Below are 57,671 nucleotides of genomic sequence, written 5' to 3'. Positions count from 1 at the left end.
ACCTTCATGATTTTCTTACATTTATCCATGGCGCCGTCGGCAAACTTCTCGCGACGGTCAACGGCAAACGTTGAGATAATCGGGGTATGGCTGAAAGCAAACACCATCACCGGAATCGAAATCCATACCTGATGCAGCGTATGGCGATCGACGGCCATCTGGCTGGTCAACAGCGAGGGTTGCCAGCTTCCGGTCAGATAGAGCGAGACAAACAGGAAATAGGCAATCAGCGGAAACACCAGGAAGCCCATCACTTTTATCGTGATATGGCGCCCCATCAGGAAGATCAGATTCAGAACCAGCACCACCCCCAGGCTGACCAGCACGCGAACGGCGGTATCCACCGTCAGGTGTTTCGCCAGCTGCTCCGTGAGCGAGTTGGTGATGGCCACCGCATAAATCTGTACCACCACAAAGAAGGCGATGAAATAGAGCGTGGTGATCAGGTTGCCTATCTTCCTGCCGTAATAGTGCGAGACGGCGCCGGTGATCCCTTCGTTGCCTTTTGTTTTCGACGACAGGATAAATTGCGCCAGCGCCCGGTGCGGCCAGTAGGTTAAGGGGTAGGCCACGAGGGCGGTAATAAACAGGACGATAGCGCCTGCGGAGCCCAGCTGAATGGGCAAGAACAGCGTTCCTGCGCCCACGGCCGTGCCATAGAGAGCGAAACTCCAGAGAGTCTCATCTTTTGACCAAATTTTCGACATTAGAGCAACGTATCAACTATCAAACCATCGGAATGGCGTGCAATTTACCATAGTTATGCCTGAAGAGCGCAGTTGCTTCGACGGAGTTTGGCCGGAACGGGCGTCCGGCCAAAGGCGGTTTAGCCTGCCAGGGCGCGCCGTTGCTGGCGACGCTTAAGAAATTTCTCGCGCAGGCAATCGTATGCCCAGTTATAGAACATGGTGTACGGCAGGAAGAACAGGAAGAAACCTATTTCAAGCGTGAATGCCTGAAGCAGCGTAACGCCCAGCACGGCGGCGACAATCGACACGCCAATCACGATAAACCCGCATTCGAACCCCAGCGCATGCAGCGCACGCACTTTTGCGGTACGTTTGACGCGCTGAACGGGCCAGAAACGGTCGAAGCCGAAGTTATAGATAATGTTCCACAGCATGGCAGTGGTGGCCAGAATAATGGTCAACCCACCCATCTCCACCACGGAACGCTGCATCAGCCACGCCGCCGTAGGGGCGAGGATCGCCGTAGCAATCCCTTCGAAACAGACAGCATGAAAGATCCGCTCCGGCAGTTTACGTTGGAGTGCATCCTGATGTTGCATAGTCATAGACCTCATTAATTCGCCGGTATGGGCGTTGATGCAGCCTATTTTCATCGCTAAAGCTGATATATTAAAGATAGTATCCATCGCTAAAGTAGATAGGTTATGCGCTATTCACCCGAAGCCCTTAAGGCGTTTGTCGAGACCGTTGCGGCGGGCTCTTTTTCCGCTGCCGCACGCCGGCTGCGTAAAAGCCAGTCGACGATCAGCACGTCGATTGCCAATCTTGAAGCCGATCTCGGTTTCGAGCTGTTTGACCGCTCGGCGCGCCAGCCGGTGTTAACGGTCCAGGGAGAACAGGTGCTGGGCTACGTGCAGGCGATCCTGGCCGCCAGCACGCGGCTGGATGAGCTGGCGGTATCGCTAACGGCGCAAACGGAGGCGCGTCTGACGTTTGTCCTTTCCGATACCCTCAACCCGGACGTGCTGGAAGAGATGATGAAGCAGTTTGACGCGCGTTTTCCCCATACGGAATTCGAATGTCTGATTGGCGAGGAAGAGGACGTGATCGATCTGCTGCAAAAGGAGCGAGCGCAGATTGGCCTGACGGAAGCGCGCGACAGTTACCCTACGGATATTGGCGTCACTCGCCTGCCGATGCAGACCCGCATGGCGATCTACGTCGCGATCGCGCATCCGCTGGCTAGACAACATGACGTTCAGCATGACGAGCTGCACGGCTGGCGAGAGCTGCGGCTCAGCACCTATCTTGAGCGCGAGGCTGAGATCGCGCGCGGGCCCGTCTGGTCAGCACCGAATTACCTGTTACTCTTGAGTATGGCGGTACAGGGATTTGGCTGGTGCGTGCTGCCGTGCGCGCTGGTGGATGAATTTGCCGCCGCGAAATCCCTGGTACAGCTCAATGTTCCCGGCTGGCCGCGGGCGATCGGCATCGATCTGCTGTGGAATAAACGATCCCCTCCCGGCGTTGCCGGCAGCTGGCTGCGGCAGTATCTGCAGGATGCGCGCTGATCCTTGTGATTAAACTCACTATTTTTAAACAATTAAGATAATTGCCAGTAACAATCCTCTACTATCGTCATGTCATTTAACACAGAGGTCGTGATGAAAGATGTCGTAATAGTGGGTGCGTTGCGTACAGCTATCGGCTGTTTTCAGGGAGCGCTCGCGCGTCACTCGGCGGTTGACCTGGGCAGCGTGGTGGTAAAAGCGCTGGTGGAACGCAGCGGGATCGCAGCACATGAAGTTGATGAGGTGATCCTGGGACAGGTCCTCACGGCCGGTGCCGGGCAAAACCCTGCGCGTCAGGCGGCGCTGAAGGGCGGGCTGCCCAATACCGTTTCGGCCATCACCATCAACGACGTCTGTGGTTCAGGATTAAAAGCGCTGCATCTCGCGACGCAAGCCATTCAGTGTGGTGAAGCGGACGTGATCATCGCGGGCGGGCAGGAGAATATGAGCCGCGCGCCGCACGTGTTGACCGACAGCCGGACCGGCGCACAGCTTGGCAACAGTCAGCTGCTCGACAGCCTGGTGCATGACGGGCTTTGGGATGCGTTCAATGACTATCATATGGGCGTGACGGCGGAAAACCTGGCGCGCGAGTACGGCATCAGCCGTGAGGTGCAGGATGCCTATGCGCTAAGCTCGCAGCAAAAAGCGCGTGCGGCAATTGATTCCGGTCGCTTTCGCGACGAGATTGTTCCGGTCAGCACGCAGCGTCAGAGCGGCGAGCGTATCCTCGTGGATACCGATGAACAGCCGCGCACCGACGCCAGCGCAGAAGGCCTGGCGAGGCTGAACCCCGCGTTTGAAATGCAGGGCTCGGTGACGGCGGGAAATGCTTCTTCCATTAACGACGGCGCTGCCGCCGTTATGATGATGAGCGAAAGCAAAGCCCTTGAACTCGATCTTCCGGTCCTGGCCCGCATTAAGGCGTTCGCCAGCGTAGGGGTTGATCCTGCGTTAATGGGGATCGCACCGGTCTACGCGACCCGCCGCTGCCTGGAGCGCGCGGGGTGGCAGCTTTCGGATGTGGATCTGATCGAAGTGAACGAAGCCTATGCCGCGCAGGCGATCTCCGTCGGGAAAATGCTGGAGTGGGATCCCCTGCGGGTCAACGTTAACGGTGGCGCGATCGCGCTGGGCCATCCTATCGGTGCGTCCGGCTGCCGAATCCTGGTTTCGCTGGTCCACGAAATGAAAAAGCGCAATGCCCGCAAAGGGATTGCCACACTCTGTATAGGCGGCGGGCAAGGGGTGGCGCTGGCCATCGAACGCTAACCTCTTCTCATTAAAAATGACCTCCTCCGGGAGGTTTTTTTTCGCGTTTTTTTTCTCCCGGCGGCTTAATTGTGATCCGAACATCATTTTCGCTATAAACAAAAATAAAAATGAAACGTTGTTTTAAATGTAATTGAAAAGCCCACTTTATGCCGATAGTATGTGCTCATTATGAAAAACGGAACGCTGTTTCGTTTATTTCCGCCTTCGGGCATGACCACATCTGGAGGTTACCGTGGACGTCAGAGAAAGCATCCATAGTGCGCACGCCAAAACGCTGGATACGCAGGGGCTGCGCAATGCATTTTTAGTCGAGCAGGTATTCGAGGCCGACAGGTACACCATGGTTTACAGCCATATCGACCGCATCATTGTGGGCGGGATTCTGCCGGTCACAAAAAGCGTCTCCGTGGGCGGTGAGGTCGGTAAACAGCTGGGCGTGAGCTACTTCCTCGAGCGTCGCGAGCTGGGGGTGATTAACATCGGCGGGCCGGGCACCATCACCGTAGACGGAAAATGCTATGAGATTGGCCATCGCGAGGCTCTGTACGTGGGTAAAGGGGCGAAAGACGTGGTCTTTGCCAGCATCGACGGCAGCAGGCCCGCGAAGTTTTACTACAACTGCGCGCCGGCTCACTCCACCTACCCAACCAAAAAAGTGACCACCGCAGACGTCGCACCCGTGACGCTGGGCGACAACCTCACCAGCAACCGCCGCACCATCAATAAATACTTCGTGCCGGACGTGCTGGAGACCTGTCAGCTCAGCATGGGATTGACCGAGCTCTCGCCGGGCAACCTGTGGAACACCATGCCGTGCCATACCCACGAGCGCCGCATGGAAGTCTACTTCTACTTCAATATGGATGAGGACGCCTGCGTGTTCCACATGATGGGACAGCCGCAGGAAACGCGCCATATCGTGATGCACAACGAGCAGGCGGTGATTTCACCGAGCTGGTCCATTCACTCCGGCGTAGGGACGAAAGCCTACACCTTTATCTGGGGAATGGTGGGGGAAAACCAGGTCTTTGATGATATGGACCACGTTGCGGTCAGCGATCTGCGCTAGTCGCGGGCGGTGAAGCATAAACCTGCCTGTGAGTGACAGGCTCTGAAAGAGTAAGGAATAAACATGATTCTGGATGCATTCTCTCTGCAGGGGAAAGTGGCTGTGGTTTCCGGGTGTGACACCGGGCTGGGTCAGGGAATGGCGTTAGGCCTGGCGGAAGCGGGCTGCGATATCGTCGGAATTAATATCGTTGAACCGACTGAAACCATCGAACGCGTGACGGCCCTGGGCCGCCGTTTCCTGAGTCTGACCGCTGACCTGCGTAAAATCGATGCCATTCCTGAACTGCTGGACCGCGCGGTGGCTGAATTCGGTCATATCGACATTCTGGTGAACAACGCCGGGCTGATCCGCCGCGAAGACGCGATCGGCTTCAGCGAGCGCGACTGGGATGACGTGATGGATTTGAACATCAAGAGCGTATTTTTCATGTCCCAGGCGGCGGCGAAGCATTTTATTGCCCAGGGGAAAGGCGGCAAGATCATTAACATTGCCTCTATGCTCTCGTTCCAGGGCGGCATCCGCGTGCCGTCTTACACCGCGTCCAAAAGCGCCGTAATGGGCGTGACCCGCCTGCTGGCAAACGAATGGGCGAAACATAACATCAACGTGAATGCGATTGCGCCGGGCTACATGGCGACCAACAACACGCAGCAGCTGCGTGCTGACGAAGAGCGCAGCGCGGCGATCCTGGAGCGTATCCCTGCGGGACGCTGGGGTCTGCCGAGCGATCTGATGGGGCCGATTGTCTTCCTGGCCTCCTCTGCATCGGATTACATCAACGGTTACACCGTGGCTGTAGACGGCGGCTGGCTGGCGCGTTAATTCCACCTGTATTAAGAACCTCTGCCTGTGGGCGGAGGTTTTTTTTGCGCAATAATTGGCTTAGTCCATATCGATAAAGATGAAAAATCCATACTAAAAAATCGCAAATGACGGCAATCACACTTTTATTGCTTAAATATTAACTGATTAGTAAAAATACGTGATTATTCGCCACGAGTTGAAATTGTAATGTCCATCACAGAACCGTATGCCGTAGCGGAATAATCCATAACTTCGCGATTTCCTGCCTGACACTTTTCCTCGCTTTCTCGTAATTTCAGTTAACGAATTTTGCTGTTGAGGCAGGAAAAATATGACATCGATAAATGACTCTACCCTAATGCCCGCTGCGCTGCGTGATACTCGCCGCATGAACCAGTTTGTCTCCATTGCCGCCGCCGTGGCGGGCCTGTTATTTGGACTGGATATCGGCGTCATTGCCGGCGCACTACCGTTTATTACCGATCACTTTACCCTCAGCAGTCGTCTGCAGGAGTGGGTGGTGAGCAGCATGATGCTCGGCGCGGCCATCGGCGCGCTGTTCAACGGCTGGCTGTCGTTCCGCCTGGGGCGCAAATACAGCCTGATGGTCGGGGCGATTCTGTTCGTTGCCGGCTCCATTGGCTCGGCGTTTGCCGCTAACGTTGAAATCCTCCTGCTCTCCCGCGTGCTGCTGGGCGTGGCGGTGGGGATTGCCTCCTACACCGCGCCGCTTTATCTCTCCGAAATGGCGAGCGAAAACGTGCGCGGCAAGATGATCAGCATGTATCAGCTGATGGTCACGCTGGGTATTGTGCTGGCGTTCCTGTCTGACACCTACTTCAGCTACAGCGGGAACTGGCGCGCGATGCTGGGCGTGCTGGCCTTACCGGCGCTGGTGCTGATCGTCCTGGTGATTTTCCTGCCAAACAGCCCGCGCTGGCTGGCGCAAAAAGGGCGTCACGTGGAGGCGGAAGAGGTTCTGCGCATGCTGCGCGATACCTCGGAAAAAGCGCGCGAAGAGCTGAACGAAATCCGCGAAAGCCTGAAGCTAAAGCAGGGCGGCTGGGCGCTGTTTAAGATCAACCGCAACGTGCGCCGCGCGGTCTTCCTCGGCATGTTGCTGCAGGCAATGCAGCAGTTCACCGGCATGAACATCATCATGTATTACGCGCCGCGCATTTTCAAAATGGCCGGGTTCACCACCACGGAACAGCAGATGATTGCGACTCTGGTGGTCGGGCTGACCTTCATGTTCGCCACCTTTATTGCGGTATTCACCGTGGACAAAGCCGGGCGTAAACCGGCGCTGAAAATTGGCTTCAGCGTGATGGCGCTCGGCACGCTGATCCTGGGCTACTGCCTGATGCAGTTTGATAACGGCACGGCCTCAAGCGGGCTTTCCTGGCTTTCTGTCGGTATGACCATGATGTGTATCGCAGGTTACGCGATGAGCGCCGCGCCGGTGGTGTGGATCCTGTGCTCCGAAATTCAGCCGCTCAAATGCCGTGACTTTGGCATCACCTGTTCCACGACCACCAACTGGGTGTCGAACATGATCATCGGCGCGACGTTCCTGACGCTGCTGGACGCGATTGGCGCAGCGGGAACGTTCTGGCTCTATACGGTGCTGAACGTGGCGTTTATTGGCGTTACGTTCTGGCTGATCCCGGAAACCAAAGGCGTGACGCTGGAACATATCGAGCGCAAGCTGATGGCAGGAGAGAAACTGCGAAACATCGGCGTGTGATTGTTTTGCCTGTTCGAAGGCTTCACTCTATGCCGTAACTGGAAAAGAAAAAGGTGGCTTAGCCACAATAATAATGTGACTAAGATCACTACTAACTCTGGTAGGGAGTAGACACAGAGAGGGAACTGGCATTAGGATTTTTCTTAGATTGTTGAATTGTCGGGCCACCGCTATCAATTGAGCAAAGACGCGTTGCATCCGGAAAAAGAAGAATCACTATGTCAGAAATGGATTTAAGAAAAAGCACGGACCTCGACTTTCACCGTTTTGCCGCCCCGGCTGTAAGCGCAAAAGAGATAGATCTTCTGGGATTGTTTGAGGTCCTTCTGGCGGCGAAAAAACGTATCGCCGCCATTATCTTTACTTTCGCGCTGGTGGGGCTGGCCGTTTCATTTTTACTGCCGCAGAAATGGACCAGTAAAGCGGTGATCACCCCGGCAGAACAGCTGCAGTGGAACCCACTGCGCCAGATGATGGTGGCGTTACAGGTGCTTGATGTGGACGTGAAGATCACCCGTCCGCAAATTTTTGACCTGTTTATTAAAAAGTTCCAGTCTCAGTCATTGCTCGAAGAGTATATGACAACCTCTCCTTACGTAACATCGAAGCTGCAAGGCACCACGGTGGATCCGCTTGAGCTGCATCGCGCGATAGCCAACATTTCAGATCGAATGAAAGCGGTGAATAACGCTCAGGGAAAAGAGGCGGATAAAACGCCTTATGTTTCCTGGACATTGAGCTTCACTGCACCGACAGCTGACGATGCGCAAGCCGTCCTGGCGGGGGACATTGATTATATCGCGGCTATTGTAGAAAAAGAGACGGTGCAGAATATCCGCAACCTGATCGCCCTAAAAACGAACGTCGTTGAGCAGCAGCTGGAACTGGATCGAGTTCGTCTGACCAATATTCACAATACCAACCTGCAGCGACTGAATTATTCGCTGGAAGTGGCAAATGCCGCAGGCATCAAGAGGCCGGTTTACAGCAACGGGCAGGCCGTAAAAGATGACCCGGATTACTCCGTTGCGCTCGGCGCTGACGGTATCGCGCAAAAGCTGCAGATCGAAAAAAATCTGAAGGACGTGACCGAGCTGAATGCGGATTTCCAGAACAGGGAATACTACCTCGCACAGCTGAAAAAGCTCTCCTTCGCCGATGTTAAACTTGAGCCATTCAGGTACCAGCTTTCTCCCTCCATGCCGGTGAAAAAGGATGGCCCGGGCAAGGTTCTGATTGTCGTTCTGGCGGCGCTTCTGGGGGGGATGTTTGCCTGCGGTAGCGTTTTACTGCGCGAGGCGATGCACACCCGTACTTCGCCGCCAGAGCCGGTGGCGAAATAAGCTCTGCAGTTTAAAAAGGCGCTGAATACAGCGCCTTTTTTTATGTACTTCGGTTGTGTTAAAAAGAAACAAAGAAAAGGAGGGATGATGAAAACGATCGGCCTGTTAGGTGGAATGAGCTGGGAATCGACAATCCCTTATTACCGCCTGATTAATGAAGGGGTAAAGCAGCGTCTGGGGGGGCTGCACTCCGCAAGCCTGCTGCTGCACAGCGTTGATTTCCATGAAATCGAAGCCTGCCAGTCGAGCGGGGAGTGGGATAAAGCCGGAGAGATCCTGGCCCAGGCGGCGCTGGGACTGGAGCGTGCCGGCGCCGAGGGTATCGTGCTTTGTACCAATACCATGCACAAAGTGGCGTCGCATATTGAGGACCGCTGCTCGCTGCCGTTTCTGCATATCGCGGACGCGACCGGTCGTGCGATTGCCGCATCCGGTATGCGCCGCGTAGCGCTTTTGGGCACACGCTACACCATGGAACAGGATTTTTATCGCGGGCGTTTGCACAGTGAATTTGGGATCGAGAGCCTTATCCCGGATGAAGACGATCGGGCGCGCATCAATCAGATTATCTTTGACGAGCTCTGCCTTGGCACCTTCAGCGAATCTTCCCGGGCGTATTACGTCAGCGTGATTGAAAAGCTGGCGCAGCAGGGGGCAGAAGGGGTGATCTTCGGGTGCACCGAGATTAGTCTGCTGGTGCCGGCCGAGCGAAGCCCCATCCCGGTATTTGATACCACCGCCATTCACGCGGCAGATGCCGTGGCGTTTATGCTGTCATAACGGGTTTTGCAGGTCAGGTAAGCGAAGCGCCACCTGACGCGCGTGCTCCATTAAGTGTTCGGTGAAAGCGTCCACCAGCGCGGAAGCCGGACGGTGCAGCGGGCGGATCAGGCTCACGGTGAACGGGACGGACACGCTAAAGCGGCGAATGACGATCCCGCTTCCGGCATAGTCCAGCGCCGTGAGCGGATTCACCACCGCGACGCCGACGCCTGCACGCACCATCGCGCAAATCGAAGCCGCGCTGTGCGTTTCCACCACCATTCGCCGTTTGACCTGATGCTCGGCAAACAGCGTATCCAGCAGCTGTCTGTAACTGTCTGTCTGCGAAAGGCTAATGTAGTTTTCCCCGTGGAAATCCTCCGGCGTGAGCACTGCCTTACCGGCAAGCCGATGTCCGGCGGGCAGAACGCACACTTCATCTAACGAGATCAGCTCCGTGCGTGCCGTTCCCGCTGGCGTGGAGAGGGTTTCGGTTAGCCCTAAATCATGGCGCTGGGCCGAAAGCCACTCTTCAAGCAGGGGGGATTCCTGAGGCACGATGGTGAGGCTGACCTCCGGGTATCGGGCCAGAAAGGGCTGCAGCAGCATCGGCAAAAAGGATTGCGAAAAGACGGGCAGACAGACGATCGACAGCTCGCCCTGGCGAAACTCGCGCAGGCTTTCCGCAGCACTCACTATTCTGTCCAGTCCGTACCAGGAGCGCTGAACTTCCTCGAACAGGCGCAACCCCTGCACCGTCGGGTGAAGCCTGCCCCGGGTGCGTTCGAACAGCTTCAGCCCCAGCACTTTCTCGAATCGCGCCAGCTCGCGGCTCACCGTCGGCTGTGAGGTATGCAGCATCTGTGCGGCTTCGGTGAGATTGCCGGTGGTCATCACGGCGTGAAAAATCTCGATGTGGCGTAAATTGACGGCGGGCATAGGGCACCTGAAAGCAGATAACTGTCCATATCATTTTTGCATAGACTCGCGATAAAACGATATTTTTTATTCTCTTTGCGCTGTGGCGTAATCATCAAAACGCATTTACCCGGAGAAGACCATGCCACGCCCGCTGAACCAGACTGATACCGATTTGAACGCCAACAACCTGCTGCGCCTGCCTGCCGAGTTTGGCTGCCCGGTGTGGGTCTACGACGCGCAGATCGTTCGCGAGAAGATCGCCGCCCTGCATCAGTTTGACGTGGTGCGTTTTGCCCAGAAGGCATGCTCCAATATTCATATTCTGCGCCTGATGCGTGAGCAGGGCGTGAAGGTCGACTCCGTTTCGCTTGGCGAAATCGAGCGCGCGCTGGCGGCCGGATTCGATCCGAAAGCCGACGGCGACGCGATCGTCTTCACTGCAGACGTGATCGACGATGCGACGCTTGCGCGCGTCCACGAACTGCAGATCCCGGTTAATGCCGGTTCTGTAGATATGCTGGAGCAGCTGGGTCAGGTTTCTCCCGGCCATCGCGTCTGGCTGCGCGTGAATCCGGGCTTTGGTCATGGGCATAGTCAAAAAACCAATACCGGCGGCGAAAACAGCAAGCACGGGATCTGGTATGCCGATATGCCTGCCGCGCTGGAGGTATTACAGCGCTACGGCCTGAAGCTGGTGGGTATTCATATGCACATTGGCTCTGGCGTCGATTACGGCCACCTGGAGCAGGTGTGCGGTGCGATGGTGCGCCAGGTTGTCGACTTCGGTCAGGATCTGGAGGCGATCTCTGCCGGTGGCGGCCTCTCTATTCCATATCGCGAAGGCGAAGAGGCGATCGATACCGATCACTATTACGGTCTGTGGAGCGCCGCGCGTGACCAAATTGCCGCGCATCTTGGTCACGCGGTGAAGCTGGAAATTGAGCCGGGTCGTTTCCTGGTGGCGGAGGCCGGCGTGCTGGTTTCGCAGGTGCGCAGCGTAAAAGAGATGGGGTCTCGCCACTTCGTCTTGATTGATGCAGGCTTTAACGATCTGATGCGTCCGTCCATGTACGGCAGCTATCACCACATTACCGCCCTGGCCGCCGACGGCCGTGATTTAACGCAGGCGCCGCGCGTTGAGACGGTCGTTGCGGGACCGCTGTGCGAATCGGGTGACGTGTTCACTCAGCAGGAAGGCGGCAAAGTGGAGACCCGCGCGCTGCCAGAGGTCAAACCGGGTGATTATCTTGTGCTGCATGATACCGGTGCCTACGGGGCGTCGATGTCATCTAACTACAACAGCCGCCCGCTGCTGCCGGAAGTGCTGTTTGATAACGGCAAGGCACGGCTGATCCGTCGTCGCCAGACCATTCAGGAACTGCTGGCTTTAGAACTCATCTGATGAAAGTACGGCCCCGTTGTGACCGAATCGCGTAACACCAGCGTGCCGGTAAACGGCGGGATAGCATCGACCGGCTGGTTTTTTGCCAGCCGGATCGCCTGATCGATGGCCGTGACAATCATATTGTCGATGGGCAGATAAACCGATGAGAGCGCAGGCTCCAGCCATTTCGCGCTTGGGGCATCGTCAAAGCCGAACAGTGAAATATCATGCGGAATTTTAAGCCCCGCCTGGTGTAACGCTTTGGATGCCCCAAGGGCCATATCGTCGTTACAGGCAAACAGTGCGCTAAACGGCACTCCGTCGGCAATCAACTCCTTGCACAGCTCGTATCCCCGCGTCATTCCCGCATCGCCGTACTTTACCCGACGCTCGTCCAGACGAATGCCGTGCTTTTCCAGCGCCTTACGGTAGCCCATCAGCCGCGCTTTACCCGTGGGGGTGTGGATCGGAACGGTGATACAGGCGATCTCCCGATGGCCCTGGGCGATCAGGTAATCCACGGCCTTAAATGCGGCATCCTGCTGTTCGAAAAACACGCAGCGATCCGGCGCCTGGCTCACTTCACGGTTAATGACCACCAGCGGCGTTTTCACGGTATTCATCAGTTTGACGATCGCTTTTTCGCTCATGTAGCGCGTGTAAAGCACGATGGCATCGCACTGGCGATCGGCCAGCATCTGCACCGCCTGTTCTTCCTGTTCCGGCGCATCGTGACCGTCGGTAACGATCAGCTGTTTCCCGTGAGTTTCCGTCTGCCGCGACGCCTGCTGGAGAAGACGACCAAAGTAAAAGCCGTCGAAGGTCGAGACGACCAGACCAATGCTGTTGCTGGTCTGGTTAGCCAGTGAACGCGCGAGAAAGTTCGGGCGATAGCCCAGCTCTTCCATCGCAGCAAAGACCTGCTGACGCGTACTCTCTTTAACCTGACCTGTGCCGTTCAGCACGCGCGAGACGGTAGCCTTCGACACGCCCGCACGCAGTGAGACATCCAGCATTGTTGCCATTCTACATTCCTGCTTCCACGTAATGATTTGCAGTTTAACACAGACCTCACGGCGTATAAGCGATGCGGGAAGCGCAAAACTTCTGCCACGATCACGCTTTTTGGTCACGATTCGTCTGGCCTGCGTGAAGTAAAACTAAATAGTCTGACTCTGGTAAAATAATCGCCGAACCGAGCTGGGGCGACAGGCCAGCAAGTACATGAGAAAACGCAGGTGAAACGTGAAAAACATAGCCATCCTCCCGCTTTACCAGGCACCGCACTATGCGGAGCAGGTCACCGACTGGATCTGGCAGGCCTTTGGCGAAGGGCTTTCTCGGGAATTTTTCCACAGCATTATTGAGCACAGCCAGACGCCGGGAGCATTACCGCTGACCTTTATCGCCGTAGAAGACGAACAGCTTGTTGGTACGGTAGGGCTCTGGCGCTGCGATTTGATCACCCGTCAGGATCTCTTTCCGTGGCTGGCGGCGCTCTACGTTGACGACGCGGCGCGAGGCAAGGGGCTGGCAGGAAAGCTACAGCAGCACGTTATTACCTGGGCCGCGCAGGCGGGATATGAAGAACTGCACCTCTGGTCTGCCTGCCGCGATTTCTACGAACGTTACGGCTGGCAGTATATCGGTGATGGGCTGGAATACCCCAACACGCGGGTTCACCTCTATCGCTATTCGCTCTGCGCTTCCGCAGGTGACGCAACGGAGTGACGGCGAACCAGCGTCGGGCTAAACAGATGCGTAATATCCGGCGGCTGGCGCTGTTCAGCCAGCGCTAGCGCCAGCTCGGCGGCCTGCGTTGCCATGGTGATTATCGGGTAGCGTACGGTGGTCAGACGCGGGCGCACGTAGCGAGAGACCAGCACGTCATCGAAGCCAATCAGCGAAATTTCTGCCGGTACCTCAATCCCGTTGTCATTCAGCACCCCCATTGCCCCTGCGGCCATCGAGTCGTTATAGCTGGCAACCGCCGTGAAATTTCGTCCGCGACCCAGCAGCTCGGTCATGGCCTGTTCACCGCCGCTCTCATCCGGTTCACCGTAGGCCACCAGACGGTCATTACACGGCAGGCCGTTTTCGCGCAGGGCGTCGTAGTAGCCCTGCAGGCGGTCTTCCGCATCAGAAATCGGGTGATTGGAACAGAGATAGCCAATTCGGGTATGGCCCTGTTGAATCAGATGACGGGTCGCAAGCCAGGCACCGTAGCGGTCGTCGAGGGCCACACAGCGTTTTTCAAACCCGGGAATAATGCGGTTGATGATCACCATTCCGGGCATCTGCTTCATCAGGTGAATCAGTTCGGCATCCGGGATCATTTTGGCGTGAACCACCAGCGCCGCGCAGCGGTGGCGGATCAGCTGCTCGATGGCCTGGCGTTCTTTTTGCTCATTATGATAGCCGTTGCCGATCAGCAAAAAATTGCCTGTCTGATAAGAGACCTGCTCGACCGCTTTCACCATGGCGCCGAAAAAGGGGTCGGAAACATCACCCACTACCAGCCCAATGGTTTCGGTGGACTGCTGGGCAAGCGCGCGGGCATTGGCATTGGGATGATAATTCAGGGATTCCATGGCGGTTTGTACCGCCTGGCGCGATGCGTCACTGGCTTTTGGGGAGTCGTTAATCACTCGAGAGACGGTTGCCACCGACACACCTGCCAGACGGGCCACATCCTTTATTGTCGCCATTCATTACCTTCTTATTGGGGGTAAGCGTTTACACACCAAATAGTGTTGCGGAAAAGCGCCGCGCATTCAAGGGGAGCGGATTTCCGCGCTCCACAAACGTGACGCAGGACAACCCTGATAGTGTAATCGTTACACGCGCAGTCGTGTCTGAAGAATGTCAATCTGAACCTTTGGTTACACTTTGCGTCAGGCTGTTGCGATTGGCCAATGGCGAGGTGGTCAAAGAGGTTGATACAGTCAAAGTCCCAGAGGTATTGATAGGTGGAATCAACTCCGGTTGATTAACACGCTTTACACCAACCTGCGTTTTTACGCAGGTTTTTTTTGCCTGATAGTTCAATCTGTAACAGCAACAGAGAATATTCACACCTGGTTGCACTTAGGCTCATTCCCTTGCGTTTTCCTGCTGGCGAAGCGCAGGACGAACGGCCACAATCAAGATCCCAGAGGTATTGATTGGTGAGAATTCTTAGTACGGTTTCGTACTCATCTCTTGCACCAACCTGCGCGGATGCGCAGGTTTTTTTTCGCCTCCACTTTTGCTGTCGCTCCCGTATCACTTCTCGTGTAATCTGCCACCATTTACTATCAACCCTCCACACTGGCTGGCAAAGGGAGTTGAGATGCTATTTGGGTTCTTCCGTACACTGTTCCGTATTCTTTTTCGCATCCGCGTCACTGGCGATGCCCAGGCGCTTCGCGGTGAACGCGTTCTTATCACACCAAATCATGTTTCCTTTATAGACGGCATTCTGCTGGCGCTATTTTTACCCGTGCGCCCGGTGTTTGCGGTCTATACCTCTATCAGCCAGCAGTGGTACATGCGCTGGCTCACGCCGCTGATTGATTTTGTACCGCTTGACCCGACAAAGCCGATGATGATTAAGCATCTGGTGCGTCTGGTTGAGCAGGGGCGTCCGGTGGTTATTTTCCCGGAAGGGCGTATTTCAGTGACCGGTTCGCTGATGAAAATTTACGACGGCGCGGGGTTTGTTGCGGCGAAGTCAAAAGCGACCGTGGTGCCGCTGCGCATTGAAGGCGCAGAACTGACCCATTTCAGCCGCCTGAAGGGGCTGGTGAAGCAGCGTCTGTTCCCAAAAATCACGCTGCATATTCTGCCTCCCACGTCATTACCGATGCCGGACGCGCCGCGTGCCCGCGATCGCCGTAAAATCGCCGGGGAAATGCTGCATCAGATTATGATGGAAGCGCGCATGGCCGTGCGCCCGCGCGAAACGCTGTACGAATCTCTGCTTTCCGCGCAGCACCGCTATGGCGCGAAGAAAAACTGCATCGAGGACATCAACTTTACCCCGGATACCTATCGCAAGCTGCTGACTAAGACGCTGTTTGTGGGCCGCATTCTGGAGAAGTACAGCAAAAAGGGCGAAAAGATTGGCCTGATGCTGCCTAACGCGGGCATCAGCGCGGCGGTGATTTTTGGTGCGGTTTCCCGGGGGCGCATCCCGGCAATGATGAACTACACGGCGGGCGTGAAAGGGCTGACCAGCGCCATCACCGCTGCCCAGATTAATACCGTCTTTACTTCCCGTCAGTTCCTGGACAAAGGCAAGCTCTGGCATCTTCCCGAGCAGCTCACTCAGGTGCGCTGGGTCTTCCTGGAGGATCTGAAAGCGGACGTAACCACCGGCGACAAGCTGTGGATTTTTGCTCACCTGCTGATGCCGCGTCTGGCGCAGGTCAAACAGCAGCCGGAGGATGACGCGATTATCCTCTTCACGTCGGGTTCGGAGGGCAACCCGAAAGGCGTCGTCCACAGCCACAAGAGCATTCTGGCGAACGTTGAGCAGATCAAAAGCATTGCCGACTTTACCGCGGATGACCGTTTTATGTCGGCGCTGCCGCTGTTCCACTCCTTTGGCCTGACGGTGGGGCTGTTTACGCCGCTGCTGACCGGCGCAGAAGTGTTCCTCTACCCAAGCCCGCTGCATTATCGCATTGTGCCGGAGCTGGTGTATGACCGTAACTGCACCGTCCTGTTCGGCACTTCAACGTTCCTCGGCAACTACGCGCGTTTTGCTAATCCGTACGATTTTTATCGCGTGCGGTATGTGGTGGCCGGTGCGGAAAAACTGCAGGAGAGCACGCGTCAGATCTGGCAGGACAAGTTTGGCCTGCGCATTCTCGAAGGCTATGGCGTTACCGAGTGTGCTCCCGTGGTCTCGATTAACGTACCGATGGCGGCGAAACCGGGTACGGTGGGCCGAATACTGCCGGGGATGGACGCGCGTCTGCTGGCCGTGCCGGGCATTGAAGACGGTGGCCGTCTGCAGCTGAAAGGGCCAAACGTGATGAACGGTTATCTGCGCGTGGAAAACCCAGGCGTGCTTGAGGTGCCGACGGCTGAAAACGTCAACGGCGAGGTTGAAACCGGCTGGTACGACACCGGTGATATTGTCCGTTTTGATGAACAAGGCTTTGTACAGATTCAGGGACGCGCGAAGCGCTTCGCCAAAATCGCCGGTGAAATGGTCTCACTGGAAATGGTTGAGCAACTGGCGACGGCCGTGTCCGCGGATAAGATGCATGCGACGGTGGTGAAGAGCGATGCCAGCAAAGGCGAGGCGCTGGTGCTGTTTACGACCGACGCTGAGCTTAAGCGCGACAGGTTACTGAGCTATGCGCGTGAACACGGTATTCCTGAACTGGCAGTGCCGCGCGATATTCGCTACCTGAAGCAGCTCCCGGTGCTGGGTAGCGGGAAGCCCGATTTCGTGACCCTGAAAGGCATGGTTGAAGAGGCGGAACAGCAAAATGCGTGAGTCAGTACACACTAACACATCACTCAGGTCGAAAGGCATGATGGCCGTCATCGCCGCGCAGTTTCTCTCTGCGTTCGGTGATAACGCGCTGCTGTTTGCCACGCTGGCGCTGCTGAAGGCCGAGTTTTACCCCGACTGGAGCCAGCCGATCCTGCAGATGGTGTTTGTGGGCGCTTACATTATCTTTGCTCCGTTCGTCGGGCAGGTGGCGGACAGTTTCCCGAAAGGCCGGGTGATGATGTTTGCCAACGGCCTCAAGCTGCTGGGTGCCGCCAGCATTTGCTTTGGCTTCAACCCGTTTATTGGCTACACGCTGGTGGGCATCGGCGCTGCCGCCTACTCTCCGGCGAAGTATGGCATTCTCGGAGAGCTGACCACGGGCGATAAGCTGGTGAAAGCCAACGGCCTGATGGAGTCGTCAACCATTGCCGCAATCCTGCTCGGATCCGTCGCGGGCGGCGTACTGGCCGACTGGCATGTCCTGGCGGCACTGGGCATCTGCGCGGTGGTGTATGGCGGGGCGGTTGTGGCGAACCTGTTTATTCCCAAACTGCCGGTGGCTCGCCCGGGGCAATCCTGGCGCTTTAAACCAATGACCGGCAGTTTCTTTACCGCCTGTCGCGTGCTGTGGCGTAACGGTGAAACGCGTTTCTCACTGATGGGGACCAGCATGTTCTGGGGCGCGGGCGTCACGCTGCGCTTCCTGCTGGTGCTGTGGGTGCCGGTGGCGCTGGGGATTACCGACAACGCGACGCCGACCTATCTGAATGCGATGGTGGCCATCGGTATTGTGGTGGGAGCCGGCGCTGCGGCGAAGCTGGTGACGCTCGAGACGGTAGCACGCTGCATGCCCGCAGGGATCCTGATTGGCGTCGTGGTGCTTATTTTCTCGCTGCAACATGCATTATTGCCTGCGTATGTCCTCCTCATCCTTATTGGTATTCTGGGCGGTTTCTTCGTGGTGCCGCTGAACGCGTTACTGCAGGAACGTGGCAAGCAGACCGTCGGGGCGGGGAACGCCATTGCGGTACAAAACCTGGGTGAAAACCTGGCGATGCTGTTAATGCTGGGGCTCTACTCGCTGGCGGTAAAAGTGGGTGTGCCGGTGGTGGGGATTGGCGTCGGGTTTGGCGGGCTGTTTGCGCTGGCGATTGCGGGTTTGTGGATCTGGCAGCGTCGGCGTTGATAAGTGCGGCCTGATGCCCTCACCCCGGCCCTCTCCCACAGGGAGAGGGAGCAAACCCTAAAAACGGCAACCTGCGTTGCCGTTTTGCTTTTATTACGGCGCAGGATACGTATAAACCTGATGCACCGCTTCAATCTCCGCTAACACCTCTTCACTCAGGTTCAGATGGAAACTCTCAATATTGGTTTTCAGCTGTTCCATCGTGGTTGCGCCCAGCAGGGTGCTGGCAACAAACGGCTGACGACGCACGAAGGCCAGCGCCATCTGTGCAGGGTCAAGACCGTGACGCTTTGCGATATCCACATAGGCTGCAACGGCTTTCTGCGTCTGCTCGCCGCTGTAGCGGGTAAAGCGGCTAAAGAGGGTATTTCTCGCCCCGGCCGGTTTCGCACCGTTCAGGTATTTCCCCGTCAGCGTACCAAAGCCGAGACAGGAATAGGCGAGCAGTTCCACTTCTTCATATTGCGTCACTTCGGCCAGACCCACCTCATAGCTACGGTTAAGCAGGCTGTACGGGTTCTGGATGGTGACGATACGCGGCAGATCGTGTTTATCCGCCAGGTGCAGATAGCGCATTACGCCAAAGGCCGTTTCGTTAGAGACGCCAATGTAGCGGATTTTTCCCGCGCGCTGGCACTCGGTCAGCGCTTCCAGCGTTTCCAGCAGCGTTACGGCGGGGGCGCTTTCATTCCAGCTGTAGCCGAGCTTACCAAAGCAGTTGGTTGGGCGCTGCGGCCAGTGCACCTGATACAGGTCGAGGTAGTCGGTTTGCAGGCGCTTCAGGCTGGCGTCCAGTGCGGCGCGAATATTCTTGCGATCGAGGATCTGATTCGGGCGGATCCCGGTATCGTTGTTGCGCGTGGGACCACTGACTTTTGAGGCAATCACCAGCTTTTCACGGTTGCCGTGTTTTGCCAGCCAGTTACCTACGTAGGTTTCGGTAAGTCCCTGCGTTTCCGGACGTGGCGGAACAGGGTACATCTCCGCGACATCAATCAGGTTAATCCCCTGGCTGACGGCGTAATCGAGTTGTGCATGGGCATCGGCTTCGCTGTTTTGTTCACCAAATGTCATCGTGCCCAACCCCAGTTGGCTTATTTCCAGAGCGCTGTGGGGGATACGGTGATAATGCATAGCCGGCTTCCTCAGTAGACTTATAGACCGCGTCAGGGCGTGCCCGACAAAGGAATATAAACATGGCAGAGGGGAAGCAAAAGGGGAAGAAAAAAATCAAAAAGGCCAGCAAGCGACTGACCTCTTTCTGTTTATCGCTCGATAATTTGCGATACTTCGTCGCGATTGATCTGCATTTTATTGCCTTCCTGGTCGCGGTAGCTGACCAGACCGGTATCATCGTCGACTTCGGGTTTGCCGTCGGTCAGGATCATTCGACCATCTTTTGTCGCCATAACGTAATCGCTGCTACAGCCCGATACGGCAAACGCTAAACCGACTGCTGAAACTAACACTGCCCATTTTTTCATCGTTATCGTCCTCATCTGGCGCGTATCAAATCATAGTTTAGTTTTAACCCGATATTGCAACAGGAGGAAGCGGTAAAATCTTAAAAAGCAGTCGATTATGTTTGAGAGCTCGCAAAATAAGTAAAAAACTATGTTTTTAACAGGAAATGACGGGCAAGGAGTGCGCCGGTGAAATTCTTTTTGAGATAAAAACCGCGCGGTAACGTCAGTATCGGCTCACCTTTCGCGCCGATTGCCTCGGTAAGCGCTTTGCTGTTGGCCGCTTTCGGGCGCAATTGTAAAACTTCTCCGTGTCGGGCGGTGATGCGCTCTACCTGGCCAAGCACAATCATGTCCATCAGCTCCTCCCAGTCCAGACGCAGCTGTTGCTCCTCATCGTCGTTCGGGCTCCAGAGCAGCGGCGCGCCAACGCGACGGTCAGCCAGGGGGATCTGACGTTCACCTTCGACCGGTACCCACAACACGCGCTTCAGCTTGTGGCGAACGTGGCTGGTTTCCCACGTTACGCCGGTGTTGCCGGTTAATGGCGCAACGCAGACGAAGGTGGTCTCAAGGGGCTTGCCCTGGCTGTCTATAGGGATGGTTTTTAACTCCACGCCAAGCGCTGCAAAATCCTGCTCGGGTTTGCTTCCTGCGCTGGCACCCAGCCACAGCTCAAGCAGCATGCCGATCCAGCCTTTATCCCGTTTCAGATCCTTCGGGATCTGAAGCCCTGCCATTGCCGCCAGCTCGCCAAGCGAAAAGCCTGCAAGACGCCGTGCCTGCTGTAGCAACTGACCTTCGCTGGATGGCGGTGAGAGCAAGGGTGTAAGCGGATGCATGAAGGTAACCTTTTGATTAAAAAATAAACTAAGAAATTGTCCCCTGTGGATAGAGTTTAACTATTTCTGTACCAATATTCCATGTGTATGATTTATAGGTTTTTTTATTGGTTTGAAATCGTTTTGCCAGACTCAGAAAACCGGTTGTTCAAATCTGGTCACTGACAATGAACAGGATCTTACACCATGTTATCCACAGAAAAATGGGATAACTGGGCATAACCCTGACTACTGTTTCAATTTACAGCCTTGACGTGCGATGAAAATCGAATTTTCAAACAAATTGTGACTAACTTATTGGCACAATCTGTGGATAAAACCGACGCTGTTCGATCTTTCATCAGCATGACGATCCCTGATGTGACGATCGTCACGATATTCTGTTTTGTGCTCATGGAAATACATTTAACTATTTGAAAATAATTGCATTATCTAATTAAGGTGAAAAAGGGGAGACTGCATCGTTTGAGGTTGTTCATCGGTAATCAGACACTTCTTCACAACTATATCCACAGAAAAGGTGAATAAAATTCCCTTCACCACCTCTCATCTGTTTATAACTCAGCACTTATTTGTGAGTTATTCAAATGTTATTAGGTTGCAGCCCTGTAAGAGAGTGGTTTACCGCCTCCCTGTAGTGTGAAACAATCATTCATATATAAGGTTTAGTTTGGGGTAGTCCGGTGATTGATGACGATGGCTACCGCCCGAACGTAGGAATAGTAATTTGTAATCGTCAGGGCCAGGTAATGTGGGCCCGGCGATATGGTCAGCACTCCTGGCAGTTCCCGCAAGGCGGGATCAATCCGGGAGAGTCCCCAGAACAAGCGATGTACCGGGAGCTTTTTGAAGAGGTCGGTTTAAGCCGAAAAGATGTTCGCATCCTGGCTTCGACCCGCAACTGGTTGCGTTACAAGTTACCGAAACGTTTGGTGCGTTGGGACACAAAGCCGGTTTGTATCGGCCAGAAACAGAAGTGGTTTCTGTTGCAGTTGGTGGGCAACGATTCAGACATCAATATGCAAACCAGCAGTACGCCGGAGTTCGATGGCTGGCGCTGGGTGAGCTATTGGTATCCTGTTCGTCAGGTCGTGTCATTTAAACGCGATGTTTACCGTAGGGTGATGAAAGAGTTTGCAAGTGTGGTAATGCAGCTTCAGGAGATCCCGCCTAAGCCGCAGAGCGCACCTGCATGGCGACGTAAAAGAGGTTAAGCTACGCAAATCATGCTCACCCGCTTGCGAGAAATAGTCGAGAAGGTGGCCAGTGCTCCACGTCTGAACGAGGCGCTGAATATTCTGGTCACTGACATCTGTCTTGCGATGGAGACCGAGGTCTGTTCGGTGTATCTGGCCGACCACGATCGGCGCTGCTATTACCTGATGGCGACCCGTGGCTTGAAAAAACCACGTGGACGCACCGTCACGCTCGCATTTGATGAAGGTATCGTGGGCCTGGTTGGGCGGCTGGCTGAACCCATCAACCTTGCTGACGCGCAAAAACACCCCAGCTTTAAATACATCCCTTCCGTAAAAGAAGAGCGCTTCCGCGCTTTTCTTGGCGTGCCGATTATCCAGCGTCGCCAGCTGCTCGGCGTGCTGGTCGTCCAGCAGCGCGAGCTACGTCAGTACGATGAAAGCGAAGAGTCTTTCCTCGTCACGCTGGCCACGCAGATGGCGGCGATCCTCTCCCAGTCCCAGCTTGCCGCGCTCTTTGGTCAGTATCGCCATACGCGCATTCGTGCCCTTCCGGCATCACCAGGCGTAGCGATTGCGGAAGGCTGGATGGACGCCACGCTGCCGCTGATGGAGCAGGTTTACGAAGCCTCAACGCTTGATGAAGCGCTTGAGCGAGAGCGTCTTACCGCCGCGCTGGAAGAGGCGGCGAATGAATTTCGTCGTTACAGCAAGCGCTTTGCCGCAGGCGCACAGAAAGAGACGGCGGCCATCTTCGACCTCTATTCGCACCTGCTCTCCGACGCGCGTCTGCGTCGTGAGCTGTTTGCGGAAGTGGATAAAGGCTCGGTCGCAGAGTGGGCGGTTAAGAAGGTCATCGAAAAATTTGCCGACCAATTTGCGGCATTGACTGACGGTTACCTGAAAGAACGGGCTGGCGATCTCCGCGCCCTGGGACAGCGTCTGCTGTTCCATCTTGATGACACCATTCAGGGGCCGAATGCCTGGCCAAAACGGTTTGTGCTGGTCGCCGATGAACTCTCGGCAACGACGCTGGCTGAACTGCCCCAGGACAGGCTGGCCGGTGTGGTGGTGCGCGATGGCGCCGCCAACTCGCATGCCGCCATTATGGTGCGCGCGCTGGGTATCCCAACCGTTATGGGAGCGGATATCCAGCCGTCGGTACTGCACCGCCGTACGCTGGTAGTGGACGGCTATCGCGGTGAGCTGCTGGTCGATCCTGAGCCGGTTCTGCTCCAGGAATACCAGCGCCTTATCAGCGAAGAGAATGAATTAAGCAAGCTGGCGGAGGATGACGTTAACCTGCCCGCACAGCTTAAGAGCGGTGAGCGGATCAAAGTCATGCTCAACGCCGGTTTAAGCCCTGAGCATGAAGAAAAGCTTGGCAGCCGCATCGACGGTATTGGCCTGTACCGTACTGAAATCCCGTTCATGCTGCAGAGCGGTTTCCCCTCCGAAGAGGAGCAGGTGGCGCAATATCAGGGGATGCTGCAGATGTTTAACGACAAACCTGTCACCCTGCGAACCCTCGATGTCGGCGCGGATAAACAGCTGCCCTATATGCCGATCAGCGAAGAAAACCCGTGCCTGGGCTGGCGTGGGATCCGCATTACGCTCGATCAGCCGGAGATCTTTCTGATCCAGGTGCGTGCAATGCTGCGCGCCAACGCGGCGACGGGCAATCTCAGCATCTTACTCCCGATGGTCACCAGCATTGATGAGATCGACGAGTCCCGGCGACTGATCGAACGTGCAGGCCGTGAAGTGGAAGAGATGATCGGCTATGCGATCCCGAAACCGCGGATCGGGGTGATGCTTGAAGTGCCGTCTATGGTCTTTATGCTGCCGCAGCTGGCAAACCGTGTTGATTTTATCTCTGTCGGCACAAACGACCTGACGCAATATATTCTGGCCGTCGACCGTAACAATACCCGCGTCGCCAGTATTTACGACAGCCTGCATCCGGCGATCATTCGCGCGTTAGCGATGATTGCCCGTGAAGCGGAACAGTACGGCATTGATTTACGCCTGTGCGGTGAAATGGCCGGGGATTCAATGTGCGTTGCGATCCTGATTGGTCTGGGATACCGCCATCTGTCGATGAACGGTCGCGCTGTCGCCCGCGTGAAGTACCTGCTGCGGCATATCGACATCAACGATGCCCGCGAGCTGGCTGAACGCAGCCTTGACGCGCAGCTGGCCGCTGAGGTTCGTCATCAGGTCGCGGCGTTTATGGAACGGCGCGGTATGGGCGGCCTGATCCGCGGCGGCCGCTAATCATCTTTCTGCCTCTCCCTCCGGGTGAGGGCTCCAGCGCGCATAAAACCCTATACACATCTTTTACATCTCTGGCGCATCCTCCGCGCCCGCCTTGTGCTATGATTCGCAACTTTGGAGCCTCTGCTTACGGCAGAATCGCATTTCTACCGCTGTCCACTTTCAGCGGAATAACAACATCTTGTGGTGACAGATGAACAGTGGTTATCTGCATTTTCCGGAATTTGATCCGGTCATTTTCTCAGTAGGACCTGTTTCGCTTCACTGGTACGGTCTGATGTACCTGGTGGGCTTCATTTTTGCCATGTGGCTCGCTGGCCGTCGCGCCAGTCGTCCGGGCAGCGGCTGGACGAAAAACGAAGTTGAAAACCTGCTCTATGCGGGCTTCCTCGGCGTGTTCCTCGGTGGCCGTATTGGGTATGTGCTGTTCTATAACTTCCCGGTATTCCTGAACGATCCGCTCTATCTGTTCCGCGTGTGGGACGGCGGCATGTCCTTCCACGGCGGCCTGATTGGGGTGATCCTGGTGATGGTGATTTTTGCCAAACGCACCAAACGCAACTTCTTCCAGGTTGCAGATTTTATCGCACCGCTGATCCCGTTTGGGCTGGGCGCTGGCCGTCTGGGTAACTTTATCAACGGTGAGCTGTGGGGCCGCGTCGACCCGAGCGTGCCGTACACGATGCTCTTCCCGGGCTCCCGCGCAGAAGATATCGCGCTGCTGCCATCACACCCGGAGTGGCAGTCCATTTTCGATACCTACGGCGTTCTGCCGCGCCATATGTCTCAGCTTTATGAGCTGGCGCTGGAAGGCGTGGTGCTGTTTATCATCCTCAACCTGTTTATCCGCAAACCGCGTCCGATGGGCGCAGTCTCCGGCCTGTTCCTGATTGGCTACGGCGCATTCCGTATTATCGTCGAGTTCTTCCGTCAGCCAGACGCACAGTTTACCGGCGAATGGGTACAGTACATCAGCATGGGGCAGATCCTCTCCATTCCGATGATTGTCGCGGGTGCCATTATGATGATTTGGGCGTATCGTCGTCGTCCACAGCAACAAATTTCCTGAGGAACCATGAAACAGTATCTTGAATTGATGAAAAAAGTGCTCGACGAGGGCACGCCGAAAAACGACCGCACCGGCACCGGTACGCTCTCCATTTTTGGCCACCAGATGCGCTTCAACCTGCAAGAAGGCTTCCCACTGGTGACGACAAAGCGCTGCCATCTGCGCTCGATCATTCATGAACTGCTCTGGTTCCTGCAAGGCGATACCAACGTTGCGTATCTGCACGAAAATAACGTCTCAATCTGGGACGAATGGGCAGATGAAAATGGCAACCTGGGCCCGGTTTACGGCAAGCAGTGGCGCGCCTGGCCAACGCCTGATGGCCGCCATATTGACCAGATCACCACCGTGATGAACCAGCTGAAAAACGATCCGGACTCGCGCCGAATCATCGTTTCCGCCTGGAACGTCGGCGAACTGGATAAAATGGCGCTGGCACCTTGCCACGCGTTCTTCCAGTTCTATGTCGCTGACGGCAAGCTCTCCTGCCAGCTCTATCAGCGCTCCTGTGACGTGTTCCTCGGCCTGCCGTTTAACATTGCCAGCTATGCGCTGTTGGTCCACATGATGGCGCAGCAGTGCGACCTGGAAGTGGGTGATTTTGTCTGGACCGGTGGGGACACCCATCTTTACAGCAACCATATGGAACAGACGCATCTCCAGCTGACCCGCGAACCGCGTGCGCTGCCGAAGCTGATTATCAAGCGCAAACCGGCATCAATCTTCGACTACCGCTTTGATGATTTCGAGATTGAGGGCTATGACCCGCATCCGGGCATCAAAGCGCCCGTCGCTATCTGATGCGATAAAGCGTGACACAACCGGTGCTGTTTAGCGCCGGTTTTTTTTCGCCTTTATCCCGTTTTCCGAAGCGCTATCCAGAAAGCGTGCAACGCGCTGCAACACTCCTGATTCTCCGGATAACGCCTCGTAAAACGAGGATCCGTCGCTCGTCATGTTCACCGCGCTTCGCCACACTCCCGATATGAAAAAAGAGAACGGTTTTACGCTTATCGAAACGCTGGTCGCGATTTCGCTTGTCGTTATCCTCAGCGCCTCAGGGCTGTACGGCTGGGACAGCTGGCAGCGGCAGCAGCGGCTGTGGCAAACCGCCAGTCAGGTGCGAGATTACCTGCTGTTTCTGCGCAATCATGCCAACCGCTACAACCGCGACCATCAAATTACCCGTCTGCGGGTGGGAGGCATGGATTGTCTGCTGAGCTCTGCCGCGCAAGGCTGTGAGAAGGGCAATCCCTTTGTGCTGATTCCGCTCTGGCCTGAGGTCGCGATCGGCGAGGTAACACCGTCGCTCGCGTTCTATGGATTAAAGGATACGGCTTGGGCTGGGCGGATACGCGTTCAAAGCCGCGCAGGAGAATGGCTGATTATTGTCTCAAATGGAGGACGCATCAGGATGTGTAAGGTCTCTGCGGGAGGTTCATGTCGATGAAGCAGCGAGGTTTCTCACTGACCGAAGTTCTGATTGCCACGGCGATTAGCAGCCTCCTGCTGATAAGCGCATCGCGTTTTTTACCCGGCTTGCAGCGGGCGGTCTTAGCGCAATCCGGCCAGAGACAACTGGAGGAAGAAGTCTGGCACCATCTGTTCGCCCTGGGCAAACAGCTCCAGCGTGCGGGATACTGCGCGGGAAACTGTCAGGGACAGGCGCTGGTGACCGCGAGGCTTGGAAGTTGCGTCATTGTGCGGTGGGATGCCAACAGTAACGGCAGCTGGGATAACAGCGCATCAGAAAATGACAGCACCGGTTTTCGTCTGGAGTCTGGCGCGCTGGAAACCCAGCGGGGGGCGACGTCGTGTGAAGGAAAAGGATGGGAAAAGCTCACGGACCCGGACAGGCTTACTATCGCGCATTTTGTGGTGAGGACAGTGGAACATGCCGGTTTTGCGCCCGAGGTGAATATCGAACTGGCGGCGATTCGTAAAGGCGAGCAGGGGGAGCCCTTGCAGGCGTTGTATACGGTCACGGGGTACAACCTGTGAATCGTCAACGCGGCATGTCTTCGCTGGCGATGGTTCTGCTTTTACTGGTGCTCGGTACCCTTATCCTCACGGGTCTCAATCAGCAGCTCACAACGTTTAGCGCGCTCGTCGGCGGTGAGAGCCGTTCGCTTCAGCATCAGGCGGCGGTGCAGTCCGCGCTTGAGTGGGGACGGGTTCAGAGCTGGTCGTCAGAGCCACAGGTTCAGTGCAAGAAGACTCCTGCGTGGCGAGCGTGTTTGCGCCCGCTGAGTGGGGCGCGTGTGCTGCTGATTGCCGGAGACAGCGACCTGCTGCTCTGGCGCTCAGGAGAGATTGTCGACGGGAACGTTCGCTTTTCGCCTCACGGCTGGAGTGATTTTTGTCCCCTTAAGGAGAGCGCGTTATGCCAGCTGCCGTGAACAGAGAAAAAGGGTTTAGCATGGTTGAGGTACTGCTGGCGATGATGCTGCTGGTGATCGTCGTGACGGCTTTGTCCGGCTATCATCGGGCGTTGGCGGCTCGGTTTACCCTGCTTAACCAGTATCGACAGCTCTGGCATCATGCCTGGAATCAGTCTCAGCTCTCAACAAATGTTCTCCCGGCTGGCTGGCAGGCCAGTCGGGGGCAGACAACGCACGCAGGATGTGTCAGCATCACGGTCACACTTATTTCTCCTCTGGGGCGGCGCGGTGAGATAACGCGCCTGCATTGCCCGGTTAGCCAGTAGTCGGGAGCGTCTATGTTAAGGGTCTACCACTCAAATCGTCTGGATGTGCTGGAAGCGCTGATGGAATTTATCGTCGAGCGCGAGCGGCTTGACGATCCTTTTGAGCCTGAAATGGTGCTGGTGCAGAGCACCGGTATGGCACAGTGGCTGCAAATGTCGCTTTCCCGTAAATTTGGTATAGCCGCAAATATTGATTTCCCGCTGCCCGCGAGCTTTATCTGGGAGATGTTTGTGCGCGTGTTGCCGGACATCCCGGAGCAGAGCGCCTTCAACAAACAAGGCATGAGCTGGAAGCTCATGGCGCTGCTGCCGGAAATGCTGCAGCACGATGAATTCGCCATGCTGCGCCACTACCTCAATGACGATACCGATAAGCGCAAGCTGTTCCAGCTGGCGTCGCGCACCGCCGATCTCTACGACCAATACCTTGTTTACCGTTCTGACTGGTTAATTCGTTGGGAAGCGGGCGAGTTGGTTGAAGGGCTACCGGAGGCGCAAATATGGCAGGCACCGCTGTGGAAAGCGCTGGTAGAGCATACGGAGAAACTTGGGCAGCCTAAGTGGCACCGTGCCAACCTGTACGATCGGTTTATCTCCATACTCGAGAATGCGTCGGAGCGCCCGGCCCGACTGCCGTCACGCGTTTTTATCTGCGGGATATCCGCATTACCGCCTGTTTATCTGAAGGCGTTGAACGCGCTGGGTAAACATATTGATATTCATATTTTGTTCACCAACCCTTGCCGACAGTATTGGGGGGATATCCTCGACGAACGTTGGCTTGCCCGGCTGGTGACTCGCCAACGAAAGCGCCTTTTTGAAGAACGTTCCGTCCCGCTGTTTAAAGACGGCTCGACTGCCGTGCAGCTTTTTGATGAAGACGGTATCCAGAACCTGCCCAATCCACTGCTTGCCTCGTGGGGGAAGCTGGGGCGAGACTACATTCACATGCTTTCAGACATCACTTCATCAGGCGAAGGTGACGTGGATGCCTTTGTCGATATTACCCCGGATAGCCTGCTGCATCATATTCAGCTGGATATCCTCGATCTGGAAAACCGTGCCGTGATGGGCGTGACGGCGAATGAATTCGAACGCAGCGACAGCAAGCGTAAACTGGATGCTGACGATCGCAGCATCACTATCCATGTTTGCCATAGCCCTCAGCGTGAGGTCGAAGTGCTTCACGACCAACTGCTGGCGATGCTGCAGGACGATCCCGAACTCACCCCGCGCGATATCGTGGTGATGGTGGCGGATATCGACAGCTACAGTCCCTTCATTCAGGCTGTCTTTGGTAGTGCGACGGGCGAGCGATATCTGCCTTACGCTATCTCTGACCGTCGTGCCCGCCAGTCGCATCCGGCCCTGCAGGCCTTTATCACTCTGCTTTCACTGCCGGATAGCCGCTTTATCTCCGAAGATGTGCTGGCGTTACTGGATGTTCCCGTGCTGGCTGCACGCTTCAACATCAATGAAGAGGGGCTGCGCTACCTTCGCCAGTGGGTGAACGAATCTGGCGTACGCTGGGGGATCGATGACGATAACGTTCAGGAGTTCGAACTTCCCCCAACCGGGCAGCACACGTGGCGTTTTGGCCTGACGCGTATGCTGCTGGGCTACGCCATGGAGAGCAGCCAGGGCGAGTGGAATGAGGTGCTGCCTTACGATGAGTCCAGCGGGTTAATTGCTGAACTGGTGGGGCATTTAGCGTCACTCCTGATGCAGCTTAACCGCTGGCGACACGAGCTGATGCAGCCGCGTCCGCTTGAGGCGTGGCTTCCGGTTTGCAGGGCATTGCTTAATGATTTCTTCCTGCCAGACAGTGACACCGAAGCGGCAATGGCACTGATTGAAACGCAGTGGCAGGCGATCATCGATGAAGGCGTGAATTCCCATTATCAGGAGGCCATCCCGCTGTCGCTGTTGAGGGATGAGCTGACGCAGCGGCTCGATCAGGAGCGAATCAGCCAGCGTTTCCTGGCAGGCCCCATCAATATCTGCACCCTGATGCCAATGCGTTCTATTCCGTTTAAAGTGGTCTGTCTGCTTGGCATGAACGACGGCGTTTATCCGCGCGCGCTGGCGCCGCTGGGGTTCGATTTGATGAGTGCAGATCCAAAGCGGGGCGACCGTAGCCGCCGCGATGATGACCGCTACCTCTTCCTTGAGGCGCTCATTTCCGCCCAGAGTAAGCTCTATATCAGCTATATCGGCCGTTCCATTCAGGACAACAGCGAGCGTTTTCCCTCCGTTCTGGTGCAGGAGCTGGTGGACTATATAGGCCAGAGTCACTATCTGCCGGGGGATGAAGAGCGCAACTGCGATGAAAGCGAGAAGAGGGTGAAATCTCATATCACCTGTTTCCACAGCCGCATGCCGTTTGACCCGGTGAACTACACGCCCAGCGAGCGCCAGAGCTATGCGCAGGAGTGGTTACCGGCAGCGAAAAAGGAGGGGAGTGCGCATACCGATTTCATACAGGAGCTTGACCCGCGCCCTGTCGACACCCTGACCTTCGAACAGCTTCAGCGGTTTTGGGCGCATCCGGTGCGCGCCTTCTTCCAGCAGCGATTGCAGGTCAACTTCCGTTCTGAAGAGAGTGAAATTCCTGATGCAGAGCCCTTTACGCTGGAAGGGCTGGAGCGCTACCAGTTAAACCTGCAGCTGTTGAATGCGCTGGTTGAAGAGGAAGATGCGGACAAACTTTACCGCCGCTACCGTGCTGCAGGACAGCTGCCCTATGGGGCGTTCGGGGAAATTGTCTGGGAGGCGCAGTGTCAGGAGATGACCGCCCTGGCAGAGCGCGTAAGAGCGTGCCGACAGCCAGGGAAAAGCATTGAAATCGATCTCAACTGCAATGGCGTACAGCTTACGGGCTGGTTAACCCAGGTTCAGCCGGACGGGCTGCTGCGCTGGCGGCCTTCTATGCTGAGCGTTTCACAGGGTTTGCAACTCTGGCTGGAACATCTTGTCTACAGTGCGGATGGTCATAAAGGTGAAAGTCGGATTTTCGTGCGCAAAGAGGGCGAATGGCGCTTCCCGCCGATGGAGTCTGAGCAGGCGTTACGGTATCTGTCTTTGTACATTGAGGGCTACCGTCAGGGAATGAACAAACCGCTCCTGGTACTGCCGGAAAGTGGCGGGGCCTGGATAAAAGCCTGTTATGACGCACAGAATGATGCGATGTTAACGGATGAGGCGCCACTGCAGAAAGCGCGCAGTAAATTTATGCAGGCCTACGAAGGTAACATGATGGTACGGGGCGAAGGTGAAGATGTCTGGTATCAGCGCTTATGGCGAACGCTTGAGCCAGAGTACTTTGAGGCCATCACGGAAGAGGCGCAGCGCTACCTGCTGCCGTTGTTTAAATTTAATCAGTCCTGAGCGCTGTATAAAAATTGCGCAGTGTGGGGTGTTCAATTATGATGCACTTCTTATCACGGACTGATGTACCCAATAAAGAGATGTTGGCGTGTCCAGCACGCAATGTATTAATGATGTAGCCGTGATAAAGAGGTAGCACCTTGTTTAAAGCGTTTGTTTTGTTTTTCGCCCTCTGGGTACCTGTCACTCAGGCAGACTCCGGTTGGCAACCCGTTCAGGAAACTATTCGTAAAAGCGAAAAAGATACCCGTCAATATCAGGCTATTCGTCTTGATAACGGCATGACCGTGCTGCTGGTTTCCGATCCGCAGGCGGTGAAGTCCCTCTCGGCATTAGTGGTGCCGGTTGGATCGCTGGAAGATCCTGACGCGCATCCTGGGCTTGCACACTATCTGGAACATATGACGCTGATGGGGTCAAAAAAATACCCGCAGCCAGATAGCCTGTCCGAATTTTTGAAAATGCATGGCGGCAGCCACAATGCCAGTACGGCACCGTACCGCACGGCCTTTTATCTTGAAGTCGAAAATGATGCGCTGGAAGGCGCGGTCGATCGCCTTGCTGATTCCATCGCCGCCCCCCTGCTGGATAAAAAATATGCCGACCGTGAACGCAATGCCGTCAATGCTGAGTTGACCCTTGCCCGCACGCGAGACGGTATGCGCATGGCCCAGGTCAGCGCCGAAACCATCAACCCTGCGCACCCGGGTTCGCGCTTCTCCGGCGGTAACCTTGAGACGTTAAGCGACAAACCGAACAGCCCGGTGCTTGATGCCCTGCACGCGTTTCGCGATAAATACTACTCCGCCAACCTGATGAAAGCGGTCATCTACAGCAATAAACCGTTGCCAGAACTGGCAGGCATGGCGGCTAAAACGTTTGGCCGGGTGCCGAATAAAAATATCGACCTGCCGCAGATAGACGTACCGGTGGTCACGGATGCGCAAAAGGGCATCGTGATCCACTACGTGCCTGCGCTGCCGCGCAAAGTGCTGCGCGTGGAATTCCGCATCGATAACAACACCGCACAGTTTCGCAGTAAAACCGATGAGCTGGTGACCTATCTGATAGGTAACCGTAGCCCGGGTACGCTTTCTGACTGGCTGCAAAAACAGGGGCTGGTGGAAGGTATTCGCGCCGACTCCGATCCGGTTGTGAACGGCAATAGCGGCGTGCTGGCGATCTCCGCCACCCTGACCGACAAGGGCCTGGCAAACCGTGACGAAGTGGTGGCGGCGATCTTCAGCTACCTCTCTTTACTGCGTGAGAAAGGCGTCGATAAGCGCTACTTTGATGAGCTCGCGCACGTGCTGGATCTCGATTTCCGTTACCCGTCCATTACCCGCGATATGGATTACGTTGAGTGGCTGGCGGATACCATGATCCGCGTGCCGGTGGAGCACACCCTCGATGCGGTCAATATTGCCGACCAGTATGATGCCGGGGCGGTAAAAGCCCGCCTGGCGATGATGACGCCGGAGAATGCCCGCATCTGGTACATCAGCCCGAATGAACCGCATAACAAGACGGCATATTTTGTCGATGCCCCTTATCAGGTAGACAAAATCAGCGCGCAGACCTTCACCGACTGGCAGAAGAAGGCCGGGGAGATTGCGTTGAAGCTGCCGGAGCTGAACCCCTATATTCCGGATAACTTCTCGCTGACCAAAACGACTCAAGATTACCCGCACCCGGCGCTCATCGTTGATGAACCGACGCTGCGCGTGGTGTACACCCCCAGTCGCTACTTCGCAAGCGAGCCAAAGGCCGATGTCAGCGTGGTGCTGCGTAACCCGAAAGCGATGAACAGCGCCAAAAATCAGGTGATGTTCGCGCTCAATGACTATCTCGCCGGGATTGCGCTCGATCAGCTCAGCAACCAGGCGGCCGTGGGCGGGATCAGCTTCTCCACCAACGCCAACAACGGTTTGATGCTCAATGCAAACGGCTATACCCAGCGTTTGCCTCAGCTGTTCCAGGCACTGCTGGAGGGCTATTTCAGCTATACGCCGACGGAAGAGCAGCTTGAACAGGCCAAATCGTGGTATGCGCAGATGATGGATTCTGCGGAGAAGGGCAAAGCTTACGATATGGCGCTTATGCCGGCGCAAATGCTGTCGCAAGTTCCTTATTTCCAGCGAGAGGACCGCCGTGCGCTGTTGCCTTCGATCACCTTAAAAGACGTGCTGGCTTACCGTGACGCGCTGAAAACCAACACGCGTCCGGAGTTCCTGATCGTCGGCAACATGAGTGAGGATCAGGCCAAAACCCTGGCAGAGAATGTACGCACTCAGCTCGGTTCGAAAGGCGACGAGTGGTGCCGCAACCAGGACGTGCTGGTTGAGAAAAAACAGAATGTGATTTTTGAAAAGGCGGGTAACAGCACGGATTCCGCGCTGGCCGCGGTATTTGTGCCAACGGGCTATGATGAATTCGCCAGCTCGGCGCAGAGTGCCGTACTGGGGCAAATTATTCAGCCGTGGTTCTATAACCAGTTACGCACTGAGGAGCAGCTTGGCTACGCGGTGTTTGCCTTCTCCATGAACGTAGGCCGACAGTGGGGGCTGGGTTTCCTGCTGCAAAGCAGCGATAAACAGCCGGCGTATCTCTGGAAGCGTTACCAGGCCTTCTTCCCGCAGGTGGAAGCGAAACTGCGCGCCATGAAGCCGGAAGAGTTTGCGCAGATCCAGCAGGCCGTCATCGCACAGGTGATGCAGCCGCCGCAGACGCTGGGTGAAGAAGCCTCGCAGCTGAGCAAAGATTTCGATCGCGGTAATCTGAAATTTGATTCGCGTGATAAAGTAGTGGCCGAGATAAAACAGCTGACGCCGCAGAAGGTTGCCGACTTCTTCCATCAGGCGGTCATTAAGCCGCAGGGGATCACCATCCTGTCTCAGGTTTCCGGTAGCCAGAACGGGAAAACGGAGTACGTGAACCCGAAAGGCTGGAAAGTCTGGAAGAGCGTCAGCGCGCTGCAGCAATCTATGCCCTGGAGTAAGAAAGAATGACCGATACCGCTGAGTCCCTTGATCCCTTACGTTTACCTCTGCAGGGTGAACGATTGATTGAAGCCTCAGCGGGAACGGGAAAAACCTTCACCATTGCCGCCCTCTATCTGCGTCTGCTGCTAGGGCTTGGCGGCAACGCCGCTTTTCCACGCCCTTTGAGCGTGGAAGAGCTGCTGGTAGTCACCTTCACCGAGGCTGCCACCGCTGAGCTGCGGGGCCGTATTCGCAGCAATATCCACGAGCTGCGCATCGCCTGTCTGCGTCAGAGCACGGATAACCCTCTCTACGCGAGCCTTCTGGAAGAGATTGCCGATAAGCAACAGGCAGCCCAGTGGCTGCTCCTCGCTGAACGGCAGATGGATGAAGCGTCCGTCTTCACCATTCACGGTTTTTGCCAGCGTATGCTGAGCCTGAATGCATTTGAATCCGGAATGCTGTTTGAACAGCAGCTCATTGAAGATGAATCCGTGCTTCGCTATCAGGCCTGCGCGGATTTCTGGCGTCGCCACTGCTACCCGTTACAGCGCGATATCGCCGAAGCGGTTCATGCGCTGTGGAAGGGTCCGGAGGCGCTGCTGCGCGCTATCGATCGTTATCTGCAGGGTGAAGCGCCGGTCATAAAATCCCCGCCGCCAGCGGATGAAACCCTGGCCTCACGGCATGAAAAAATCATCGCGAGAATTGCCGACATCAAGCAAAAATGGATTGAGTCCGTTGGCGAGATTGACGCAATCATCGAAAATTCCGGGATTGACCGACGCAAGTTTAACCGTGGCAATCAGGGGAAATGGATCGACAAGATCAGCGCCTGGGCGCAGGAGGAGACGCGGGGCTACCAGCTCCCGGATGCGCTGGAGAAATTCTCCCAACGTTTCCTGGCTGAGCGGACCAAAGCCGACGGCATTGTGCCTGAGCATCCTCTGTTTGTGGCGATTGAGACCCTGCTGGCTGAGCCCTTAACGCTCAACGATCTGATGATTACCCGCGCCATGACGGAAATTCGCGACGCCGTCGCGCGTGAGAAACGCCGCCGGGGTGAGCTGGGGTTTGACGATATGCTGAGCCGCCTCGATGCGGCGCTGTGCAGTGAAAATGGCGAAGCGCTTGCCGCCGCGATCCGCACCCGCTTCCCGGTGGCGATGATTGACGAATTTCAGGATACCGACCCTCAGCAATACCGCATTTTCCGCCGTATCTGGCGCCAGCAGCCCGGCACTGCGCTGTTGTTAATCGGCGATCCGAAACAGGCCATTTACGCCTTCCGCGGTGCGGATATTTTCACCTACATGAAAGCCCGTAGCGAAGTTGACGCGCACTACACGCTTGATACTAACTGGCGCTCCTCTCCCGGCATGGTGGAAAGCGTCAACGCGCTCTTCGGGCGCATGGATACGGCGTTTATGTTCCGGGAGATCCCGTTTCAGCCGGTAAAGTTCGCCGAGAAAAATGCCTCGTTGCGCTTTGAGTTCAACGGCGAGACGCAGCCTGCCATGAACTTCTGGCTGCTGGACGGGGAAGGCTGCGGCGTTGCCGACTATCAAAATGCCATGGCCCAGCACTGTGCCGCACAAATCCGCGACTGGCTCAGTGCGGGCGCGCACGGTAAAGCGCTGCTGTGGAAGGGGGATAAACCAACCCCGGTAAAGGCATCCGATATCACGGTGCTGGTGCGCAGCCGTCAGGAAGCCGCGCTCATCCGCGATGCCCTGACGTTACTGAATATTCCCTCCGTCTATCTCTCGAACCGCGACAGCGTCTTTGAAACGCTGGAAGCGCAGGAGATGCTATGGCTGCTGCAGGCCGTGCTGGCCCCGGAGCGGGAAAGCACGCTGCGTAGCGCATTAGCGAGCGCGATGCTCGGGCTGAACGCGCGGGATATTGATGCGCTCAACAATGACGAAGCCGCGTGGGATGCCGTAGTAGAAGAGTTTGTTCACTACCGCGAAAAATGGCAGAAGCGTGGAGTCATGGCGATGGTGCGTGAGCTCATGGCGCAGCGCCACATTGCGGAGAATATGCTGGCGACAGCAGGCGGCGAGCGCCGTTTGACCGATATTTTACATATCAGCGAACTGCTGCAGGAAGCCGGTACGCAGCTGGAGAGCGAACACGCCCTGGTACGCTGGCTGGCGCAGCAGATTGCCGATCCGAACAGTAATTCGTCCAGCCAGCAGATGCGCCTTGAGAGTGATAAACATCTGGTGCAGATCGTCACCATTCACAAGTCGAAAGGCCTGGAATATCCGCTGGTCTGGCTGCCGTTTATCGCCAATTATCGCGTGCAGGATCAGGCCTTTTACCACGATCGCGAGTCTTTTGAGGCGGTGCTCGATCTCAGCAACGCGGAGTCCAGCGTTGAGCTGGCCGAAGCCGAGCGTCTGGCGGAAGACCTGCGCCTGCTTTACGTGGCGCTGACCCGTTCGGTCTGGCACTGTAGCCTGGGCGTTGCGCCGCTGTTCCGTCGCCGTGGCGAAAAGAGCGGGGAGAGTGATTTTCATCTGAGCGCGCTGGGGCGGCTTATTCAGCACGGCGAACCCAAAGATGCGGTGGGCCTGCGCCAGTGCATCGAATCGCTTTGCACGGAGCATGTTGCCCTGCATATTCCGTCGCAGCCCGACAACAGCCGCTGGCAGATGCCGGAGCTGCGTGAGTCAGAGCTCCATGCCCGCCAGGTTGTGCGTACCATTGCCGACGACTGGCGCGTCACCAGCTACTCCGGTTTACAGCAGCACGGGCAGAGTATTGCGCAGGATCTGATGCCAAAACTGGACGTGGACGCCGCAGGAGCCGGTAGCGTACCCGCTGAGCCGGTGCTCACGCCGCACCAGTTCCCGCGCGGCGCCTCGCCGGGCACGTTTTTGCACAGCCTGTTTGAAGAGCTGGATTTTACCCAGCCGGTTTCCGAAGAGTGGGTGCTGAAAATGTTACAGAGTGGCGGCTACGACGCGCAGTGGCAGCCGGTTCTCACCGACTGGATCCGCGCGGTACTGCACGCGCCGCTCACGACGCAGGGGATCTCGCTGAACCAGTTGACTGCCAAAGATAAGCAGGTGGAGATGGAGTTTTATCTCCCCATCGCCAGCCCGCTCAGGGCCGAGGCGCTTGATGCGCTGATCCGTGAGTACGATCCGTTATCCGCCGGATGCCCGCCGCTGAACTTCCGCCAGGTGCAGGGGATGCTCAAAGGCTTTATCGACCTGGTTTTCCGCCACGAAGGGCGCTACTACCTGCTGGATTACAAATCGAACTGGCTGGGTGAAAGCAGCGAAGCCTACACCCAGGACGCGATGGCCTCGGCAATGCAAATGCATCGCTACGATCTGCAGTACCAGCTTTACACCCTTGCGCTGCACCGTTACCTGCGCCATCGCATGGCCGATTACCGCTACGAAGATCATTTTGGTGGCGTCATTTACCTGTTCCTGCGCGGAGTGGATGCTAACGACCCGCGTTCCGGCGTCTTTAGCACGCGTCCGGCTGCGAAACTGATTGAAAAAATGGATAACCTGTTTGCTGCAAGCACGGAGGAGGTGGCATGACGATGCAGGCGCTACTGCTGGACGCTGTTGAACAACGGTTACTGCGTCACCTGGATGTGCAGTTCGCCATGATGGTGGCAGGCGAGGAGCCTGCCGTCATGCTGGCCGCGGCCATTCTGAGTAAAGACGCGGGGGAAGGCCACGTATGTCTGCCGCTGTCGCGTCTGGCGGTGGATGAGAAAATGCCTCCGGCTTTACAGGCGTGTTTCGCGCTGCTGGGTGACGAAGTGGACTGGCAGGAGATATTACTCGGCTCGCCTGCCGTAAGCGGAGCCGATACCGGGACGCCGATGATCCTTGTCGGCGAGCGTTTGTATCTTAACCGGCTGTGGCGTAACGAACTGACGGTAGCGCGCTTCTTCAGCGAGACCAACGCCCCGCTTCCCTGCGATGAAGCGCAGCTCCGGCAAACGCTGGATACGCTGTTTACCTCTGACGACGCGACAGACTGGCAAAAAGTGGCGGCAGCCGTGGCCTTAACGCGACGGATCTCGGTGATTTCTGGTGGCCCGGGCACCGGGAAAACGACCACTGTGGCAAAACTGCTTGCCGCGCTGATTCAGCTATCGGGTGAGAAAAAGTGCCGTATTCGCCTGGCGGCCCCCACCGGTAAAGCGGCGGCACGTCTGACGGAGTCGTTAGGCGGCGCGCTGCAAAAACTGCCGCTAACCGGGGATCAGCTTGCGCTTTTCCCCAATGAGGCGAGCACGCTGCACCGTTTGCTTGGCGCACAGCCGGGTAGCCAGCGTCTGCGCTATCATGCCGGTAACCCACTGCACCTTGACGTGCTGGTCGTGGATGAAGCGTCGATGATTGACCTGACGATGATGTCGCGTTTGATCGATGCGCTGCCGCCGCACGCGCGCGTCATTTTCCTCGGCGATCGCGACCAGCTTGCCTCCGTAGAGGCGGGAGCCGTATTGGGGGATATCTGCACCTATGCCAGCCTGGGATATACCGCGGAACGCGCGCAGGAGTTAGCCCGTCTCACCGGATGTTCGCTCACGTCTGAAAACCATTCGCTTGCAGGGGCGCTGCGCGACAGCCTGTGTCTGCTGCAAAAAAGCTACCGTTTCGGCAGCGACTCCGGCATCGGCCAGCTTGCGGCGGCGGTGAACCGGGGCGACCGGCGCACCACCACAGCGGTATTTGACGGTACCTTTACGGATATTGAGAAAAAATCGCTGCAAAGCGGGGAAGAGTATCAGGCGATGCTGGACGACGCCCTGCAGGGGTACCAGCACTTTCTGACGGGCGTACAACAGCAAAGTACGCCGGAGCAGGTCATTGCCGCGTTTGGCGAATACCAGCTGCTCTGTGCGCTGAGGGAAGGCCCCTTTGGCGTCCGGGGTTTGAACGACAGGCTGGAACAGCTGCTGGCGCAAAAACGCAAAATTAACCGTACCCCGCACTCGCGCTGGTATGAAGGGCGACCGGTGATGATCTCCCGCAACGACAGCGCGCTGGGATTGTTTAACGGGGATATCGGGATTGCGCTCGACTGCGGTCAGGGCCTGCGCGTCTGGTTCCAGATGCCGGACGGGAGCGTGAAGTCCTTCCAGCCCAGCCGTTTGCCCGAGCATGAAACCGCCTGGGCGATGACGGTGCATAAATCCCAGGGCTCCGAGTTTAACCATGCGGCGCTGATCCTGCCCACGCAGCTTTCACCCGTCGTTACCCGCGAGCTGATCTATACCGCCATTACGCGCGCGCGTCAGCGTCTTTCGCTCTATACCGATGAGCGGGTGCTGGTGCAGGCGATCGCCACCCGAACGGAACGCCGAAGCGGGCTGGGCGCGATATTTGAGTCACTCTGAACAACGCCAGATATCCAGGCCGGGTACGCGCAGCGCGACCCGGCAAGCGTTGTATTATCCCAGGTCAGCCATCAGCACCTTTGAACGACGCTGATAGTTGTACATCTCTTTCTTCGTTTCCGGCAGAGAATCGATATCCACCGGCGTGAATCCGCGCTCCTGGAACCAGTGAATGCTGCGCGTCGTCAGGACGAACAGTTTGCTCAGTCCCATCTGGCGCGCCTGTGCCGCCACGCGTTCAAGCAGCATTTCGCCGCGTGAAGAGCTACGGTAATCAGGATGCACCGCCACGCAGGCCATTTCACCGATCTTCTCTTCCGGGAACGGATAGAGCGCGGCGCAGGCAATGGTCAGGTTATCGCGCTGAATAATGGTGAATTTGTCGATCTCCATCTCCAGCTGTTCGCGTGAGCGACGTACCAGAATGCCCTGCTGTTCCAGCGGGCGGATCAGCTCCAGAATGCCGCCGATGTCATTGATGGTGGCGCGGCGGATCTGCTCCGCACTCTCCATCACAATCTGCGTACCAATACCGTCGCGGGAGAACAGCTCCTGCAGCAGGGCCCCGTCTTCCTGATAGCTGATCAGGTGGCTGCGGCGCACGCCGCTGCGGCAGGCCTTCACGGCGCCACGCAGGAAGCGGACGGTGCCGGAGTGGTAATCACCTTCGGCTTCCAGCGCCTCCACGCGAGCCTGGGCTTCATTCGGGAAGAGTTCTGGTACGATTGTTCCTTCAGCGTCCACGACGCCCTGGGAGGAGCAGAACCCAATCATTTTTTCCGCCTTCAGCTTGATCGCCAGCTGCGTGGCAATCTCTTCGGACGTCAGGTTAAAGCTTTCGCCGGTCACGGAAACGGCGACCGGGCCCATCAGCACGATGGCACCGCTGTCCAGCTGGCGGTGAATAGCTTCTTCATCAATACGACGGATACGGCCGCTGTGGCAGTAATCCACGCCATCGTCCACGCCGAGCGGCTGGGCAATGATAAAGTTGCCGCTCACGACGTTGATATGCGCGCCCTGCAGCGGCGTATTGTTGAGGCTCATAGAGAGACGCGCGGTAATATCCAGCTGCAGCAGACCCGCCGCCTGTTTCACCAGCTCCAGGGTTTTGGCATCGGTGACGCGGGTATGTTTATGGTAAATCGGCTCGTGGTGGTGAGCGGCCAGGTTGGCGTCGATCTGCGGACGCGCGCCATAAACCACCACCAGGCGGATCCCGAGGCTGTGCAGCAGGCCAATGTCATTGACGATGCTGGAAAAATTTTCATGCTCAATGGCTTCGCCGCCAAGCATGATGACAAACGTTTTTCCCCGATGGGCGTTGATATAGGGAACAGAATGGCGGAATCCCTGGACCAGTTCGGTTCTACGTTCCTTCACCATGGCACAACCCTTAATGAATGTTTATTCGTAATTTCTGTATTTTTATTCGATTGTGGCCGCGTGTGCAAGCGCAAATTTTCCGCGACCCACAGAAATTGGTAAGTAATCCGTGCGTTAGCGTATGATTGTTTACCCTTTTATAGATGACAGTTTATGCGTCATTCGTTAAAGTTTTCGGTCAATTTGGACATTTTGTATATCAGTCAGTGTTCTTGCTCGGGAGAAGCATGTCGGGATCCAATTCAGCAATAAGCCGCCGCCGTTTGTTAAAAGGGGCCGGGGCAATGTGGTTGCTTAGCGTCAGTCAGGTCGGTCTTGCCGCCACGAGTCAGGTGGTGGCGGTGCGCGTCTGGCCGTCGTCGACCTATACGCGCGTGACGGTTGAATCCAATCGCGTGCTGAAATATAAGCAATTTGCCCTCAGCAACCCGGAACGCGTGGTGGTGGATCTCGAAGGCGTTAACCTCAACTCCGTGCTGAAAGGGATGGCGGCGCAGATCCGCGGCGACGATCCGTTTATTAAATCGGCTCGCGTCGGGCAGTTTGATCCGCAAACCGTGCGCATGGTGTTTGAGCTTAAACAGAACGTTAAGCCGCAGCTGTTCGCCCTGGCGCCCGTCGCGACGTTTAAAGAGCGTCTGGTGATGGATCTCTACCCGGCCAACGCAACGGATATCCAGGATCCGCTACTTGCGCTGCTGGAGGATTACAACAAGGGCGACTTGCAGCGTCAGGTGCCGCCTGCGCAAAGTGGCCCGCAGCCCGGAAAAGCAGGGCGCGATCGTCCGATTGTGATCATGCTCGATCCCGGCCACGGCGGCGAAGACTCCGGCGCGGTGGGAAAATATCGCACGCGTGAAAAAGACGTGGTGCTGCAAATTGCCCGTCGGCTGAAAGCGTTGATTGATAAAGAAGGCAATATGCGCGCCTATATGACGCGCAATGAAGATATCTTTATTCCGCTGAAGGTCCGGGTGGCGAAAGCGCAGAAGCAGCGCGCCGATTTGTTCGTGTCGATCCATGCGGATGCCTTTACCAGCCGCCAGCCAAGCGGCTCGGGGGTGTTCGCGCTCTCAACCAAAGGCGCGACCAGTACCGCAGCAAGATTCCTGGCTGACAGCCAGAACGCCTCTGACCTGATTGGTGGCGTGAGCAAAAGCGGCGACCGCTACGTCGACCACACCATGTTCGATATGGTGCAGTCGCTGACCATTAACGACAGCCTGAAGTTTGGTAAAGCGGTGCTGGGCAAGCTGGGGAACATCAATAAGCTGCATAAAAACAGCGTTGAACAGGCCGGGTTTGCGGTACTCAAGGCACCGGATATCCCGTCCATCCTGGTCGAAACCGCGTTTATCAGTAACGTCGAAGAGGAGCGTAAGCTCAAGACGGCAAAATTCCAGCAGGAGGTTGCGGAGTCGATTCTGGCGGGGATACGGGCGTATTTCTCTGACGGGGCGACGCTGGCGCGACGCGGATAATGCTTTCAGCCGGGTAACCGCCCGGCAAATTCACAGACGACAGATACAAAAAAACACCCTTGAGGGTGTTTATTGTTTTCAGAAGTGTTGGTTGCGGGGGCCGGATTTGAACCGACGACCTTCGGGTTATGAGCCCGACGAGCTACCAGGCTGCTCCACCCCGCGTCCGTCTTTCTACTCGTGTAGAAACTTACTTCTTCAAATTTGATTGGTTGCGGGGGCCGGATTTGAACCGACGACCTTCGGGTTATGAGCCCGACGAGCTACCAGGCTGCTCCACCCCGCGTCCGTCTTTCTACAGTCGTAGAAGATACTTCATCAAATTTTAATTGGTTGCGGGGGCCGGATTTGAACCGACGACCTTCGGGTTATGAGCCCGACGAGCTACCAGGCTGCTCCACCCCGCGTCCGTGGATGCGCACTATACTCGGATAGGTTTGTGATGCAACCCCTTTTTCACATAAATCATGATTTTGTATGCAAATTGAACGACATGGCTCTGTTCGGACTATTTTTTGCGCAAAATTTGCCAAAGGGCATGCGATCGCATTTCATTAGCCCTGGCGGTTTGTTATCTTCATCACGCGGAAATGGGCAACTTAAAGACGAGATATAATGAAAGGACGTTGGGCGAAGTATCTGATGGCGGGCGCAATGGTAGCGATTCTTGCGGCCTGTTCTTCCAAACCGACCGATCGCGGTCAACAGTATAAAGACGGGAAGTTATCCCAGCCTTTCTCTTTAGTTAATCAGCCTGATGCCGTCGGCGCACCGATTAATGCCGGTGATTTCTCCGAGCAGGTCTACCAGATCCGCAACGCGTCGCCGCGTCTGTATGGCGCCCAGAGTAGCGTGTATAACGCGGTCCAGGACTGGCTTAAAGCAGGCGGCGATACGCGCAACATGCGCCAGTTTGGTATCGACGCCTGGCAGATGGAAGGGGCCGATAACTACGGCAACGTCCAGTTTACCGGTTACTACACCCCGGTTATCCAGGCACGACACTCGCGTCAGGGCGAGTTCCAGTATCCTATCTATCGTATGCCGCCAAAACGCGGTCGTCTGCCGTCTCGCGCTGAGATCTACGCCGGTGCGCTGAGCGAAAACTACGTTCTGGCCTACAGCAACTCCCTGATGGATAACTTCATCATGGACGTTCAGGGCAGCGGCTACATTGATTTTGGCGACGGGTCGCCGCTTAACTTCTTCAGCTATTCCGGTAAAAACGGCCACGCCTATCGCAGTATCGGTAAGGTGCTGATCGACCGCGGTGAAGTGAAGAAAGAAGATATGTCGATGCAGGCGATCCGCGAGTGGGGCGAGAAACACAGCGAAGCCGAGGTGCGCGAGCTGCTGGAGCAGAACCCGTCGTTCGTCTTCTTCAAACCGCAAAACTTCGCGCCGGTGAAAGGGGCCAGCGCGGTTCCGCTGATTGGCCGCGCGTCGGTAGCATCGGATCGTTCGATTATTCCTGCTGGCACCACGCTGCTGGCTGAAGTCCCTCTGCTGGACAATAACGGCAAGTTCAACGGTCAGTATGAGCTGCGTCTGATGGTGGCGCTGGACGTCGGCGGGGCAATTAAAGGCCAGCACTTCGACATCTATCAGGGTATTGGCCCTGATGCAGGCCATCGCGCGGGCTGGTATAACCACTACGGACGCGTGTGGGTACTGAAGGCGGCGCCGGGTGCTGGAAACGTATTCAGCGGCTGATTGTGGTATTCTGAGCAAAATACGGATTACTGTTCAGGGTGAGGAAAACCTCACCCTTTTTACATCTGAGGTTTTATGTCTGTGGTAATCAGCGACGCCTGGCGCCAGCGTTTTGGCGGGACGGCACGTTTATATGGTGAAAAAGCCCTGCAGCTTTTTGCGGATGCGCACGTCTGCGTCGTGGGCATTGGTGGTGTGGGGTCGTGGGCGGCAGAAGCGCTGGCGAGAACCGGTATTGGAGCAATCACGCTGATTGACATGGATGACGTTTGCGTCACCAACACCAACCGTCAAATCCACGCCCTGCGCGATAACGTCGGCCTGGCGAAGTCTGAGGTCATGGCGGAACGTATTCGCCTGATAAACCCGGAATGTCGGGTCACGGTGATCGACGACTTTGTGACGGCAGATAACGTCGCGGAGTACATGAGCAAAGGCTATAGCTATGTGATTGACGCCATCGACAGCGTGCGGCCAAAAGCGGCGTTGATCGCATACTGCCGTCGCTACAAGGTGCCGCTGGTCACAACGGGCGGTGCGGGCGGGCAAATCGATCCGACGCAGATCCAGGTGGCCGACCTGGCGAAAACGATCCAGGATCCGCTGGCGGCCAAGCTGCGTGAGCGCCTGAAGAGCGATTTTAACGTGGTGAAGAACAGCAAAGGCAAGCTCGGCGTTGACTGCGTGTTCTCGACCGAAGCGCTGGTCTACCCGCAGGCGGATGGCTCAGTCTGCGCGATGAAAAGTACGGCGGAAGGGCCAAAACGAATGGACTGCGCCTCAGGTTTTGGTGCGGCCACCATGGTGACCGCCTCCTTTGGCTTTGTGGCGGTGTCTCACGCCCTCAAGAAAATGCTGGCGAAGGCGGAACGTCAGGCCTGAGCCTGACGTGCGGCATCCAGTACCGCGTCGCTCAGCGCGATTAACCCCTGACCGCGCGAGGCGCTGAGCTGCGCGCGCAGCCCAAGCTCATCAAATAACGCCAGCGGCGAATGCGCCAGCAATTCCGCCGCGCTTTTTCCTTCCACAGCGGTCAGCAATACGGCCAGCAGGCCTCGGACGATACGGCCTTCGCTGTCGCCGAAGAAGTGCAGCTTCCCGCCGGAGACGCTCACGCCCAGCCAGACGCGGTTTTCACAGCCTGCAATCTCTTTCGCCTGCGCTTTAAGATCGTCTGAAAGGGCCGGGAGCTGTTTACCCAGCAGGATCAGCTGTCGATATTTATCTTCCCACTGCTGGAGCGGGGCGAAGGTCTGTTTTAAGGTCTCTTCTGTGATGACCGTGCCAAACGGATGTCCGGCTAAAGCAGCGCTAGTCATTAATCCACCAGTATTTCAAGGGCGCGGTCAACGGCGGCAACTAGCGCGTCGACATCGCTTTGGGTATTATACGGCGCAAACGAGGCGCGCAGCGTACCGTTAACGCCAAGCGCCGCCAGCAGCGGCTGGGCGCAGTGCTGTCCGGCACGCAGGGCAATGCCGTATCCGGCCAGTAGCGTCACCATGTCGCTATGGTGAACGCCCGCAAAATCAAAGGCCAGCAGGCTTGAGTCCTGAACGCGGAACGAGCGGAAGCCCGGGCGCTTTTTGAGCTCTTCCTCTGCCAGCGTCGCCAGCCCCCGGCTCCAGCTTTCTGCCTGAACGATGTCTGTTTCTGCCAGCCACTCCAGCGCTGCGCTTAAGCCAATCACCCCCGCCACGTTCGGCGTACCGGCTTCCAGTCGATAGGGAACATCCTGAGTTTTGAAGCCATCGAACGACACTTCGGTGATCATTTTGCCGCCACCGAGCCACGGCGTCATTTTTGCCAGCAGTTCAGGCTTGCCGTACAACGCCCCAATACCGGTTGGCCCGTAGAGCTTATGTCCTGAGAAGGCATAGAAATCGATATCAAGCACCTGGACATCAGCGGGGAAGTGCACCACACCCTGAGCGCCGTCGACCATCACCACCATCCCGCTGGCATGGGCAATGCGAATAGCCTGAGCCAGGTCCGGGCAACCTCCCGTGACGTTCGACATCTGTCCGAGCGCCAGAATGCGGCTGCGGGATGTAATCAGCTCGGGGAGACGGGCCACGTCGGGCAGAAGGTCTGCACCCAGTGGAAGCTTCACCACGCGTGCACCCGTTTGCTCTGCCACCATCAGCCATGGCACCAGGTTGGCGTGATGTTCCGCCTCGCTGACGACGATCTCATCGCCCGGCTGAAGCAGCGGGCGCGCGTAGCACTGGGCCACCATATTGATGGCTTCGGTCGTGCCGCGCGTCCAGACGATGTTTTTCCCGCTCTCGGCATTGATCAGGCGAGCGACCTGATCGCGTGCGGCTTCATAGCGCGCGGTTAATCGCTGTGCTTCGGCAAACTGGCTGCGATGCACGTTCCCGGCGCTCAGGCTGTAGAACTGCTGCGTGGCTTCAATCACCGCCTGTGGCTTAAGGGCGGTGGCGGCGCTATCCAGGTAAATACCGGCATCGGCCAGGGCCGGAAACTGTGCGCGGAACTGCGCAGGACTGAAAGCGTTCATGGGATTCCTCATTTCAATATAGCGATCGTCGCGCAATTTCAGCGGCAGGGCAAGGAGGTTGATATCTATCAGAATTGTCTGCTTATCCTTACGGCCTCAAAAAAGCAGGTTATGCTAAATAGTGTTAGGCGGATGTTTTAGCCTGTTATAAATCGAGGTTTGAATAGCATTAATTGCTAAAGGAGAATAATCATGAATAAGACAGCTGCAATCATTTCTGCCTGTGCGTTTACTTTTGCCCTGAGCGCCTGTTCCGGTAACAACTACGTGATGCACACCAACGATGGTCGTTCTATCGTTTCGGAAGGGAAACCGACTACCGATAATGATACCGGGATGATTTCGTACAAAGATGCTAACGGGAACAAGCAGCAGATCAACCGCACGGACGTGAAAGAGATGAAAGAGATCGAGCATTAACAGATCGCAGGCGAAAAAAAAGCACCGCAAATTGGCGGTGCTACATTAATCACTATGGACAGACAGGGTAAATGTACAGGAAGTGAAAAATTGGTAGCGTTGCTACCGTGGTCTGAATCGCAGACCAATTGCAAACACAACAACACAACATCACAACCGTAAGCCAAAAGCCCTTCAGAACACGCATTCCGAAAAAAGCTCTTCGTTCCGGCTCAGGAAGTGCCGCCACTATAGGTATTTGCTGGTAGTTCCTCAACGGACAAATTATAATGGCTCAGATAAAAAAAACTAATAGGTTAAACGTTGTTTCCTGTTTGTTAAATCCCGTTAACATCTAAGCCAGATAACCATGTCAAAGCGATTGCCACCTCTTAATGCATTACGAGTTTTTGATGCAGCAGCACGTCATCTGAGCTTTACCCGCGCAGCAGATGAGCTTTTTGTGACACAGGCCGCAGTAAGTCACCAAATCAAGTCTCTGGAGGATTTTCTGGGCCTTAAGCTGTTTCGTCGACGCAACCGTTCGTTGCTGTTGACCGAAGAGGGGCAGAGCTATTTTCAGGATATTAAAGAGATTTTTTCCCAGCTCACGGAAGCCACGCGTAAGCTGCAGGCTCGCAGTGCAAAAGGTGCTCTGACCGTCAGTTTATTGCCCAGTTTTGCCATTCATTGGCTGGTGCCCAGACTCTCAAGCTTTAACTCAGCTTATCCGGGGATCGACGTTCGAATCCAGGCGGTAGATCGTCAGGAGGACAAGTTGGCCGATGACGTGGATGTCGCCATTTTTTATGGTCGCGGTAACTGGCCGGGCTTGCGCGTTGAAAAATTATACGCAGAATATCTCCTGCCGGTCTGTTCTCCCCTGCTGTTAACAGGTGAGAAGGCGCTGAAGTCACCCGCCGATCTGGCTCAGCATACGCTTTTGCATGATGCCTCTCGCCGCGACTGGCAAACTTATACCCGTCAATTAGGTCTTACACATATTAACGTGCAGCAGGGACCCATTTTTAGCCACAGTGCGATGGTGTTACAGGCTGCCATTCACGGGCAGGGCGTGGCGTTGGCGAACAACGTCATGGCGCAGTCCGAAATTGAGGCAGGCCGCCTGGTTTGCCCTTTTAATGATGTACTGGTCAGCAAGAATGCGTTTTATCTGGTTTGTCATGACAGTCAGGCAGAACTGGGTAAAATAGCCGCCTTCCGGCAGTGGATACTGGCGAAAGCGGCAACCGAGCAAGAAAAATTCCGCTTCAGGTATGAGCAATAACGTTTGTGTGCCGGGCACGCATCAACTCAGGACTTAAACATGACCAGCCGATTCATGCTGATTTTTGCCGCGGTGAGTGGCTTTATTTTTGTTGCACTGGGCGCCTTTGGCGCACATGTATTAAGCAAGTCTTTGGGCGCAGTAGAGATGGGCTGGATCCAGACCGGCCTTGAATATCAGGCGTTCCACACGCTGGCTATTTTTGGGCTGGCGGTGGCGATGCAGCGTCGTATCAGTATCTGGTTTTACTGGAGCAGCGTGTTTATGGCGCTGGGTACCGTGTTGTTCAGCGGTAGCCTGTACTGCCTTGCGCTCTCACATTTGCGCCTGTGGGCGTTCGTTACACCTGTCGGCGGCTTCAGCTTCCTGGCGGGTTGGGTATTAATGTTTATCGGAGCTATCCGTCTGAAACGCAAGGGCGTTGTTCATGAATAAGGTTGTTTTATATTGTCGCCCGGGGTTTGAGAAAGAGTGCGCCGCGGAAATTACCGATAAAGCGGCGAAGCGCGAAGTCTTCGGCTTTGCCCGCGTAAAAGAAAACGCGGGCTATGTGGTATTCGAGTGCTATCAGCCTGAAGACGCGGACAAGCTGGCGCGCGAGCTGCCGTTCAGCTCGCTGATCTTTGCTCGCCAGATGTTTGTCGCGGGTGAGCTGCTGAAGGATCTTCCGCCGGAAGACCGCATCACGCCAATTGTCGGCATGCTGCAGGGCGTGGTGGAGAAGGGCGGCGATCTGCGCGTTGAAGTGGCGGATACCAACGAAAGTAAAGAGCTGATGAAGTTCTGCCGTAAGTTCACCGTGCCGCTGCGTGCGGCGCTGCGTGATGCAGGCGTGCTGACGAACTACGAAACGCCGAAGCGTCCGGTGGTGCATATCTTCTTTATCGCACCAGGCTGCTGCTATACAGGCTATTCGTACACCACCAACAACTCTCCCTTCTTTATGGGCATTCCGCGTTTGCGCTTCCCGTCCGATGCGCCAAGCCGTTCCACGCTCAAGCTGGAAGAGGCGTTCCACGTCTTTATCCCGGCGGATGAGTGGGATGAACGTCTGGCAAACGGCATGTATGCCGTCGACCTTGGCGCGTGCCCGGGCGGCTGGACCTATCAGCTGGTGAAACGCAATATGTGGGTATCGTCCGTTGATAACGGTCCAATGGCGCAAAGCCTGATGGACACCGGGCAGGTTACCTGGCTGCGGGAAGACGGTTTCCGCTATCGCCCGAACCGTAACAACATCTCGTGGATGGTGTGCGATATGGTTGAGAAGCCGGCAAAAGTCGCCGCGCTGATGGCCTCCTGGCTGGTGAACGGCTGGTGTCGTGAGACCATTTTCAACCTCAAGCTGCCGATGAAAAAGCGCTATGAGGAAGTATCGCAGAACCTGGCCTACATTCAGGAGCAGATGGACGAGCACGGTATTAACGTGGAGATCCAGGCGCGTCAGCTGTATCACGACCGTGAAGAGGTGACGGTGCATATTCGTCGCTGGTGGGCTGCGGTTGGCGGACGTCGCGACGAGCGATAGTACGCTGATTGCCCCTCACCCCGGCCCTCTCCCCAAAGGGGCGAGGGGGGAAAAGACCGCACCGGGCAGTTCCCTCTCCCCCATGGGGAGAGGGTTAGGGTGAGGGGATATCAACGTTCTAACCGCAACTGCTGTAAATTCCCGTCCAGCTGTAAATCCGTCTGTAGCGTTGCGATTTCCCGGCAGATAAACGCCATCTCTTTATGCGCCTCCAGCTTCTTGCGCCACTTTTCTGGCACCTCATCCAGACGGGCGTAAATCCCTTCCAGACTCTGAAAATCCTTCAGCAGCTGCGCGGCGCTCTTCGGCCCAATACCGGCGACACCCGGAACCTTAGAGCTGCTGATGCCTGCCAGCCCCCAGTAATCCGGCAGTTGCTCAGGCGAGACGCCGAACTCGCTGGCAATAAACGGCGCGTCCAGCCAGCGTTTTTGAAAATAGTCGCGAATGCGGATAGTCGGCGAGAGCAGCTGGCAGTAGCCTTTGTCAGTTGAAACGATAGTGGCCTGATGCCCGGCGCTTGCCACCTTTACGGCCAGAGTGGCCGCGAGATCGTCGGCTTCATTTCCCTGTGCACCCCAGCAGGGAACGCCACGCTGTTCAAATGCAGCGCGCAGCATGGGCAATTCAGCGTGAAGATCGTCCGGCATCGGGGCGCGTCCGGCTTTGTAGTCGGGCAGACGCTGGTGACGCCAGCCCGTGTTGCGGGCTTCGTCATCAAATACCGCGACCGCGTGGGTGGGCTCACTGTGGCGGATAAGCTGCTCCAGCGCGTGCAGGCAGGTGTCTTTACAAGGCGTCCCCTGTACCGCATGGATACGGCGGATCAGGTTAAGAGCATCGACGATAAGTAAATGAACGGCCACAGATAATCTCCCTTCTATCTCATGCGTGAAGGGTAACACTGTCAGCAGCGTGAAACTATGAATGGTGGGGAAAACAGGAAGAAGCCTCGCAAAACGAGGCTTCCTGAGGGGCTTAATCGCAGGTCACGATCTTCATCGCCAGGCCGCCGCGAGAGGTTTCGCGGTATTTGGCGTTCATATCTTTACCGGTTTCGTACATGGTTTCGATAACCTTATCGAGACAGACGCGCGGCTCGCTGGTGCGGCGCAGCGCCATACGTGCCGCGTTCACCGCCTTCACGGAGGCAATCGCGTTACGTTCGATGCACGGTACCTGTACCTGTCCGGCAACCGGGTCACAGGTCAGCCCAAGGTTATGTTCCATGCCGATTTCCGCAGCAATGCACACCTGTGTCGGGCTTGCACCCAGCAGTTCGGCCAGACCCGCCGCCGCCATGGAGCACGCCACGCCGACTTCACCCTGACAGCCCACTTCCGCACCGGAAATAGACGCGTTCATCTTATACAGCGAACCAATCGCACTGGCGACCAGCAGGTAGCGCGCCAGCGAATTCGCGTTCACTTCACGGATAAACTTGTCGTAGTACGCCAGCACCGCCGGAACGATACCGCAGGCGCCGTTGGTCGGCGCGGTGACCACGCGGCCCCCGGCAGCGTTCTCTTCGTTTACCGCCAGGGCGAACATGTTGATCCAGTCTACAACGGCCATCGGGTCCGTTGTCGTTTTGTCGGTGCTCACCAGCATACGGCGCAGCGCAGCAGCGCGACGCGGCACGCGAAGCTTGCCCGGCAGAACGCCCTCGGTGGTGATCCCGCGCTCAATACCGCCGCGCATCACTTCCCAGACGTTAGTGAAGTGCTGTTCGAGCTCTTCTTTACTGTGAAGCGCCAGCTCGTTTTTCATCATCAGGCCGGAGAGGGAAAGGCCCGTCTCCTGGCAGTGACGCTGAAGATCCGCCGCCGTTTTGTACGGATACGGCACTTCTACAGAAGAGGTATTGGTTTGACCAAAGTGGTCTTCGTCGACGATAAAGCCGCCGCCGATAGAGTAATACGTCTGGCTGTATACCGCTTTGTCGCCGGCCAGCGCGGTAATGCGCATGCCGTTTTCGTGCAGCGACAGGTTGTCCGCATGGAAATTCATGCAGTGGTCAACCGGGAATTCAACCTCATGCTCACCGTTCGCCAGCAGCAGGCGACCGTGGGTGTTCACATCCTGGATGAAGCCAGGGATCGCATCAATATCAACGGTATCCGGCAGGTTTCCCGCCAGGCCCATGATAATGGCGATATCGGTATGGTGGCCTTTCCCGGTCAGGGAAAGCGAGCCGTATACATCGACAACCACGCGGGTAATGTCATGCAAGATGCCGCGTGCAATCAAGTCATCCGTGAACTGCTTACCGGCTTTCATTGGTCCGACGGTGTGAGAGCTGGAAGGACCAATACCGATTTTGAAGATATCGAATACGCTAATCATGATGCGTCCATTGCTTTCAGTCAGAGAGGGAGGAGTGCGCCGTCCGAAGACGGCGCGGGTGATAATCAGAACATGGTGTACAGGGAGTAGAAGATCGCAGAGATTGCGATAAGACCCATGATAACCACAAACACGTTGCTCACATGACCGCTGTACTTGCGCATAGCAGGGACTTTCTGAATCGCGTACATCGGCATCAGGAACAGAATCATCGCGATGACCGGGCCGCCCAGGGTTTCAATCATGCCCAGGATGCTTGGGTTCAGCGTTGCTACCGCCCAAGTGGTGAGCAGCATGAACAGCGCAGTGATTTTGTTCAGCTTGTTGATTTCAATGCTCTTGCCTTTACCGCGCAGAGATTTAATCACCATACCGTTGAAGCCTTCACGCGCGCCGAGGTAGTGGCCCAGGAAGGATTTGGTGATGGCGATAATCGCGATGATTGGTGCCATCCACGCAATGACCGGTGCGTTAAAGTGGTTCGCCAGATAAGACAGAATAGAGATGTTCTGCTCTTTCGCTGCCGCCAGATCCGCCGGGGAGAGGCTCAGTACGCAGCTGAAGACGAAGAACATTACGGTCAGTACCATCATGATGTGAGCGCGTGCCAGGATGCTGGAGCACTTCTTCTCTGCGCCATTACCGTACTCTTCACGTTTCGCCACAGCGAAAGAAGAGATGATTGGGGAGTGGTTGAAGGAGAACACCATTACCGGAATCGCCAGCCAGAGGGTCATCAGCAGGCCGTTACCGGTTGCCGATGCGCTGCTCAGGGACAGGGTTTCCAGCGCTGCACCGTTCCACTGTGGGATCAGGTAGCAAGCCAGCACCATCAGAGCAATAACGAACGGGAAGACCAGTACGCTCATTGCTTTCACAATCATCTGCTCACCGAAGCGAACGATGGTCATCATGCCCACGATCAGGATCAGCGACAGAATCGCACGCGGCGGCGGCGTCATGTGCAGCTGGTGCATCATGAAGCTTTCAACGGTGTTGGTGATTGCCACGCTGTAGACCAGCAGGATAGGGTAAATCGCGAAGAAGTAGAGCAGGGTAATCAGTTTACCTGCGCCAACGCCGAAATGCTCTTCAACAACTTCAGTGATGTCTTCGCCCGGATTTTTACCGGACAGCACGAAGCGGGTCAGACCGCGGTGTGCGAAGAAGGTCATCGGGAAAGCAATGATAGCCATGATGATCAGCGGGATCAGACCGCCGACGCCTGCGTTGATAGGAAGGAACAGTACACCAGCGCCGATTGCTGTGCCGTAAAGGCCAAGCATCCACATGGTATCCGTTTTGCGCCAACCACTTCGGGATTCAATCGAAGCAACGGTGCTGGTTTGAGTGGTTTCCATCTGTATCTCCTGGAGGAAGCAAATTGTCAGGTTTTTAGTCAAATCCGATGAAAAAGTGCCTGACGGTAATATGAAATTCGTTCAGTGACGGTTTTTTAATAATTTTCGCCCGTAACTATTGGCGGGCGGAAAGATACATTCTAGTTATGAATCTATCAGTGATCCTGATCCCAAATGCAATAATCCACTTATGATGTGGGCATCTTTAGACCATTTATCTGTTAAAAAAACGTCAAAGAGAATTTACGGGCGCGAAGGCTACCACCAACGACATGTGAGCTGAAAGACTGGCCCGTGATATAGGTGTCTTTAGCTGTAAAGAAATGGGTTTTTAGTATTTTCTGGCAGGTAATTTGGATTAAGACTGATAATTTACGGTTGAAAAAACCAGGTAATCGTTTGCGTTTGCGCATAGTTTGTAAAAGACATAAGTGATGCGTATGAATTACCTCGTTAATAAAAAAGCCGGGACGCGCAACAGGGCGACCCGGCTTTGATCAGATGCAGTTGAGCGTTATGTGCAGATTTCGTAGCAAGGAATATAGGCTGAGCCCGGAAGCTTCATGCGGTGCTGAGCGACAAAGCCCTGCAGCATGTCGTCCATGCGGCGCATCATCTCCGGGTCGCCGTGGATCTTGTACGGACCGTACTGTTCAATGGCGCGGATGCCCATCTCTTTCACGTTGCCCGCCACAATCCCGGAGAAGGCACGGCGCAGATCGGCAGCCAGGACTTCCACCGGCTGGTCCGGATAGAGTTTCAGGTTCGCCATATTTTCGTGCGTTGGCTCGAACGGGATCTGCAGATCCGGCGCGATACGGATTGACCAGTTAAAGCTGTACGCATCGCCGGTATCGCGACGGTTTTCTTTAACCAGCGGCATCGCTTTTTTCATCTGGCGCGCCACTTCTGCGGCATCGTCAATGATGATGCGATAGTGACGACGCGCGGATTCGCCCAGCGTGTGCACGATAAACTCGTCCAGCACGCGGAAGTAGTCGGCGCTCTCTTTTGGACCGGTCAGGATCAGCGGCAGAACCTGATCTTTGTTGGCCGGGTTCATCAGAATACCCAGCAGATAGAGCAGCTCTTCCGCTGTCCCCACGCCGCCCGGGAAGATGATAATGCCGTGGGCGATACGGACAAACGCTTCAAGACGTTTCTCGATATCCGGCATGATAATCAGCTCGTTAACCAGCGGGTTAGGCGGCTCAGCGGCAATGATCGACGGCTCGGTCATGCCGATAAACCGTCCCTCTTTGTAACGCTGTTGCGCGTGTCCCACTGCGGCACCTTTCATTGGCGCTTCCATCGCACCCGGACCGCAGCCGGTACAGATATTCAGCTCGCGCAGGCCAAGCTGTGTGCCCACCCGACGCGCATAAAGGTATTCGGTTTCGTTAATGGAGTGGCCGCCCCAGCAGACGACCATGTTCGGCGCTTCGCCAACGTGCAGGGCACGGGCGTTACGCAAAATGGAGAACACCAGGTTGGTGATATGGACCGAGCTTTCCAGGTCGAGATGCTGGAAACGGCCTGCGTTGTGGATCTGCCCGTTAACAAACAGGATGTCACGCAGCACGGCAAACAGGTTAGCCTGAAGTGAACGAATGATATGGCCGTCGACAAAAGCCTCTTCCGGCGGGTTGATGACTTCAAGCTTCACGCCACGCTCGCGGCGCAGCACGTTGATATCAAAGCTTTCGAAGCGGGACAGCAGTTCTTTACTGTTATCTGTCAGGCTTCCGGAGTTCAGTACGGCAAGTGAACAGTTACGAAACAGTTGATAAAGATCGCTGCTGGCCGTGCGCTTAAGCATGTCCACTTCCAGCTGCGACAACATATCCATTGAGCCAAGCGGGCTAATATGTGTAATCAAGTGAGCTCCTTACGGGACGATTATCGTCTTTCCCTGTTGATTACAATAGCCCTGGCGTGTGACGTTTCACAACCTAAAGCGCGGAAGATACCGCGCATATTGTGAAAATATTTATATTACTGACGCACCAGCCGCCCCGTTGCTGGCACAAAATCGGTGTTGGTGCGCCACGGGTTGATGTCCAGACCGCCACGGCGGGTGTAGCGCGCGTAAACGCTCAGTTTTTCTGGCTGGCAAAAACGCTGAATATCGCTAAAGATACGCTCCACGCACTGCTCGTGAAATTCGTTGTGATGGCGGAACGACACCAGGTAGCGCAGCAACTTTTCCCGGTCAATTTTCGGACCGCGGTACTGGATCTGCACCGAGCCCCAGTCCGGCTGGTGGGTGATCAGGCAGTTGGATTTCAGCAGATGGCTGACCAGCGTCTCTTCGACCACCTTTCCGCTCGCCGCGTTTTCAAGGTAATCGGCGCTAAATTCATAATTCTCCACCTCGATATCCTGATCGTCGATGCAGGTTCCGTTGAAGTGGGCGACCGGCTGCCCTTCCAGCTCGTGCAGGCGATACAGTGAAACGCTCACCTTTCCCTGCGCGCAGGCGCTTAAATCACGTTCCAGGGTGTGCTGAACGTCGTCCCAGCTGTTGAATTTTGTCTGGTTAAAACTGTTGAGATAGAGCTTAAAGCTTTTGGATTCCACGAGATTAACGCTGGCGTAATCCAGCTCAACGTGGCCCACCGCCACCTGCGGCAGACCGCGCGCGTTAAGCCACGAGAGTTCGTACAGCGTCCAGATGTCACCGCCGACAAACGGCAATGCGTCTGCATGCAGGCCCAGAGGATCGCGGTTCAGGCTGCGCGGCACGCCCTGCAGCAGGCTTGCATCGTAGGTATCGCGGTAATCGGTCGATTTCCCCAGCGTTAAGCCGGTTAACGCCTGATGATTTTCGTAAGACATGTTTCATAGCCACTTTACAGGTACACTTATGGCCTGAGTTTATCCTGTCTGACAAGAAGAGAGAAATCGGTGGACATCGAAACTGCAAATGCCCTCACTAGCTTCACGACCCGCTATTGCGACGCATGGCATGAAAAGGACCAGACATGGCCGCAAAGTGCTGATTTGTATGGCGTACCTTCGCCGTGCATTATCTCTTCAGTCGACGATTACGTTATCTGGCAGCCAAAACCTTTCGACGGCGAGCAAAATGTAAATGCGGTTGAGCGGGCAATGGACATTGTGGTACAACCAGCAGTTCATGCGTTTTATACCACGCAGTTCGCAGGGGATATGCCTGCGCGCTTTGCTGATATCACGCTGACGCTGTTGCAGACCTGGAGCGAAGACGATCTGCAGCGTGTTCAGGAAAACCTGATTGGTCACCTGGTCACGCAAAAACGCCTGAAGCTTTCTCCGACGCTCTTTATTGCCACGCTGGACAGCGAACTGGACGTTATCTCCGTCTGTAACCTGTCAGGTGAAGTGGTTAAAGAGACTATCGGCACCCGCAATCGCGAGACTCTCGCCCCCTCTCTTGCGGATTTCCTTACCCGACTTGAGCCACTTCTGTAATCCATGATGCTATAGCGCGTGTGAGAGATCTCTTACAACGTTTGTGAGAGATCGCTGAAGATTCAGTATTACCTCATTTAATTCAGATTAATATTGCTCTGTTTTTCAATGAATTACTTGTTCATTGTATTGTTTTTAGGGATTTCTTACGGCTTACAACCCAGAAAGGGTGGGTTGTAAGACGAAGCGGAATAGCGGATTCTATTTCTGTCGACAGGACGCCGACACGAGAAACGAACATCAGGATGATGGCGTTTCTCACACAGGACTCGTCAGGATGGCGCTGCAGGAAGGCTTCAGGATGAAGCGAAGTGGATAACGCAGGATGCGTAAGGGACACCTCCAGGAAGGAGAATGAGAGCCGGTCAGGATGGTCGGTGGGTCAGGAAGGCCAGGACGTTTCGGGATGAAACAAACACGTCAGGAAGATGTGTGCAGGATGCATCGGCTTACGGATGACCAGGCCTTCGGGCTTCAGGAAAAGTTGTCACGGATGAGCAGGGAGCACGAATTGTGAGCCTGTAATTAAAATTGTGTAATTGCCTGATTTTGATATGTTCACTCCAACAACGGAGACAGGCAATTATGGACGAAAAGAAACTCAAAGCCCTTGCGGCTGAACTGGCTAAAGGCCTTAAAACC

The 57,671-nt window shown here is 55.9% G+C and carries 47 protein-coding genes and 3 tRNA genes (1 of these 50 running past the window's edge); 31 read left to right on the top strand and 19 right to left on the bottom strand.

Going from position 1 to position 57,671, the window contains the following annotated elements:
• Together ACERY3_RS24085 and ACERY3_RS24080 are read right to left on the bottom strand one after the other, a co-directional pair.
• Positions 1–707, bottom strand: the 5' portion of a protein-coding gene (locus ACERY3_RS24085) for an amino acid permease (RefSeq protein WP_033146458.1). Its footprint begins 523 nt before the window's first position; the window shows 707 of its 1,230 coding nt (coding positions 1–707); it begins with the start codon at positions 705–707; its stop codon lies beyond the left edge, outside the window.
• A 119-nt stretch (positions 708–826) separates the two neighbouring features.
• Complete coding sequence (locus tag ACERY3_RS24080; protein ID WP_023333288.1) at positions 827–1,288, bottom strand: multidrug/biocide efflux PACE transporter; 462 nt, start codon at positions 1,286–1,288, stop codon at positions 827–829.
• A gap of 105 nt (positions 1,289–1,393) precedes the next feature.
• Here ACERY3_RS24080 and ACERY3_RS24075 point away from each other — a divergent pair, with 105 nt between their 5' ends.
• From ACERY3_RS24075 to ACERY3_RS24045, 7 genes are all read left to right on the top strand, one after another.
• A complete protein-coding gene (locus tag ACERY3_RS24075; RefSeq protein WP_373226605.1) occupies positions 1,394–2,260 on the top strand; it encodes a LysR family transcriptional regulator in 867 nt (288 codons plus the stop codon).
• A 93-nt stretch (positions 2,261–2,353) separates the two neighbouring features.
• A complete protein-coding gene (locus tag ACERY3_RS24070; RefSeq protein ID WP_038417283.1) occupies positions 2,354–3,532 on the top strand; it encodes an acetyl-CoA C-acetyltransferase in 1,179 nt (392 codons plus the stop codon).
• Between the two features lie 235 nt (positions 3,533–3,767).
• Positions 3,768–4,604, top strand: coding sequence for a 5-dehydro-4-deoxy-D-glucuronate isomerase (kduI, locus tag ACERY3_RS24065; protein ID WP_373226604.1), 837 nt, complete (start codon positions 3,768–3,770; stop codon positions 4,602–4,604).
• Between the two features lie 63 nt (positions 4,605–4,667).
• Positions 4,668–5,429 (top strand): 2-dehydro-3-deoxy-D-gluconate 5-dehydrogenase KduD, encoded by a 762-nt coding sequence (gene kduD, locus ACERY3_RS24060; RefSeq protein ID WP_064673498.1) that lies wholly within the window; start codon positions 4,668–4,670, stop codon positions 5,427–5,429.
• Positions 5,430–5,742: 313 nt separating this feature from the next.
• Complete coding sequence (locus tag ACERY3_RS24055; protein WP_032660200.1) at positions 5,743–7,158, top strand: sugar porter family MFS transporter; 1,416 nt, start codon at positions 5,743–5,745, stop codon at positions 7,156–7,158.
• A gap of 218 nt (positions 7,159–7,376) precedes the next feature.
• Entirely contained in the window at positions 7,377–8,501 is a 1,125-nt protein-coding gene (wzz(fepE), locus tag ACERY3_RS24050) for an LPS O-antigen length regulator Wzz(fepE) (protein WP_373226603.1), read from the top strand.
• A gap of 87 nt (positions 8,502–8,588) precedes the next feature.
• Positions 8,589–9,281 carry an aspartate/glutamate racemase gene (locus tag ACERY3_RS24045; protein ID WP_058841049.1) on the top strand — a complete coding sequence of 231 codons (693 nt, stop codon included), beginning with the start codon at positions 8,589–8,591 and terminating at the stop codon, positions 9,279–9,281.
• Here the strand turns inward: ACERY3_RS24045 and ACERY3_RS24040 are convergent.
• Positions 9,276–10,202 (bottom strand): LysR family transcriptional regulator, encoded by a 927-nt coding sequence (locus ACERY3_RS24040; protein ID WP_033146451.1) that lies wholly within the window; start codon positions 10,200–10,202, stop codon positions 9,276–9,278. The genes ACERY3_RS24045 and ACERY3_RS24040 overlap by 6 nt on opposite strands.
• 121 nt (positions 10,203–10,323) lie before the next feature.
• On the opposite strand from ACERY3_RS24040, the gene lysA reads away from it, so the two are divergent.
• Entirely contained in the window at positions 10,324–11,586 is a 1,263-nt protein-coding gene (gene lysA, locus ACERY3_RS24035; RefSeq protein ID WP_058841050.1) for a diaminopimelate decarboxylase, read from the top strand.
• On the opposite strand, the gene ACERY3_RS24030 is transcribed toward lysA, so the two are convergent.
• Positions 11,556–12,593: a LacI family DNA-binding transcriptional regulator gene (locus tag ACERY3_RS24030; protein WP_058841051.1), complete on the bottom strand. Its 1,038-nt coding sequence runs from the start codon at positions 12,591–12,593 to the stop codon at positions 11,556–11,558. The two genes, lysA and ACERY3_RS24030, sit on opposite strands and share 31 nt — an antisense overlap.
• Positions 12,594–12,822: 229 nt before the next feature.
• Between ACERY3_RS24030 and ACERY3_RS24025 the strand changes: the two genes are divergently transcribed.
• On the top strand, positions 12,823–13,299 hold the full coding sequence (locus ACERY3_RS24025; RefSeq protein WP_058841151.1) for a GNAT family N-acetyltransferase: 477 nt from the start codon (positions 12,823–12,825) through the stop codon (positions 13,297–13,299).
• Here ACERY3_RS24025 and galR read toward each other — a convergent pair.
• Complete coding sequence (gene galR / locus ACERY3_RS24020; RefSeq protein WP_023309052.1) at positions 13,260–14,276, bottom strand: HTH-type transcriptional regulator GalR; 1,017 nt, start codon at positions 14,274–14,276, stop codon at positions 13,260–13,262. The two genes, ACERY3_RS24025 and galR, sit on opposite strands and share 40 nt — an antisense overlap.
• Positions 14,277–14,899: 623 nt before the next feature.
• Here galR and aas point away from each other — a divergent pair.
• Both aas and lplT read left to right on the top strand, forming a co-directional pair.
• Complete coding sequence (aas, locus tag ACERY3_RS24015) at positions 14,900–17,059, top strand: bifunctional acyl-ACP--phospholipid O-acyltransferase/long-chain-fatty-acid--ACP ligase (protein ID WP_058841052.1); 2,160 nt, start codon at positions 14,900–14,902, stop codon at positions 17,057–17,059.
• Positions 17,052–18,245 (top strand): lysophospholipid transporter LplT, encoded by a 1,194-nt coding sequence (lplT, locus tag ACERY3_RS24010; RefSeq protein WP_047060028.1) that lies wholly within the window; start codon positions 17,052–17,054, stop codon positions 18,243–18,245. The genes aas and lplT overlap by 8 nt, the downstream gene beginning before the upstream one ends.
• Positions 18,246–18,338: 93 nt before the next feature.
• Here lplT and ACERY3_RS24005 read toward each other — a convergent pair whose 3' ends face one another.
• The 3 genes from ACERY3_RS24005 to mutH form a co-directional block, all read right to left on the bottom strand.
• Positions 18,339–19,379 (bottom strand): NADP(H)-dependent aldo-keto reductase, encoded by a 1,041-nt coding sequence (locus ACERY3_RS24005; protein ID WP_058841053.1) that lies wholly within the window; start codon positions 19,377–19,379, stop codon positions 18,339–18,341.
• A gap of 131 nt (positions 19,380–19,510) precedes the next feature.
• The gene (locus tag ACERY3_RS24000) at positions 19,511–19,729 is read right to left on the bottom strand and encodes a YgdI/YgdR family lipoprotein (protein WP_008499668.1); all 219 of its coding nucleotides are present in this window, start codon (positions 19,727–19,729) and stop codon (positions 19,511–19,513) included.
• 128 nt (positions 19,730–19,857) lie between these two features.
• Complete coding sequence (mutH, locus tag ACERY3_RS23995; RefSeq protein WP_033146444.1) at positions 19,858–20,550, bottom strand: DNA mismatch repair endonuclease MutH; 693 nt, start codon at positions 20,548–20,550, stop codon at positions 19,858–19,860.
• 683 nt (positions 20,551–21,233) lie between these two features.
• Here mutH and rppH point away from each other — a divergent pair.
• The 12 genes from rppH to recD all read left to right on the top strand — a co-directional run bounded on the left by rppH (position 21,234) and on the right by recD (position 39,550).
• Positions 21,234–21,764 (top strand): RNA pyrophosphohydrolase, encoded by a 531-nt coding sequence (rppH, locus tag ACERY3_RS23990; RefSeq protein ID WP_013098553.1) that lies wholly within the window; start codon positions 21,234–21,236, stop codon positions 21,762–21,764.
• A gap of 12 nt (positions 21,765–21,776) precedes the next feature.
• Positions 21,777–24,023, top strand: coding sequence for a phosphoenolpyruvate--protein phosphotransferase (gene ptsP / locus ACERY3_RS23985; protein ID WP_023309047.1), 2,247 nt, complete (start codon positions 21,777–21,779; stop codon positions 24,021–24,023).
• A gap of 193 nt (positions 24,024–24,216) precedes the next feature.
• On the top strand, positions 24,217–25,092 hold the full coding sequence (lgt, locus tag ACERY3_RS23980) for a prolipoprotein diacylglyceryl transferase (RefSeq protein ID WP_048979864.1): 876 nt from the start codon (positions 24,217–24,219) through the stop codon (positions 25,090–25,092).
• A 6-nt stretch (positions 25,093–25,098) separates the two neighbouring features.
• Positions 25,099–25,893 carry a thymidylate synthase gene (gene thyA / locus ACERY3_RS23975; protein WP_014885081.1) on the top strand — a complete coding sequence of 265 codons (795 nt, stop codon included), beginning with the start codon at positions 25,099–25,101 and terminating at the stop codon, positions 25,891–25,893.
• A 184-nt stretch (positions 25,894–26,077) separates the two neighbouring features.
• Complete coding sequence (locus tag ACERY3_RS23970; protein ID WP_058841152.1) at positions 26,078–26,542, top strand: prepilin peptidase-dependent protein; 465 nt, start codon at positions 26,078–26,080, stop codon at positions 26,540–26,542.
• On the top strand, positions 26,533–27,093 hold the full coding sequence (locus tag ACERY3_RS23965; protein WP_058841054.1) for a prepilin peptidase-dependent protein: 561 nt from the start codon (positions 26,533–26,535) through the stop codon (positions 27,091–27,093). The genes ACERY3_RS23970 and ACERY3_RS23965 overlap by 10 nt, the downstream gene beginning before the upstream one ends.
• Positions 27,090–27,491 carry a DUF2509 family protein gene (locus tag ACERY3_RS23960; RefSeq protein WP_058841055.1) on the top strand — a complete coding sequence of 134 codons (402 nt, stop codon included), beginning with the start codon at positions 27,090–27,092 and terminating at the stop codon, positions 27,489–27,491. Before ACERY3_RS23965 ends, ACERY3_RS23960 begins: the two co-directional genes overlap by 4 nt.
• Positions 27,476–27,799, top strand: coding sequence for a prepilin-type N-terminal cleavage/methylation domain-containing protein (locus tag ACERY3_RS23955; RefSeq protein WP_058841056.1), 324 nt, complete (start codon positions 27,476–27,478; stop codon positions 27,797–27,799). The genes ACERY3_RS23960 and ACERY3_RS23955 overlap by 16 nt, the downstream gene beginning before the upstream one ends.
• Positions 27,800–27,811: 12 nt before the next feature.
• The gene (gene recC, locus ACERY3_RS23950) at positions 27,812–31,186 is read left to right on the top strand and encodes an exodeoxyribonuclease V subunit gamma (RefSeq protein ID WP_058841057.1); all 3,375 of its coding nucleotides are present in this window, start codon (positions 27,812–27,814) and stop codon (positions 31,184–31,186) included.
• A 140-nt stretch (positions 31,187–31,326) separates the two neighbouring features.
• Complete coding sequence (gene ptrA / locus ACERY3_RS23945; RefSeq protein ID WP_058841058.1) at positions 31,327–34,194, top strand: pitrilysin; 2,868 nt, start codon at positions 31,327–31,329, stop codon at positions 34,192–34,194.
• Positions 34,191–37,733: an exodeoxyribonuclease V subunit beta gene (recB, locus tag ACERY3_RS23940; protein WP_058841059.1), complete on the top strand. Its 3,543-nt coding sequence runs from the start codon at positions 34,191–34,193 to the stop codon at positions 37,731–37,733. Before ptrA ends, recB begins: the two co-directional genes overlap by 4 nt.
• Positions 37,730–39,550, top strand: coding sequence for an exodeoxyribonuclease V subunit alpha (gene recD / locus ACERY3_RS23935; protein WP_058841060.1), 1,821 nt, complete (start codon positions 37,730–37,732; stop codon positions 39,548–39,550). The genes recB and recD overlap by 4 nt, the downstream gene beginning before the upstream one ends.
• Before the next feature lie 54 nt (positions 39,551–39,604).
• Here recD and argA read toward each other — a convergent pair whose 3' ends face one another.
• Positions 39,605–40,936, bottom strand: coding sequence for an amino-acid N-acetyltransferase (gene argA, locus ACERY3_RS23930; protein WP_023309037.1), 1,332 nt, complete (start codon positions 40,934–40,936; stop codon positions 39,605–39,607).
• Positions 40,937–41,163: 227 nt separating this feature from the next.
• On the opposite strand from argA, the gene amiC reads away from it, so the two are divergent.
• Positions 41,164–42,417 (top strand): N-acetylmuramoyl-L-alanine amidase AmiC, encoded by a 1,254-nt coding sequence (gene amiC, locus ACERY3_RS23925; RefSeq protein ID WP_373226601.1) that lies wholly within the window; start codon positions 41,164–41,166, stop codon positions 42,415–42,417.
• Positions 42,418–42,505: 88 nt separating this feature from the next.
• Here amiC and ACERY3_RS23920 read toward each other — a convergent pair.
• The 3 genes from ACERY3_RS23920 to ACERY3_RS23910 all read right to left on the bottom strand — a co-directional run bounded on the left by ACERY3_RS23920 (position 42,506) and on the right by ACERY3_RS23910 (position 42,824).
• Positions 42,506–42,582: transfer RNA gene (locus ACERY3_RS23920), tRNA-Met, on the bottom strand.
• 44 nt (positions 42,583–42,626) lie between these two features.
• Positions 42,627–42,703 (bottom strand) — tRNA-Met (locus tag ACERY3_RS23915).
• Positions 42,704–42,747: 44 nt separating this feature from the next.
• Positions 42,748–42,824, bottom strand: a tRNA-Met gene (locus ACERY3_RS23910).
• A 208-nt stretch (positions 42,825–43,032) separates the two neighbouring features.
• On the opposite strand from ACERY3_RS23910, the gene mltA reads away from it, so the two are divergent.
• Together mltA and tcdA are read left to right on the top strand one after the other, a co-directional pair.
• Positions 43,033–44,130, top strand: a complete 1,098-nt coding sequence (gene mltA / locus ACERY3_RS23905; RefSeq protein WP_033146436.1) for a murein transglycosylase A — start codon at positions 43,033–43,035, stop codon at positions 44,128–44,130.
• 75 nt (positions 44,131–44,205) lie between these two features.
• Positions 44,206–45,012: a tRNA cyclic N6-threonylcarbamoyladenosine(37) synthase TcdA gene (gene tcdA, locus ACERY3_RS23900; RefSeq protein WP_048979243.1), complete on the top strand. Its 807-nt coding sequence runs from the start codon at positions 44,206–44,208 to the stop codon at positions 45,010–45,012.
• Here the strand turns inward: tcdA and csdE are convergent.
• Entirely contained in the window at positions 45,003–45,449 is a 447-nt protein-coding gene (gene csdE / locus ACERY3_RS23895) for a cysteine desulfurase sulfur acceptor subunit CsdE (RefSeq protein ID WP_033146434.1), read from the bottom strand. The two genes, tcdA and csdE, sit on opposite strands and share 10 nt — an antisense overlap.
• A complete protein-coding gene (gene csdA / locus ACERY3_RS23890) occupies positions 45,449–46,654 on the bottom strand; it encodes a cysteine desulfurase CsdA (protein WP_058841061.1) in 1,206 nt (401 codons plus the stop codon). Before csdA ends, csdE begins: the two co-directional genes overlap by 1 nt.
• 192 nt (positions 46,655–46,846) lie before the next feature.
• Between csdA and ACERY3_RS23885 the strand changes: the two genes are divergently transcribed.
• The 4 genes from ACERY3_RS23885 (at position 46,847) to rlmM (ending at position 49,869) form a co-directional block, all read left to right on the top strand.
• Positions 46,847–47,074 (top strand): YgdI/YgdR family lipoprotein, encoded by a 228-nt coding sequence (locus ACERY3_RS23885; RefSeq protein WP_008499648.1) that lies wholly within the window; start codon positions 46,847–46,849, stop codon positions 47,072–47,074.
• A 349-nt stretch (positions 47,075–47,423) separates the two neighbouring features.
• Positions 47,424–48,341, top strand: a complete 918-nt coding sequence (gene gcvA, locus ACERY3_RS23880; protein WP_023309032.1) for a glycine cleavage system transcriptional regulator GcvA — start codon at positions 47,424–47,426, stop codon at positions 48,339–48,341.
• Positions 48,342–48,380: 39 nt separating this feature from the next.
• Positions 48,381–48,776, top strand: coding sequence for a DUF423 domain-containing protein (locus ACERY3_RS23875; protein ID WP_023309031.1), 396 nt, complete (start codon positions 48,381–48,383; stop codon positions 48,774–48,776).
• The gene (gene rlmM / locus ACERY3_RS23870) at positions 48,769–49,869 is read left to right on the top strand and encodes a 23S rRNA (cytidine(2498)-2'-O)-methyltransferase RlmM (protein WP_023309030.1); all 1,101 of its coding nucleotides are present in this window, start codon (positions 48,769–48,771) and stop codon (positions 49,867–49,869) included. The genes ACERY3_RS23875 and rlmM overlap by 8 nt, the downstream gene beginning before the upstream one ends.
• A gap of 110 nt (positions 49,870–49,979) precedes the next feature.
• Here the strand turns inward: rlmM and xni are convergent, their stop codons facing one another.
• The 5 genes from xni to queF all read right to left on the bottom strand — a co-directional run bounded on the left by xni (position 49,980) and on the right by queF (position 56,414).
• Positions 49,980–50,735 carry a flap endonuclease Xni gene (gene xni / locus ACERY3_RS23865; RefSeq protein ID WP_048979245.1) on the bottom strand — a complete coding sequence of 252 codons (756 nt, stop codon included), beginning with the start codon at positions 50,733–50,735 and terminating at the stop codon, positions 49,980–49,982.
• Between the two features lie 112 nt (positions 50,736–50,847).
• The gene (locus ACERY3_RS23860; protein WP_033146431.1) at positions 50,848–52,215 is read right to left on the bottom strand and encodes an L-serine ammonia-lyase; all 1,368 of its coding nucleotides are present in this window, start codon (positions 52,213–52,215) and stop codon (positions 50,848–50,850) included.
• A gap of 65 nt (positions 52,216–52,280) precedes the next feature.
• Positions 52,281–53,576 carry an HAAAP family serine/threonine permease gene (locus ACERY3_RS23855; RefSeq protein WP_024909280.1) on the bottom strand — a complete coding sequence of 432 codons (1,296 nt, stop codon included), beginning with the start codon at positions 53,574–53,576 and terminating at the stop codon, positions 52,281–52,283.
• 514 nt (positions 53,577–54,090) lie between these two features.
• Positions 54,091–55,455, bottom strand: a complete 1,365-nt coding sequence (ppnN, locus tag ACERY3_RS23850; RefSeq protein ID WP_373226600.1) for a nucleotide 5'-monophosphate nucleosidase PpnN — start codon at positions 55,453–55,455, stop codon at positions 54,091–54,093.
• Positions 55,456–55,571: 116 nt separating this feature from the next.
• Positions 55,572–56,414 carry an NADPH-dependent 7-cyano-7-deazaguanine reductase QueF gene (queF, locus tag ACERY3_RS23845; protein WP_021241894.1) on the bottom strand — a complete coding sequence of 281 codons (843 nt, stop codon included), beginning with the start codon at positions 56,412–56,414 and terminating at the stop codon, positions 55,572–55,574.
• 69 nt (positions 56,415–56,483) lie between these two features.
• Between queF and syd the strand changes: the two genes are divergently transcribed.
• Positions 56,484–57,029 carry a SecY-interacting protein gene (gene syd / locus ACERY3_RS23840; RefSeq protein WP_045888075.1) on the top strand — a complete coding sequence of 182 codons (546 nt, stop codon included), beginning with the start codon at positions 56,484–56,486 and terminating at the stop codon, positions 57,027–57,029.
• The last annotated feature ends 642 nt before the right edge of the window (positions 57,030–57,671 follow it).

The organism is Enterobacter cloacae complex sp. ESBL7 (assembly GCF_041679625.1).
In the GTDB taxonomy this organism is placed as follows: domain Bacteria; phylum Pseudomonadota; class Gammaproteobacteria; order Enterobacterales; family Enterobacteriaceae; genus Enterobacter; species Enterobacter asburiae_B.
The sequence above is the reverse complement of the archived record's forward strand: the minus strand, read 5'-3'. Positions and strand labels throughout refer to the sequence as shown.

What these genes read in the sequence shown, in the direction of transcription:
- gcvA (WP_023309032.1), top strand. Translation starts at nt 47,424, where the DNA reads ATGTCAAAGCGATTGCCACCTCTTAATGCATTACGAGTTTTTGATGCA.
- recC (WP_058841057.1), top strand. Translation starts at nt 27,812, where the DNA reads ATGTTAAGGGTCTACCACTCAAATCGTCTGGATGTGCTGGAAGCGCTG.
- ACERY3_RS23860 (WP_033146431.1), bottom strand. Translation starts at nt 52,215, where the DNA reads ATGATTAGCGTATTCGATATCTTCAAAATCGGTATTGGTCCTTCCAGC.
- ACERY3_RS24005 (WP_058841053.1), bottom strand. Translation starts at nt 19,379, where the DNA reads ATGCATTATCACCGTATCCCCCACAGCGCTCTGGAAATAAGCCAACTG.
- ACERY3_RS23970 (WP_058841152.1), top strand. Translation starts at nt 26,078, where the DNA reads ATGAAAAAAGAGAACGGTTTTACGCTTATCGAAACGCTGGTCGCGATT.
- ACERY3_RS24075 (WP_373226605.1), top strand. Translation starts at nt 1,394, where the DNA reads ATGCGCTATTCACCCGAAGCCCTTAAGGCGTTTGTCGAGACCGTTGCG.
- ACERY3_RS24045 (WP_058841049.1), top strand. Translation starts at nt 8,589, where the DNA reads ATGAAAACGATCGGCCTGTTAGGTGGAATGAGCTGGGAATCGACAATC.
- ACERY3_RS23855 (WP_024909280.1), bottom strand. Translation starts at nt 53,576, where the DNA reads ATGGAAACCACTCAAACCAGCACCGTTGCTTCGATTGAATCCCGAAGT.
- recD (WP_058841060.1), top strand. Translation starts at nt 37,730, where the DNA reads ATGACGATGCAGGCGCTACTGCTGGACGCTGTTGAACAACGGTTACTG.
- ACERY3_RS24030 (WP_058841051.1), bottom strand. Translation starts at nt 12,593, where the DNA reads ATGGCAACAATGCTGGATGTCTCACTGCGTGCGGGCGTGTCGAAGGCT.
- ACERY3_RS24070 (WP_038417283.1), top strand. Translation starts at nt 2,354, where the DNA reads ATGAAAGATGTCGTAATAGTGGGTGCGTTGCGTACAGCTATCGGCTGT.
- ACERY3_RS23885 (WP_008499648.1), top strand. Translation starts at nt 46,847, where the DNA reads ATGAATAAGACAGCTGCAATCATTTCTGCCTGTGCGTTTACTTTTGCC.
- argA (WP_023309037.1), bottom strand. Translation starts at nt 40,936, where the DNA reads ATGGTGAAGGAACGTAGAACCGAACTGGTCCAGGGATTCCGCCATTCT.
- galR (WP_023309052.1), bottom strand. Translation starts at nt 14,276, where the DNA reads ATGGCGACAATAAAGGATGTGGCCCGTCTGGCAGGTGTGTCGGTGGCA.
- mltA (WP_033146436.1), top strand. Translation starts at nt 43,033, where the DNA reads ATGAAAGGACGTTGGGCGAAGTATCTGATGGCGGGCGCAATGGTAGCG.
- ACERY3_RS24080 (WP_023333288.1), bottom strand. Translation starts at nt 1,288, where the DNA reads ATGCAACATCAGGATGCACTCCAACGTAAACTGCCGGAGCGGATCTTT.
- amiC (WP_373226601.1), top strand. Translation starts at nt 41,164, where the DNA reads ATGTCGGGATCCAATTCAGCAATAAGCCGCCGCCGTTTGTTAAAAGGG.
- ptsP (WP_023309047.1), top strand. Translation starts at nt 21,777, where the DNA reads ATGCTCACCCGCTTGCGAGAAATAGTCGAGAAGGTGGCCAGTGCTCCA.
- mutH (WP_033146444.1), bottom strand. Translation starts at nt 20,550, where the DNA reads ATGCATCCGCTTACACCCTTGCTCTCACCGCCATCCAGCGAAGGTCAG.
- rlmM (WP_023309030.1), top strand. Translation starts at nt 48,769, where the DNA reads ATGAATAAGGTTGTTTTATATTGTCGCCCGGGGTTTGAGAAAGAGTGC.
- ACERY3_RS23965 (WP_058841054.1), top strand. Translation starts at nt 26,533, where the DNA reads ATGTCGATGAAGCAGCGAGGTTTCTCACTGACCGAAGTTCTGATTGCC.
- lysA (WP_058841050.1), top strand. Translation starts at nt 10,324, where the DNA reads ATGCCACGCCCGCTGAACCAGACTGATACCGATTTGAACGCCAACAAC.
- lgt (WP_048979864.1), top strand. Translation starts at nt 24,217, where the DNA reads ATGAACAGTGGTTATCTGCATTTTCCGGAATTTGATCCGGTCATTTTC.
- aas (WP_058841052.1), top strand. Translation starts at nt 14,900, where the DNA reads ATGCTATTTGGGTTCTTCCGTACACTGTTCCGTATTCTTTTTCGCATC.
- ACERY3_RS24040 (WP_033146451.1), bottom strand. Translation starts at nt 10,202, where the DNA reads ATGCCCGCCGTCAATTTACGCCACATCGAGATTTTTCACGCCGTGATG.
- kduD (WP_064673498.1), top strand. Translation starts at nt 4,668, where the DNA reads ATGATTCTGGATGCATTCTCTCTGCAGGGGAAAGTGGCTGTGGTTTCC.
- ACERY3_RS23875 (WP_023309031.1), top strand. Translation starts at nt 48,381, where the DNA reads ATGACCAGCCGATTCATGCTGATTTTTGCCGCGGTGAGTGGCTTTATT.
- recB (WP_058841059.1), top strand. Translation starts at nt 34,191, where the DNA reads ATGACCGATACCGCTGAGTCCCTTGATCCCTTACGTTTACCTCTGCAG.
- ACERY3_RS23955 (WP_058841056.1), top strand. Translation starts at nt 27,476, where the DNA reads ATGCCAGCTGCCGTGAACAGAGAAAAAGGGTTTAGCATGGTTGAGGTA.
- lplT (WP_047060028.1), top strand. Translation starts at nt 17,052, where the DNA reads ATGCGTGAGTCAGTACACACTAACACATCACTCAGGTCGAAAGGCATG.
- queF (WP_021241894.1), bottom strand. Translation starts at nt 56,414, where the DNA reads ATGTCTTACGAAAATCATCAGGCGTTAACCGGCTTAACGCTGGGGAAA.
- ACERY3_RS24000 (WP_008499668.1), bottom strand. Translation starts at nt 19,729, where the DNA reads ATGAAAAAATGGGCAGTGTTAGTTTCAGCAGTCGGTTTAGCGTTTGCC.
- csdE (WP_033146434.1), bottom strand. Translation starts at nt 45,449, where the DNA reads ATGACTAGCGCTGCTTTAGCCGGACATCCGTTTGGCACGGTCATCACA.
- csdA (WP_058841061.1), bottom strand. Translation starts at nt 46,654, where the DNA reads ATGAACGCTTTCAGTCCTGCGCAGTTCCGCGCACAGTTTCCGGCCCTG.
- ACERY3_RS24055 (WP_032660200.1), top strand. Translation starts at nt 5,743, where the DNA reads ATGACATCGATAAATGACTCTACCCTAATGCCCGCTGCGCTGCGTGAT.
- thyA (WP_014885081.1), top strand. Translation starts at nt 25,099, where the DNA reads ATGAAACAGTATCTTGAATTGATGAAAAAAGTGCTCGACGAGGGCACG.
- tcdA (WP_048979243.1), top strand. Translation starts at nt 44,206, where the DNA reads ATGTCTGTGGTAATCAGCGACGCCTGGCGCCAGCGTTTTGGCGGGACG.